Raw genomic sequence first — 57,671 nt, forward strand, 5'->3', positions numbered from 1 at the left:
AAATCTGGGGGCACTATAGTGAGCAGCTAGAGATTTATTCTAGGTTAGTTAATAGGGATAATATTCTAGCTAGCTTGAACTTATTGGCATTGATTGGTTTAAGCAATGTTTATGGTCATCTTTCAAATTATTCTAGTGCGATTTCCTTTGCCAAACAAGCCTTGGAAAAATCAAGCGAAATCAATAACATGCAAGGAAAGTCTAATGCTTTAACAAGTCTTGGCAATGCATGTGGGGGAATAGGAAAATTCAAACAAGCATTTATTTATTTTCAAGACAGCCTCAAAATTGCTGAAAAAGAAAATCTTATTCCAGAAAAAGCTAGAGCTCTAAAAGGATTAGGAAATGTTTGCGGTAATCGAAGGCAATATTCTCAAGCCATCAGTTACTTGGAACAGTGCCGTGATTTGGCCTTTCAGATTGGTGATCGTGTCCTCGAAGCTCAAGCAGTATCGAACTTGGGCAATGCTAATGGTTATCTCAAAAACTATGCCAAAGCAACAGACTATTTTCAGCAATATCTAGCAACTTCTCGTGAATTACAAAATCCTTCTGGAGAGGCAATCGCCCTGAACTGCTTAGGAGAACTTCATCGAAGAACTAAACAGTATGACCAAGCAATATCGTGCTTAGAGCAAAGCCTATCCACCGCTCGAGATACAAAAGAGCGAGTGAGCGAAGGCATTGCACTAGGCAACCTCGGTTCTGTGTATGGTTATATGGGAGACTATACACAAGCCATTGATTATCATCGTAAAGCCCTCAAAATTACGCAAAGTATTAGCGATCGCCCAGGAATCTTTCTTGCCCGAGTCAATCTAACGCTGACATATCTTGCTTTATGGCTGTCCAGGATTTGGCAGATGTTGGCTCAGAGAAGGAGCTAAGGAAAATGATACCCCCAGAGGATTTACTGCCTCCTAGCCAACTCCTGTTGAACCAGATAGGTATCAATCAGGGCAACCTGAGGCATAGCCAGCTTTCACGCTGGCAGAGAGTTCAGTACCGAGCCGTCATCAACTGGCTTACTAAACATAATCCATCTCCGAGCGCTTCGAACCTAGAGAAGGTGAGCGGTTATTTGCAAGCTTGTCATCACTTATTCGAAGTCGAAAACTGGGAAGCTGCAGGCAAAATTCTTTCGATTCGGCTCAATACACCTGCTCATGAGCAACTTCATAATCAGCTAAATATCTGGGGCTATTACCGCGAATATCGTGATCTATTCACCACACTGCTCGGCAAGTTAGATTCTGAATGGGAATTAACTCTGCTCAACGGCTTAGGTAACCTGCACAATTCCCTCAGCGATTACCACACTGCTATTGATTATCAACGCCAACATCTGGAAGTTGCAAAGACTACGGGCGATCGCCAGAGTAAAGGACTGGCCCTTGGCAATCTGGGACTCAATTTCTACTTTCTAGGCGACTATCACCAATCGATTCAATATTCTGAGCAAAGTTTGGCAATCGTTCGAGAAATTGGTGACCGACGCGCTGAAGGTGCTGCGTTGGGGAATTTGGGACTGGCTTACGATGCTCTTGGAGACTTCAAAAAGGCCATTGATTACCATCGGCAGTATTTAGCGATCGCCCAAGACATCAACAACTACCGAGGTCAACGAGAGGCATTGGGCAATCTAGGCTTAGCCCACCAAAACTTAGGCAATCTTGGGCAAGCGATTGAATGTCATCAGCAAAGTCTGGACATCTCCCGCCAGATCGATGATCAATTAGGTGAAGGCCAAGCTCTCGGCAATCTAGGCTTAGCCCATAGCAGCATGGGAAACTATGCCGAAGCCATCGAGTGCCAGCAAAAGAGCTTGCAAATCGCCAAAGCCATTGGCGATCGTCGAGGTGAAAGTAGCAGTTTGGGAAACCTTGGCAACATTGCCTTTTATTTAGGGCAATACGACGAAGCGATCAAACTGCATCAGCGTAGTTTAGCGATTGCCCGAAGTATTCAGGACCGAAAAGGTGAGGCCGCCTCGTTGAGTAGCCTGGGTAGCCTCTATGATGCCATCGGTAACTACGACAGCGCGATCGCTTATCACCAGCAACATCTAGGAATTGCGATAGATATTGGAGACCGAGACGGAGAGGCCACAGCTTTAGGCGCACTAGGTAACGCTTTTTACTCGCTCAATGACTATGACCAGGCGGCTGACTACTATCAGCAATTTCTGGATATCAGTGAAGCCATTGGCGATAAGTCAGGTCAAGGAGTTGCTCTAGGCAGTTTAGGTAACCTCTACTTCGCAGTAGGTGATTATCATCACGCGGTTGAGTACTACCAGAAACGACTAAAAATTGCTCAAGAAATTGGCGACCGCCGAAGCGAAGCCAACGTTCTCTGTAATCTCGGGGCCATCTTTATCCGTACAGAGCAGTCTTCAGAGGCCATTGCCTCACTACAGGCGGCTTTAGAAATTGCCATTCCGCTGAAGACTCGCTATATCGAAGCTGTGGCTCTGCAAAACCTGGCGGCTGTTTACCGCAAACTTTCAGAATATGAGATGGCTTTGGAGTACTGCGATCGTGTCCTCTCTATTGCGACAGATTTAGGCATTCCACTAGCTCAAGACTGTCAGGATCTCAGGGAAAAGCTGATGAATGAACGGTCAGGAACTGCCTCTCAATAACACCCATCTTAAATTCAGGAGCATTCGGCGACGGCATACTAGATCCAGTAGATTTATATCTCTATGTCCTCCATCGCTCCCGACGGTGAACCAGTCCTAACCCGACTCGGCATTGAAGCCATCCGCCTTACCGCCATTCGGCCCAGAACTAGGCGGACCCACTGTCGCGCCATCATCAACTGGCTCACTAAATACCAAGCATCCCCGTCAGCCCCCAACCTTGAACAAATCCGGGGCTACCTGGAATCTTTTCACCACCTCTGTGAGATAGAGGAATGGGAACGAGCTGCTGCTCTCATCTCCACCCGACTCAACAGTCCCACCCAAGAGTTGGCCCACTACCAGTTAAAGCTATGGGGCCACTATCAAGAACAGATCAGCTTGTACAGTCGCCTGGTAGGACATCTCAATCCTAGGTGGAACGGGATGTTCAATAACTTCCTAGGTACCGCTTATCTCTCTCAAGGAGATGTTGCAGTCGCTATTGAGTACTTCCGGCTGAGCCTGCAAATTGCTAGAGAAATTGGTGATCGCTTCGATGAGGGCAGTGCCCTAAGTAGTCTGGGTGGAGCTCATTTTGCCTTGGGCAACTATACAGAGGCCATTTCCTATCAAAAGCAATGGCTGGATATTGCTAGAGAGGCAGGGACAAAAGCAGGCGAAGGCATTGCGTTGGGCACGCTGGGCAATATCTATGAATCCCAAGGAGACTACGCAAAGGCGGCTGACTATCACATCCAGCATCTTGAGATTGCCACTGAAATTGGTGACCTTGAGCAAAAGGGGACTGCCCTAGGCAATCTGGGTAGCGTCTATCATTCCCTCGGACAATATCAGGTCGCGATTGAACACCACCAACAGCACTTCACCCTAGCCCAGCAAATTGGCGATCGCCAAGGAGAAGCCTCGGCTCTGGCCGGATTGGGGAGTGCCTACTACGCCTTGAATCGCTACGCTCAGGCAAAGGCAGCCTTTGAAAAGGGACTAAAAATTGCTCGGGAGACGGGCGATCGTGCAGCTGAAGGCAATGCCTTGGGAGGATTAGGCAACATCCAATTTTCCCAAGGGCGTTATCCATCTGCCATTGACTATCACCAGCAGCATCTCATCCTGGCCCAGCAAATAGGGTCTCGCCAAGGTGAACTTCATGCCCTCGGTAATCTGGGCAACGCCTATGGCTCTTTGGGGCAGTATCAACAGGCAGCAAACTATTATTGTCAGCAGCTGGAGATAGCCCAGGCCATTAGGGATGCCGTTGGCATTGGACTAGCCCTCGGGAATATGGGTGTCATGGCCTATCTGCAGGGAAACTACAGCGAAGCGCTTGATTATCTAAATCAGCAGCTTGCGATCGTCCGACGCATCGAAGATCCTTCAAAAGAAAACCAAGCCCTTAGTAACCTGGGCAACGTATTTCAAGCTACAGGAAACTACTCTGAAGCCATTGAGCACTATCAAGCAGCTTTATCGATCGCCCGTCGGATTAGCGACCGCCAAGGGGAGAGTAACGCCCTGGGCTACCTAGCTAACACTTATCTACGGCTGAGTGACTATTCTCAAGCCCTCGACTACTCGCAGCAGCACCTGACGCTAGCTCATCAGCTCGAAGACCTGCCAGGCGAAGGCCGAGCGCTAGAAGGTCTAGGCAATGCCTATGCTGCCCTGGGAGAATACGCCCGCGCCATCGAATTTCATACGCAGAACCTACAAATTACAAGACAACTAGGCGATCTCGCTGGAGAAGGCGCTGCCCTGGGATGTTTGGGTAATGTGTACCACGAGTTGGGAGAGTATGCTCAAGCAATCATCTATCACCAGCAGGATCTGAACATTTCTCGTCAACTCGGTGAAAAGCCTGCTGAAGAAGGGGCGCTGGTGAACCTTGCCAATGCCCACAGTGAGTTGGGTCACTACGGTGAAGCCGTACATTTTTACCACCAAGCACTGGCGATCGCACAACAGATTGGCGACAAATGGGGTGAAGGAACTACACTTTCCAACCTTGGAGAAACCTTGATTAAGCTGGAGCAATACTCCGACGCCCTCGAAGTTCTCAGCTCAGCCCTCATAATTGTCCAGGTGATTGGCGCTAAAGCCACTGAAGCCCGTACATTTCAACACCTGGCTGTCCTACATCATTCAGCTGGAGAGGAAAAATCTGCTTTGGAGTACTGCGATCACGCTTTGAGCATCGCGGCAGAACTAGAAATTCCGTTGGCTCAAGACTGCCAAGAGTTTAAGGAGAGCCTGCTAAAGGAGAAGTCGAAAGGAGAGGAGTTTGAAATATGAAAGGTGTTCTCCCCGTCGGCACTTCAGTTCTTGAGAAGATAGACATCGACCTGGGATCACTTAAAACCATCAAACCATCTTCAAAACGGTCGCACTACCGGGCTGTTGTGAATTGGCTGACCCAGTATTCTCCCAAAGAGAATGCGACTAACTTAGAACAAGTTCGTGGAGGGATAGAGGCCTTCAATCATCTCTGCGAGATTGAGGAGTGGCTTAAAGCAAAAGAGATCATCGATCTACGCTGTAACACTCCTACCCATGAGAAACTGCACCATCAGCTTGGAACTTGGGGATATCAAAAAGAACGTCTTTTGCTCTATGAAAGTCTGCTGGGCAATTTGGAGTCAGGATGGGACGTAATTGGGCTAGATAATTTAGGAATTGTTTACTGCTCGTTGGGGCAATACAAAAAAGCAATTAATTATCACCAACAAAGTTTGGAAATAGCCCGACAAACAAATGATCGAAAAGCGCAGGTTCGAGCCATGGGTAATCTAGGCAATGCTCTATCTTACTTAGGCCAGTATCAAATAGCCCTAGACCATCACCTTCAAGTTCTGGCAATTGCAGAAGAAACCCACAACCGCCCAATGGCAGCAACAACGTTAGGCAATTTAGGGAATACCTATGAAGCGTTAGGAGAATACCAGCAAGCCATCGCCTCTTATCAAAAAAGTCTAACCCTTGCTAAAGAGCTTGGTGATCGTTACGAAGAAGGCAGGGCGTTGGGTAACTTAGGTAATACTTATGAAGCGATAGGGCAATATCCAAAAGCCATTGATTTCTTACAACGCAGTTTAGCGATTGCTCATGAGCTTGAAGATCGTTTTGGGGAGTGCTCAACACTAGAAAGCCTCAGCACTGTCTATGAATCATTGGAACAGTATGAAGAGGCTGTAGCGTGCTCTGAGCAGAGCTTAGAAGTCGCCAAAGAAATTGGTAATCGCGCTGTGGAAGGACTGAATTTAGGAAATCTAGGCAGTCTCTACGAGATTCTAGGGGAATATGAACAAGCCTTGGACTATGTTCGACGCAGTTTGGCGATTGCTGAAAATATCGGTGATCTTGAGGGAGAAGCCAGAGCACTCGGGAATCTGGGCAGCATCTATGCAGCCCAAGAGCAATATCAACAAGCAATTCAATGTTACGGAAGAAGCCTAATCATTGCCAAGAAAATTGGTGACTTACAAGGAGAGAAGAGAGCATTAGGAGATCTGGGAGGAATTTTCTATGCTCTAGGTGACGGTGATCAGGCAATTGATCATTACCAACAAAGTTTAAGTATTGCCCAATCCCTTGGAGATCAGGCCAGCACGGACAGCATCTTGAGCAATTTAGCCATCATTTACTACGCTCTTGGTCAGCATGAAGAAGCAGCCAAAAGTCTCCCCCAAAACCACAATGCCCCCTAACAATTTGACCTTACCCGGTAGAAAACTCCTTAATGAGATTGAAACTTCTTTAGTTTCTCAAGGCATTCAGCAAAGACACTCTCCAAAACATGCTCACTTCACAGCGATCAGAAATTGGCTAGGAAAGTATCAACCTCCCATAGGTGTTGCCAAACTAGAGCAGGTCAAAGGATATCTAGAGGCTTTCCACCATTTGTGTGAGATTGAAGCTTGGCCTCAGGCGTCAGTGTGTTTCAAGTACCGCTTAACACCACAACTGCTGAAGAATTGCACAATCAATTGGCAACCTGGGGCTATTATTCGACCCAAATTGAGCTATACACTAAGCTGCTACATCATGTCACCCTTGAATCGAGGCCCACTCTGCTGATGGGACTGGGGAATGCCTATGCTGATCTAGGCAGCTATCCCGAAGCATTGGCTTGTCATCAACAAAGCCTGGCAATTGCACAGAAGATTGGCAATCGCCTTGAGGAAGGTCGATCTCTCGGGAATCTAGGGGTCCTGCACTACAACATTGGTAATTTTGAAGAATCAATTGCTTGTCGAGAGCAGCGTCTATCTATCGCTCAATCAATCAGCGACCCCCAGGGCGAAATGAACGCCTTAACCAATCTAGGATTGAGTTACCACAGTAAAGGAGACTATGGCAGAGCCATTGATTTTCACGAACGGAGTCTCTCTATTGCGGAACAACTACAAGATCCTCTTGGTGAAGGACACGCTTTAGGAAATTTGGGGATCGCGTACTATTCTTCAGGTAATTATGAAAAGGCGGTTGAGTACCAGCAGTTGCGCCTAGAAGTCGCTCAGCAGATTGACGATCTCCCCAGTGAAATGAAAGCTTTGGGCAATCTTGGCAATGCTTATCAATCGCTCGGTGCATATGAAGAGGCGATTTCTGTACTTGAAGACTGCCTCAGAATTGCTCGGGAGATTGGCTATCTACAAGTCGAAGGCTACGCCCTGGGCAGTTTAGGGGCAACCTACTGGGCCTTAAATCAACCGGAAAAAGCTATTGACTACCATAGGCAGCATTTAGCAAAAGCCCAAAAAATTCAGGACCATGTAGCACAGGAGCAGGCGTTAAAGAATTTGTGCGATTGCAGTGCATCCATGCAAAGCCATCCCCGCGTCATCGCATATGGTGAGCAACATCTGAAATTTGCTCAAGATCCTGCAAGAGCCGCTCAGACACTTATTCACCTGAGCCGTGCTTATCGTGAGATAGAGCAATATGATCTTGCCGTTAAATGTGCGGAGAAACTTCTCGAAATCGTTCGGGATACCCCAAACCAGGAAATAGAACTTCAAGTGTTAGATTCATTGGGGCGAATCTATTTTCGAGTGAAGAAATACGACAGAGCACTTGACTTCCAGCAGCGCCGATTATCACTTATACAGACGCTTGATCAACACTCTCAAGAATTGGGAGGAGCATTCTGGGACTTAGGTGTTACCTACGACGCTTTAGGAAACTATGACCAAGCTGTTGAATGCTATCGACAGCAGCTATCAATTACTCAACAGCTCAGCGACCTCCGGGGAGAAAGCGCAGCTTTGAATAACCTGGGCCATGCCTTGACTTCTCTCGGAGACTACAAACAGGCACTCGTCACCCATCAACAGTATTTGTCCCTGGTTCAGCAGCTAGGCGATCACAACGCTGAAATCAGAGCCTTTGCTGAGCTTGGTAGCTTAGCCTATGAGCTTGAAGACTATTCCCAGGCCATTACATTCCATAGACAGGGGCTAGCAGTCGCTAAAGCCATTGGCAATCGTCACGAGGAGGGAAAGGCGCTCTACAATGTTGCAGCTGATTTGGAAATTAGGGAACAGCACGATAATGCCCTGGCACATTTGCAAGCAGCGCTAGCGTGTTTCAAGGAAACAGGAACTCACTATCTGGAGGCTTTGACCCTCTTCAACATGGCAGGCATCAGCCGCAGTCTCAAACATTCCGAACAAGCTATCGAATACTGCGATCGCGCCCAGACTATTGCTATGTCATTGGAAATTCCGCTCGCTCAGGACTGTCAAGTATTAAAAGAGAGGCTATTGAATGAACAGCCAGAGAGAGGTGATCCTGACAACAGATGACCTTGCTCAAGCCGGGCAAGCCATCTTGTCGCAGTTAAATCTTTCAATTTCTAACCTACCTAGCGAACGTCCTGCCTCTTTAGAGCGTGCGAATCATCGAGCTATCAAAAACTGGTTGACTAGATATCAGCCGAAGGCCAAAGCCCACAACCTCGAACAGGTACAAGGGTTGTTAGAGTCATTTCACCACTTGTGTACGATTGCTGCTTGGGAGAAAGCCACTCAAATTCTGTTGCTTCGTATCAATGTTGTAGATCGGGAGTCCAACAATTCGCAGGTTGATCCCTTACATCTCCAGATAGGGAGATGGGGTCATTATTCTACACAAACTCAGATATACACCCAACTTTCAGGTCATTGCTCTCCAGAAGCAGAGATGGTTTGCTTGAATGGATTGGGGTTGGCTTATCAGAGCATCGGAAACTATTCAAGAGCCATCGAATATCACTCTCAGCATCTGGATTTAGCGACTCAACTAGAAGATCCCATTGCCGAACAAAACGCCTTGTGCAATCTGGGCAACGTTTATGGAGCCGTAGAACAATACTCTGCTGCAACAACCTGCTATGAGGCGGCCCTTTCGCTGGCATGTCAAGTAGGAGATAGCAGAGGAGAGGGCAAACTGCTAGGCAACCTAGGCGTACTGCAAAGATTGCAGGGCAATTTTGAAAATGCGATCGCCTATCATCAACAACATCTCCAGATTGCTTTAGCATCAGAAGACCTGGATGGACAAGCTAATGCGCTTGAAAACCTAGGAGTTGCTCACTACTTTCGGGGGGATTATGAAAATGCTAAAGACCTCCTTCAGAGCAGTTTGCGCATCGCTACTCAGATTGGTGATAAGAAGGCGATCACAGTATCTTTAGGAAGCCTTGGGAACGTAAGCACGGCCTTGGGCCACCTTCAGGAAGCTCTTCATTACTATCGACAGCAGCTTGAGATCTCTCGGGAAATCAGCTTTTTAGAAGGACAGGAAAAAGCGTTAGGAAATATCGGTACCATCTACAAAGATTTAGGCGATTTTGATGCCTCCTTGACGTACCTGCAGCAAAAGCTTTCCCTGGCTCGTCAGCTGTATAGTCGCCAAAGCGAAGCCTACGCTCTAAGCAACATGGGCAACACCTACACGTGTCTGGAACAATACGAGGAGGCAATTCGATGCCAGCAAACCAGCCTAGAAATCACTCAGGAACTAGGTGATACTTGGGGATGTGCAGCTGCTATGTGCAATCTTGGAGACGCTTACCGCTTATCAGGGCAATTTGATACTGCTGTTTCCCATTTACTAAATAGCCTGCTCCTTTTCGATAAACTGCGAGCCCCTCAGGTACAGGCAGTAATGGGATTACTTATTCAGATTGCTTATGAAGTGGGCATTGAAGCATATAGCGCACTGCTAGAGAACAATCTGGTAGCGATTCAGGACAGCGAAGGTGGAGAGGCGATCGCAAAGCTCAGACCCTATTTATTTGAAGAGTGATGATGGATAAGGGTGGGCAGCCTTCAATAGTCTTGCCATAATGGGTGGATGGATTTGATACAAGGGTATTAGCGGATGCCACGTGCAATTATCTTGACGTCTCATCCCGATGAATACGATGCTGTTCGTGCTCATTTGACGGAACTTGAAGAAGAGACACATCCTCAAGGAACTGTCTACGAATTAGGACATTTCTCGTCCAATGAACAAATTTGGGAAGTCGCGATCGTTGAGATTGACAATAACAATGCTAGTGCGGCTTCAGAGACTGAAAGAGCCATCAATCATTTCAAACCTAACGTCATTTTTTTAGTTAGTGCTGCTACCGGAATTAAAGATGTGTCCTTGGGCGATATTGTGATTGCCGATAAGGTCTATGCATATGAATCGGGAAGAGCAGAAAATGAATTTCACCCACGTCCAGATGTACACAAGCCATTTTACGCACTAAAAGCAAGGGCTAAAGTAGAACGAAGAAAGACTGACTGGTTCAGTAGAGCACTTCATGGAATGACCAGTCCACCCCCTTCTGTTCTTCTGGCACCGATCGCATCCGGAGATAAAGAACTTGCTGGTGAAAAGACAGAGCTTCTAAATTTCTTACGTTCTCAATATGGCGATACTGTTGCTGTTGAGAATGTAGGATTTGGCTTTTTCGCAGCTGTTGAAGCAAATGGAGGAGTTCCTGCACTAGCAGTACACTGGATATTTTGTTCGCTTACTAATAGTGCAGAAGCTATTCAAGAAGACGCTAAGCCTGTTGCATCTCAGAATGCAAGTGCATTTATTTTTGGGATTCTCGCAAAGCATACGATAGCTGATTCGGAAACCACACAGCGCATTGAAGGTGTGAGGTCATATGGGATAACTTCCGATGCCTTACTTGCTGATATTGGGCAACGAGTTGAAGCAGCAGTATATAGCAACTCGGGAAGTCTTAACAGTGAACGGCATAAACGCATCGACAATGCACAGACCTTGATTAATCAAGGCCAATTCAATCAAGCAGTTCAATATCTAAATGAGCTAAAGGCAGAGCTGTGGTATCAATTGGACGATATTCTCAAGTATCGTCTTCTCGCAAGTCTTGGAATGGCAAAGTTAGGGCTTGATGAAATTAGTGACGCAGCAACAATCTTCATCGAAGCATTGCAATATAACCAAGAAGACGACAAAGCCATAGCGAATGCGGCCATGGGGTATGTGTTTCAAAAGAATTACACCACAGCCGAGGCTTTGATCAAGGAAGCATTAGAGCGCAATCCAGCGAGTGGTTTTGCATATTCACTACGCATTCGAGTTGCTCCAGTCACAGCAAACCTTGAGTCAGTATTAAAACAAGTTCCATCTGAATATCACCAAAATACAGATGTTTTAGTAGCATTCGGAGAAGCAGCTCTAAATCGCAAATTGTATGATAAGGCAGCAGAATGCTGGCAAGCGGCTCTAGAAGGTAATAACGATCGGAGTATGGATAGCGTCAAGACTTTTCTGGCTGTCGCTCTGCTCAAACCGGTTGCTAATAACTATCCACTCATCGCTGCTGGCCAGCTTTTAGAACACCAAAAGCATAATTTGGAGCGGATTATTTCTCTACTGACTGAAGTTTTAGGGGGAGAATATGTAAATCCATATGATTTGTCGCATCTGCAATTCACCGCATTAGTTAATCGAGCATCTGCTTTTCGCTTGTTAGGTCGGCAGGATGAAGCCATTCGTGACATTGAAGTTGCTCGACAAAAAGAACCAGAAGACCATTATCTGGTTATACAACGTGCCCTTTTAGCTCATGAAAAAGGGGATGAAGAGGGAGCTTACAACTATGTGAGCCCGATTTTGCTGTCTTCTCAAACTCCAGAGGTATCTTTATTGGCGGCTAGCTCTTTGATGGCTCTTAACCGTGACGAAGAAGCAGAAGAGGTATTAGATCAATTCTTGAAAACAAATAGTCCTGAAGCACTCAAACGAGATGCCAAGCGTCTAAAATTTGACTTGTTTTTGGAACGTGGCGATCGCCATAATGCCGAAGCCGTGCTTCAACAAGTAAATAGTGAAGCTCCAGAAAGCATTTTTACGATTATTCAAAATATGCGCTGGCAAAAGTACACTTGTACAGAGGCGAGTATTCCAGCGCTAGTTGAACAAGCTAAAGCCGTTCTCGCTTCTAAATCTTCTGTCCCAGCTCAAATGTGTCTCGCCGATATTCTCTATTCATTAGAGTATTATCGTGATGCAGCCGAAATCTACGAGCAATTTGTTGATAAAAGTCTGAATACTCCTCTTTCCCGGCGGCTATTACAGACCTATTTCTCAGCAGGTAACTACAGAGAGGTGCTAAATCTTTGTGAGCAGCTTCTTGATAAATACGGTCCGCTGGAAACAGTTTCTGAAATAGCCGCCTACATTTATGACGAAATTGGAGACATGGATAGCGCCCGACGCATCTGCGAAACCTATCTAGACTCCTTTCTAGAAAACATAGCGATGCAACTGCGACTGGCGGCAGTCAACTATGCTACAGGGGAATATGAAAAACTAGATGCGTTTCTTGATTCGCAACCAGATACGAAAGGCTTAAATTTAGTCTCTTTAAGGAAACTTGCTCAGCTCTATAAAGTTAGAAATCGAATAGACAGATTTCTTGAAACCATCTACGAGATAAGACACCACTTTTATGATGATGGACAAGTTCACGCCTTCTATCAGATTTCATATCTTGAGGCGACCAAGATTCAACCAGGTATTCAAAGTTTCGAGACGGTGCAAGATGGATGTGGGGTGCTTTTAAGAAACGAATTTGGTAAAGAACAGTGGTATGTTGTTGAAGATCAGCCAGATGCGGTTTTCGCTCAGTACGAGCTAAATTCTAGTCAACCACTTTATCAAGCTCTGATTGGCAAGAATATAGGGGATGAAATTGTTCAGGCAGAAGATGGCTTTGGTCGAAACTCTCTTCACATTGCAGCTATTACAGACAAATATTGTGCAGCAGGTAAACAAAGCTTTTCTGTCTTAGAGAACCATACAGACATTAAAAGCTTCAGAATGGTTGCTGTCCCGATGGATGGGGAGAATCTTTCAAATGATTGGGTGCAACAGTTCATCGAAGGATTACAACAGCATCAAGACCATTTTGAGCTTATTAAGTCTAAATATATTTCAGGTACGTTTCCTTTTGGTGCTGTTGCCAGCTTAATGAATCGCAATCCGATAGAGCTTTGGCAAGTTCTAGCTTTTGGAGCTTCCCCCTTTATTCATGCATGGTCTAACTTTCAGCATGAGAAGTTTGAAGATGCTTTGATGAGTCTTCAGAAAGGAGGGCTCGTAGTTATTGACCCTATCTCATTAGTGACTATTCATCATTTAGGGGTTGCAGATGATGTCATTAGGCTTTTAGGAAGATTTGGGATTACTCAATCAACAATTGATCTATTCGGCGAGATGATTGAAAGAGCACAAGGTGTTCAACGCGAAGGTTTTGCCACCTTTGGAGTGGAAGGAGGTCAGGGCATTTTTCAGGAAGTTTCCTCTGAGCAAATTGATCAGCAGAAAGTTTTCTTTGAAAGAGTTATTAACTGGATTAGAGACAATTGCCAGATTCTACCTTGTAATAGAGCCTTAGATATCAACAAATCCGAACGGGACAAGCTGGCAGAATGCATAACTTCAGCCTTTATTGACACGGTTTTGATTGCTGGAGAACCTGGAAGAATTTTGTACTCTGATGATCAATGGCTACGCTGGTATGCCCATGCTGATTCAGGAGTTCTAGGAGTTTGGACGCAAGTCACTTTGAAATACTGTTTAGAGCAACAGTCTGTAAATGAGTCGCTCTACCAGAAGTCAGTCATACAACTCGCAGCTAATGCTTACACTTATACAGTAATTGATGCCGATATCTTGATGGCATCTGCTAGATTGGCCGAATGGAAAGTACGGCCAGTTTACACTGCTGTATTGAAGGCATTAGCCAATGAAAAGAATACCAATCTGGGTTATGTAATTTCTATCTCAGCAGATTTTATTAAACAGCTATACCTTGAAGTTATTGTCACCGAAATGCACTGGACTGACCCTAGAGATCCATTAGTCTTTGAACTGCTCAGAATTTTAACAAAAAGATCAAATGTTGATTTTATTCAACAACTCAAGAGAGCCTTGAGACAAAGATTTGAGCTAATCCCTTTGAAGAAAAGAGAAGTCTTTTTGGTTTTGGATTCCTGGCTCACATCTCAACGAGTGATCACTTGAAGCCACTCGATATCCATTTATACCAAATCCCGTTGGAACACCCCCGTTTCCAGAGGGCGCATGGCTATGCGCCCCTACAGATTTCCTGGATTGATTCGGGGGAGCCGAGTTCGGATTCGGTATTAGACTATTTTCAAATGCATTTATCAGTCCAACCTCAACATTTGCCGCTATTTTCCACAAACCTGCCATAGCCACCTCCTAACCTTTGGCATACAGGGCTTCCGAGGGAACCCCATCATCCCCCCCTCACCCTGGGAGCCATGCCCAGCCGCATTCCCAAAAGCCTCACATCTCTACTCCTCGCCAGCATTCTTGCCTTCATCCTGCTGCTGGCTCCAATCCTCGGGCTTTCCCCAGCCCACGCCGAAGCCTGGGACGAACAGATCCCCTCCACCGTCTACAACGGCGCACTGGTTCCCGACCGGGGCCACATCACCTTCTCCACCCTGCCCGTCATCAGCGAAGCGGGCTCCCTGCAAATCCCCGATTCCCTCGCCGCGCAACTGGGCTACAACCCCTCTCGCATCTGGTCAGAAAATACCCCCATCGATCAGGTGCTGATGCTTGGCGACCTACAAGACGCCTTTGGCCTGGGAAACTTCAACCTCGCCACCATCGCTCAACTCACCGGGCTCAACCTCAACGGCATCAGCCTGACCAACTTTCCCCTCATCGCTCAGCAAACCCTCGCCAGCCTGGTCGATGCCATTCCCCAACTGGCCCAGCGCACTCTAGATCAGGTGCCCATTCTCAAAGACCTGGTTAACCTCAACCTCCACAACCTTGGCTCATCTGCGCTCAGCGACCTGGCCCTGCAATCTCTCAACCTGGACGACTTCGGCAGCAGCCCCCTGTCAGAACTGGCCAGCAACGACCTACTGGGTCAGTTCTCCCTCGGCGATCTGGATCTGGGCCAGTACAGCTTCAACGACATCCCTGGTCTTACCCAAACTCCCTTAGAAGACCTGCAGGGCTGGCAGCAAACCTTTGTGGGTCAGGTACCGGGGCTCTCCCAGGTGTCCTTCGCCGCTTTTCCCAATGCCCCTGCTGTAGGCTACTTCGGCTTCATCGCCATTGATGATGTCACCTATGGCCCGATGGAACACCGCAACACCCCCACCCAGCGCTCCATCACCGGCAGCGATAAAGTGGGCTTCAACTATCAGTGTGCTCAACCCCGAGGCTGCGCCTACCTGGAACTCAACTCGCCTGTATCTCTTGGTGTGGCTGGCGATCCACCCGGACTTCACGGAGCGCAGTGGATTCAAGGCGGCACCGGACAGGGTGCTCAGATGGTGCCAGGGGGCCACGGCATTCTTAGCGTCATCAACGGCGGGCAGGAGCCAACGGGGCGGTTGCCCTTTGGCCCGGTCTTCAAAGTGGTGCTCACCAACACGGATGAATCCTCCGGCACCGGCAGCTTCGGCATCTACTTTCGGGTCTGCCACCACGGCTTTATCGATCTGGGCTGTACGCCCTACTTCATTGGCCCCATCCCCTGGTTCAGCGCTAAAGAGAAAGGCATTGTCTTTGTCGGCGAGACTCCGGGCACTCCACCCGGCGATATTCCCGACATTCCGCCCTTGCCTGCTGAGGTGCAGCAGCAGATTGACGCGCTAATTCAAGCCAACGAGCCGGATTTTCTCAGTGCGGTGAATGTAGACGGTCCCTGTTTAGCCAAAATCATGAGCCAGGTGCCGCCTGGGGAATCTGCCGCTGCTGCGACAACTGTGCCCAAGCTGCTGGAAGCCGCTCAACGGGCAGGCATTACCGACCGAGCACAGATTGCCTACATTCTGGCCACGGCTGAAACCGAAACCAACTTTCGTCCCCGCAATGAAGACGGCGGCTACTGCGGGGAATACGGCCCCGGCTGCTACTACGGTCGCGGCGACGTGCAGCTCACCGGCCAGAGCAACTACCAGTACTGGTCTAACCGCCTGGGGGTAGACCTGATCAATCATCCTGAGCTGGCCAACCAGCCCGACTTGGCCGCTCGCATAGCTGTGGAGGGAATGCGGGATGGCACCTTCACTGGCAGACGACTGGGGCAGTACATCAGCGGCGACCAGCGCGATTTCGTGGGGGCTCGCCACATCGTCAACGACAGCGACAAGAGCAGTCAGGTGGCGCAGCAGGCAAATCGGTTTCTAGGGGCGCTCAATCAGTGCTCTACCGTTGTCACCACCACTGACACCAACCTCACCAGCGCCAATCATCCCGGTCAGCTCATTGCTCATTCCAACGGCAGTGCCACTCAGCAGAGAATCGTCAATGCCATCAATGCCCACTACAACGAGTCATCTGCGGGTGGGCCAGGGGGTGGCAACGTCGCCTGTGCTTATGAAGTGAACCGGGTGCTGCAAGATTCCATCGGTCACAAAATTGGCTCTAATCCAAATCTGGTGGCTTCCGTTGAAGCGGATTTGCAGTCTGGGGCGGGACAACACATTGGGGCTCAGTGGGCACATGCCGGAGATGTCATTGGGTTTCGCCGTACTTTTAAGACTAAAACCTTTGAATAATGATAGGCAAAATAGACTCGAAGGATTCAGCTTGCATACCTTCCAATAAAGCCAATATAAAATCAACTGCAATCTTATCCTTCCAAAGTCCACGCATTGCAGTGACTAAGCCAGTAACTGTCAAACCGGTAGCACTTGTTAACACTACAAGCTTATCAGGATTGTTTCTTAAAATAAGACAGAGAGAAATTAGTGCTATAAAAGCGGCGATGATAACCCCCATGCAAATCCGAAACTCGTTCTCTTTAGATGATCTCAAGTTTTCAAGCTTAGCCTTCAAGGGAGATAACTCCAACTGGCTGAAGTCATCCCCTAACCTAATCAGTGAATGAGACTTTAAGATTTTTTTGAGTTCGCTCATATTGAAATATATTCGAATATGTATAAAATTTGGAGGCAAATGAAACTAGATCTAGGCAGCAATTTTACTGTCTCATAATGTAATTCTTGGCAACTGCGGCGGCAGCATCTACATAATGAATCTCTGCTGCGTTTAGCAAAGAAATGATTGTCCTGTAAAAAACAGCCAGACGATATTCCAGAATAGCAGGCTTTTCATTAACTAAGACGATGCATTTTCTGTATTTTTTGATTACATTGCCAATCAAAACCGAGTTACAGACAACAAAGTCAAAAACGCCATTATAATCATTAGGAATTACTTCAATAAATTTTTCAACGCTCAGTAAACCGTCAAATAGTTCTATTCTATTGCCGGGAGAAATATAGCTATCAAATAAAGAATCCAGGATCAAACGGGTTTTATATTTTGTGTACAGCTTGTCAGTAAGAGCTTCCTGTTTTTGAATCAATTTGTGAAACTTTGAGTCATCTAATAGGTTATTAAAAAACTTACTCAAAAATTCGTTTATTTCTGCTGTTGACCGTATAGGAGATAAATATTCGTTTCCGTCTTTATTCTCCTTGCAAAAGCTTCTAAAAGAATTTTGGATGAATTGAATCTGATTTTGTTCAGAACTCATGATCAAATCTAATAAGGTATTCGGAGTGACAAAATCAGTTTTGCGGAAGTTAGAGGCTCTCCAATGAGCAACCAGTGTAACAACTTCGAAGTCTCTAAATATATTTTCAAAATCATTCAGGCTGACATCTCTAAAGACCTTGACTCCGCAGGTTTCGACATAGGAAGCAACCTTATTGACAATTTCGACTACTTCGGGAAAATATTTCATTTCCCATAGAGCCTCTTGCCGAACTAGAGAAGGATTAGGGAAAATGCTTCTCACAAAGTCCTTTTCGGTATCGCTCGCTAAATTAAAATAGAAGTCTTCTTGAGTCAGAGGCAGTGCTATAGCTAAAGCACAGTCACTTGGTTTAGTTATTTTGGATCGAAAGCTTTGCATGAAAATTGAATTGAGATGGTCCACTAATAATCAAATCACCAGCTTGCTCATCGTAATAAAATTCTAAGTCGATATCAGGATGCTCCTTCTTGATTTGTTTCTGAATATTGTTAATCATACTGTTGAGATCCTTTTTTGTCGATGGCGGAGTTTGAGAAAATTGCTTAATTATCGATTGGATCAATCCGACAAGATCATCTGGAAGAATACCTTTTATAAAAATCTTGATTCTTACTATAAGTGACTTTTGAGTTATGACAGAAGAGGGAACTTCAACTTCTATTGTTTGCTTATAGTCATAGAAGCTATCAACAAGAGGCTCAGTCTCAACTTTTCGAACAGTTGCATTTCCCCAGTCATATTGATTGCGCTTAAGCAAGGCTATGCTTTGCTCAAACGGTTGATCGTCTTTCTTCAAAAGCACTTTTTGTGTCTCAAGGTCTTTGATGTCAGCTGTCAAAGTTAAAGCCCTGGCTTCATCAGGAGTAAAATCTACTAAGAATAACTGGATTGGTTTATCATTTGTGGGAATTGAGTCAATCGATTTTCCTAAAGCTTCATGGAGGCCAGAAAGAGTATAAGCTTCTAGAACTTTATCGCTATTGGAGCGCAAAACTACATAGCCGTTAGGTGAGCGTTCTACAATAAATGAAGAAACATCTAAGGTATCTGCAGTTTGTATTCGTTTAGCTTCATCAGGAGTCAATGGAAAATTGCGTGGACGATAGCCAAACGGAGGAGCAGAAGAAGTAGTCTGATGAGCTTCGTTAAAGCCTCGGTTCTCTAAAGACAAATGATTTTCAGTTAAGAGCGCTTTTTCTGGGCTTCTAATTTCTGGTGAAAGAGTCCTGCTTTGAGAAATTTGCGAAAGATCTACTAAATCCTCTTGATATCTAAGTTCTCTAGAAATTGAATGAATTTTATTAACGTCGCGAGGGTTATACAGGATGCTGCCATCATCCGTACGCCTTATTTTACCTGGTGGCACATCTAAGCTTTGTTGTAAGCGGGTCACTTTAGAATCAAGATTATGTCCACCTGTCGCGTAAGAAAACTCAGAATGTTTAGATAGAACAATTGAAGGAGTTCTAACCCAACTTCTAGAAGCATCCTCAGCTAAGACCTCAACATAGCCTTGCATAATAAGGTTGGAATCCAGCAAATCTCCAAAGTATATCTGAATTTCAGGGGAGGAAATCAAATAGGAAGTTGAGTCTAGCCACTCAGCGAATTCAGGTTCTTCAATTCTTGAGTAGTTATAGTCTCTTGGTGAAGCTAAAAGATAGGAGAGCTCAGATAATGCTATTTCTGGCCATTTACTATCACCTTCTTTCAGTTGATCCGTCAGTAGATATAGGTTGTTTAATGCGTATTGAAAATTTGATTCATAATAATCGGATATTTCACTCACTTCTAGATAAGAAATCTCTCCGTTCTGAGCAGCTTCATATAGCTCATTGATTAAAGCTTGATGACCTTTCTCGAATTGATTGATAGTTTTGTCTAAAGGCCAGGAGATGATTGCATCTATAAGTCTCGCGGTTTCCTGAACGAAGAAATCATTTCCTGACTCCATACTTCTAGTTTCAAATTGTGAAGATGATGATATGCCAAATTCTTTGAATATTTGGTACAAGGCTGTATACTGAACAACTCTTGCAAGATCTGGATTGTTTAAGCTCGAAAAATAATCGTATGCAATTTCCTCATAGTCTTCAAGGGAAATCTCCGTCCCATATATGACTGACAATGCTCCAGTTCTATAGAGTGTCAGATAGCTGTAATCCTCGATTCGAGTAGTGTACCCAACCCCTTCAGTATTCCAGTTAAACAAGATAGAACCCTGCTCTTCAAACACCTCGTTTAATGATTTATCGAATGGAGGCAAATCGCTTGGCTTGTAAGGATAGTCGTAAAAGTTAACGTATTCAACTTCTCCATTCAAAGACCAAGACTTCAATATTTGGTCAGTTATATTCAGTAAACTACCTAACTCTGTATCAACTAAATTAGAACTAAGGTATATTGGAGCCCAGTCTGGAGCCCAGTCCCCATATTCGACTTCACTTTCGTCAAGCCTGCCTGCGAACAAATGATTACGTTCATAACTCTGAGCAAGATCTTCTTCTGCTGTTGCCGCTATCGTCAAAGCTGTTTCGAAGCGTAAAGGCGGCATTCTAAGTACGTTTTCAACTCTTTCTCGACCTAAGACAGCAACAAAGTCATCATCGGTAATAGCACCAATGATCAAATCTGAATCAAGGAAAAACTGCCGTGCCTCTACATTATATTCTGACAAATCTTTTTCTTTTGACATAACCCAAACAACGATTCCGGGTGTATTGCTAATAAAAACACCATCATTCCCTTCCGTTAGAATTTGGCCTAGTTCTTGAGGATCACCACCGAGAACAGGCTTGAATAAGTAATTGCCGTTATTTGTCCACTGATGTAATTCCGCCGCAGATACAGACAAGTCTAGAGTCTGTGTGTTTTCTGTTGGAGGCTCAATAGGAAGATTGGAAATGTTCGCCTTGTAAGTCGTTCCATATAAGTCAATATAAAGTTTAGATAGAACCTTCTCTGAGAGTTCTAAGTCATTTAAAGGTGGCAAAGTTATAAGAACGTCTGCTACCCAGCCGTCATAGCCAACTGGATAGGCAAGAGATTTTGCCTCTTCTCCCAAATCACCTGCGAGTGATTGAAAATATTCTTCATTCAGATGTGGCGGCGGCTCTGAAATCAGTAAAATTCTGCATCCATCTTCCAAAGGTTCTGATAAAGCAACTGTTTGGAGATGGTATGGATATGTCTCTCGAAAGTTTTCCCACTCTTGTTCTGTCTGCTGATTTGCTTGGGGACATCGGCTAACTTTTTGAGAACAACCAAATAGACCAAAAACTAGCGTGATTGACAAAAGAGCAAATTTAGTGAGGCCAGCATTTTTGGCTGAAAGGCTTTTGTTTCGCAGAATACAAAGTTTAAAGGTCATGGCCAGAAGCTTGAGTTAGGGCTTTGTTTTTAACAACTTCAAGCTTAAAAGAGAAATTACGCACGCTCCAAACGTGATTCAGAAAAATTCTCTTTATGTATTTATTTAAAGGTGTATTTTTTACTACTGTAGAATCTCGTTCTTTGTATGTCTTTATCTCGACAAACGATTTGGCTTTTCACCATGGGCAGAAGCCCGTGATTGCGGTCGCCAATACCATGGGCAGCTTCATTCAGAGCTATGCCGACGCCCATGATTTGAAAAACGGCGATCGCATCGACCTCTCCTTCGCCGACCTGCTGCAGCGCTACCTGGAACGCTCGCGGGATGTGGTGCTACGCAACTACAAAGGCCAGAGCGTTGGTGTAACCAGCCCGGAGGGCTTTCGCCACCGCTTAACTGATGATGAGCTGGGCGATGAAGGACTTTTTGCCTATGAAGAAGCCCTGGAATGTATCCGGGAAGGCAACTTCAGCCGTATCCCTATCAGCCCCATTGACTACATCGAGCAACGCCTGGAGCAGGCCGGATACCGAATCAGCGAAGTCACCGGACGTAAAGCCGGATTGGACTACGTCCCCGATGGCACCACTACCTACAAAGTCCGCACCGAAAGCGAAACCTCTTCCAAAGCCAAAATTGAAGCCGTGGCCCTGTTCAACGCTGGTGATGCCGATGCCATCCTGCTGAACTGCTCCGGCTCAACGGGCATCTCCCTTCATGCCTCCGAAAAATTTGCCGATCAGCGACCCCGACACATGATCGTCGCCCAGGCCGAGCGGGATATCAACGTCTTCATGCAGATGCTGGGGCGCATCCATCGCACCGGGCAGGTCGAACTGCCCAGCTATACCTTGCTGATGGGGGACTTGCCTGCCGAAAAGCGACCGGGGGCGATCCTCTGCCGCAAAATGGCCAGCCTCAACGCCAATACCACAGCTTCACGGGAAACCGACATCTCCATCAGCAATGTGGTGGATTTCATGAATGCCTATGGGGAACAGGTGGTGAGTGAACTGCTCACCGATGATCTGGAACTCAATGCCCAGCTCGATTTTCCCACCCTGAAAGCACAAAACGATGGTTCCGAAGTCGCCTTGATTAAGCGGGTTACGGGAGCCATTCCGCTACTGCCGATCGAGCAACAGGAAGCGGTTTATGACCTGATTGAATCGGAGTACAAAGAGCTGGTGGATCAGGCTCGGGCCATGGGAGAAAGCATCCTGGAAGCGGATCAGCTGGATCTCGATGCCCGCACGACGGCGCGGATGGAGGTGATTGCCGATGACAGCCCCGTGAAGACGGAGTTTACCGGGCCAGTCTTTTTGGAAATTGTCGATGCCAAGAGTGCCAGCAAACCGCTGACTCAGCTGCAGGCGGTGAATGTGCTGCGGGAGGGGCTGGGGTTGGAGGCGGTGAAGGATCTAGAGAACCATGACCCAGAAGAGTTAGAAGCTCCAGCAAATAAGCGGTCAAATTATGCGATCGCCTCTCTCACCGCAGCTACCGAAAAGTATCGCACCGCTGTTATTGCCACGAAGAAAGAAGAAGCGGCGGCTAGCAAATTCAGCGATCGCATCGACAAACAATTCGACCAGGTTTCCTCTGCCTTGAAGGAATTTCCCACTGGCACCCCCGTTCGCATCGTTTCGGGCACGACCCAGAGCGTCTTCTACGGTGTCGTCGCGGGTATCGATCAGAAGGTTCGTCCCGGCAGTCCTGCTGCTCCGAATAACTGGAAGATGCGACTGCTAGTAGCTGACTCCGCCCGACAAATCACGGTTCCGCTCTCCAAGCTCAATAGCTGGCGGGAAGGATCAGTTGCCATCACACCTCAGGCCCAGGACTGGTTCGGCAACGATGTCTACAGCCTGTTCGATAAGTTCCAGCAAAGCGGACGAGTCGAGCGGCAGATATTCACGGGCAACATCATCAAAGCCTTTGAGAAATACCCCAAAGGCAAGCTGGTGAACTTTACGGATCATCAGGGTCAGGTGCGCCAGGGATTGGTGATGCCCAAAGAGTTCGACATCCGCGAGGAACTCGATAAAGAGCCCGTCGTCTTCAAACAGGGCCATCAGGTCAAAGCCTTCCTCACCGATCTCACCAGCCGCCGAGGTGCGGTGAAAACTCTGGATGAGTTGCTGATTCTCAAAGCCCAAATCAACGGCGAAGGATTCATCCTGCAAGCCCCCAAAGCGAAGGAATCGGGGGCCAAGTACTTTCTAGATGAAGCGCTCATTGCCGCTGTCGGTAACGATTTCCACTCCGTGGCTGATCGCATGGAAGTCGTCGTGCTGCCTGAACGGCTGGAGCAAACCCTCATGGTGCTGATGAACCAGCGTCAGTACATGCTGGCGGCTTTTGACCATAAAGACGTTGCTCGTGACTACCTGGGGATTGAATTACCCAAACTAGAAGTGGTGGATGCGGCAACTCCGGCTCCGAGGCCCATTCGAGAACCGCTCCCACTGCCGCCTCCGCCTCCGCTAGTATCAGCTCCATCGACTTCCGCTTCTGGCAGCATTCTTCCACCCAAACAGCAGCAGGGGCAGATCGAAAAGCGCATCGCTAACTTCTTGGAAAAAGCCGGGATTCGAGAAGCCGTTACCGCAGGCGAAGACTACCACCTCAAAATCGAGAATGAGCCCTACATTCCTCTGGTCGTAGAGCGGCAACTCGATGAACTGTACCTGACTCACTACCGGGAGCAGAACGGCGACACCTTCATCGACACCGAGATGGTGTTCAAGATTCAAGCGGACGGACAGCTCCGGTTCAAGGAAGTCGCTACCCAAGACCCGATTCGAGGGGGAGAGTGCCGCAGCCCCGACCGCCTGTTTGCTCAGACCTTTTCCCGCAACATCCATCATCAGGGGTTTGCTGAAGCTGTGAGAGAACAACTTCAGCCCAAGCCAGAAGCTACCCCCCAAGAAACCCATTCTCTAAAACCAGCCGTAAAAGCTTACCTCGACGTTAAAGCAGAGCATCCCGATGCCCTGCTGCTGAGCAAAACCACCGATGGCCGCTTCTACGAAGCCTACCTGGAAGATGCCAGGGCGCTCTCCGAAAAAACTGAGGTCATTCTCACCAGCACCGACTCCGGGATGGGACGAATTCCGGTGACGGGTTTTCCGATTCACGCGACAGATCGCTACCTGGATATGCTCAGGCAAACCACGGCGGTAGCAGTGGTCGATGGCCCAGATGCCGTAGTGGTTCATCCGCAGGTGAGGCCAGAAGCTGTTGCCGAAAGTGTAACGGCTCTCGAACCACCACCAGTTGTTGAAGAAGAACAGGCCACCCTATTTTCTCTAGAAACCTTTCAAAGCAGCCCTTCCAGGACTCTCATTACTGCTACTGTCGATCCTTCTTGGAATAAAGAGACGCCAAAGCCTCCCACGGCTGAGTCATCGCCCCCTGTGACTGAAGCCCAACCACCGCTGGTCATTGAGGAGCCCGTAACGTCAACTCCAACTAGGAGCCAACCGTCCATCGAAGATTTGCGCCAGTGGTATCGCCATGCTCGCGACATTGGTAGATCGGAGAAGCACTTGAAGCAGATTGAAGTGATTAGTCGAGCAGCGATCGCTGGCCAAACATTTGGTGAGCGAGACTTTCAAGCTCTAGACCGCGACGAAGCCGCCTGGCAGTCCCAAATCGACACGGTCACCAATCAGGCCCGCTACATTCTCGACACCGTTGGCACTCAAGATACCGATGGTCAGCGCTTTAGCAGCAAGACCTACAGCATTCAGGGGAGCGAGGGGAATCTGGCGATCGCAGCAGCCGATCGCGGCGAGATTCTCCAGCTCCAAAACGACCAGGTGATTCTCTCCAAAGTCACCCAAGTTGATGCCCAGCGGTTTCAGAAATTCGCTGAGCTGATTCAAAGCCGTGCCCTCAATGTACAAACTCCGCAACTCCAGCCAGTCGGCCTAGAGCCCTAGAATCCAGGTACCGCTTATGCTTCCCTCCTCAAATTCTGGGGCCTGGTCAACGGTGCAGTGGTTAACGGCCCATCAGCTGCCTGCCCTGCCAGTCGCCCCAGTTCAAGACCCTTATCAGTATCCCCGCATGGTTGCTGCTAAACCCGAGCGGGGCATCTTCTCCCATGTTGATTGTCAGTGGCAAGACGGTAGGCTGTGTCCAAAACCGCTCTTTACTGGTAAGAATCCTTCTTACCTGGATAGCCAGGGCATTCCCCACCTGGTCTATCACCACCGATACCAAAAGACCCTACCCAGTGAGCGAGACCTGCGCCAGTGGTTTGCCAATCCGCTCAACGGAGTCGGCTCACTGGGCGGACATCAGCGGATCGCCTGGATTGATTTTGATGCGAAATGCTTTGAGTCGTCGCAGGTTTGCGATCGCGCTGTCCCTCAATGGTTAGACCAGCACCCTCTACTCCAGCAAACCTTCACCGAACGCACCCACAGCGGCGGCTGGCGATTCGCCGTCAAGCTGCAAACACCGCCGACCTTCACCAATTTCGCCCTAGAACCCGGTGGTGCCCATGTTGGTGAAGTGTTGGGCACAGGTCGCTTTACGGTTCTGGCACCCACTATTGGCCCCAGCAGCAATGCCTATGTGTCGATTCGGCGAGCTGAGCCCGTTGAAGTCGAGAGCCTTGAAGCGATCGGGCTCTTCAGTTCCTCCGCTCGGCAGGCAGAACAGCGACCCGCCAGCTACCAGCCCAAGCCAATTCTGAGGCCCCTGCAAACTTCGTCAGGCCAAGGCGCGATTCATCTGGCTGATCTAGTGACCACCAAAGTAAAGGGAATCCTGAACGGACAAGACCCTTACCAGGACGAGTCAATGTCTCTGGTGGTCGCAGCTAGAGAACTTTATGGCAGCGAGAACTGGGCTTTTGCTAATGGCATTCCGCTGAAGGGCGATCGCGCCGAAGCCCTGATTCATCGTGTCGGTGATGCCTTTGGCTACGACGAAGACAAGCTACGTCGCTGCTTGGCCTCAGTCAATCCTGAAACCTGTCAGCCTGCTAGCTTGTATCGAGGGGACGAAACCGCTTTATGGAAGCGGGTACGGAGGTTGGATCAAAAAGTATTTGAAGCGCGGTGCCCTCAGGGTATTCAGAAAGAAATCTCTGAGCAGATTCAAGCGTACGGGCGATGGCGCAGCGCCGGTCCCTTGGGACCATCGCCCTCTTCAACTCCCAACCCTCTTGTAGAAACCTCAACCTTGGTTCAACTCCGCGACTGGTATCGAATCGCCAAAGCCATGGAGGTTCCCGAAAGTGCTCTTGATGCCATCAAAACCATGGGTCAACGAGTAGCAGCGGGTAAACCCCTGCCTCACAAGCATCGAGCACTCATGCAACAGCAGGTTCAGAGCTACTGGCAGCAGGTCAGCACCGCGATTCAGCAGGCCGGACAAATTTTGGAAACCGTAGGCCGAAAAGACGCGACAGGAGCTTACTTTGAAGGTCACATCTATCGCCTGGAAAGCCCCTTTGATGGGAGTTTAGAAATATCAGCTCAACGACGCGGCACCCTCCTGCTGGTTGAAGCCAGTACCGTCCGAACTTGTCGTTTAGCCAAAGCTGATTTCGAGCAGTTCGACCGCTTTTCTCAGCGGCTCTCTCAACAATCCTTTCCGGCTCACCAGTTGGAGTTGGTTTGATCGTCTGACGTTGCTGACGCTAGAGCCGTGGAATACGTTGATTCGCTTGAATGAACCTCTACCATTGATGGTGGTGGAGATGGTGAGCGCTTTTCGAACAGCACGGGTTATTGGCCAAGCACCAAGTGGGCGGACTAAAGTGGGTCGTATATCTTGAGATGCTTAATATGTGATCTGCTAAAGAAGAGAGATTATATACGTAGCCAGAGGGATGGTATCAGGCAGCAGAATACTCAGGCAAAGAACCGATTAATTCGCCATGCTTTCAAGATTAGCTCTGACCATTGAGAAGACTTTAAAGAGGTATTTAACCTCAGCTTTTTTCAGTGAATTTCGGAAGAATAGTCAACTGTACCTAAGGCAATTAATGAGTTTCGCTGAGCATCAGTTAAGCCTCGAACCCTAGTAGTGTTGGTACCTTCATAAGGTCGAGGCACTTGTAATAAACCAATAGGGTTTCTGGTAGTGACATCCCAAAATCGAATACTACCATCGCTATCACAACTAACGAGGACTTTCCCATCAGGGCTAAAGGCCACCGATTCAACTAAAGTAGTGTGCCCTTCCAACACATATAGGTATTGCCGCTTTCTAACATCCCAAATTATGATGGTAGAGTCACCACTGCTACTAGCAAGTAGATTTCCATCAGGACTGAAAGCAACTGACATAATCCAGTTAGTATGTTTTTCAAACACACATAATATCTGGCGTTCATGTATATCCCAAAGTCGGATAGTAGCATCCTCACTTCCGCTAACTAAGAGCTTACCATTAGGACTGAAAATTACTGGCCAGATTCGCTTAGTATGGCCAGTAAATACATGAAGACATTGTTTTTTTTCAACACACCAAAGCCGAACCGTTAAATCATCGCTGGAGCTAGCTATATATTTTCCATTGGGGCTAAAAGCAACACCTCGAACCTCTTTTTCGTGTCCTTTAAGTAGAAAAAGGCACTGCCAATTTTGAGCATCCCATACGCGAATGGTGGATTTACTGCTCCCATGTGCCACCAATTTACCGTCAGGGCTAAAAGCAACGGAAGAAACCCAATTTGTTTTCTCTACAACAGTATGAACACATTTTCGCTGATCAATATCCCAAAGTCGAATGGTAGCATCATCTCCACCACTTATGAGGAATTTACCATCAGGACTGAAGGCGACTGATCTAACCCAATTTTTATGTCCCTCAAGAACAAACGTACACTTGCGCTCCTGAATATTCCAAAACCGAATAGTGGCGTCACTACTTCCACTAGCAAGATACTTTCCATCAGGACTGAAGACTCCAAATCTAACCCAGTTGGTATGCCCTGTGAATACATGAAAACACTGCCTTTTCTGAATATTCCAAAGTCGAATAGTAGCATCCTCACTTCCGCTAGCAAGAAATTTTCCGTCGGGACTAAATGCAACAGATCTAACTCTTTTTTCGTGAGCAGTGAAAACATGAAGGCAGTGTCGCTCCTGAATGCCCCAAAGTCGAATGGTGGCATCGCCACTGGCACTAGCAAGAAGCTGACTATTTGAGCTAAAAGCTACTGATCTAACCCAATTCGTGTGTCCTTCAAATACGTTAATACATCGTCCCTGCTGGATATTCCAAAGCCTTACAGTCGTATCTAAATGACCCGTGGCAAGATATCTTCCATCAGGACTAAAGGCTATACTCCAAATGCATAAACCACGCCCATTCAACTTGTGAGTACAACGTTGCTCGTGAACATCCCAAAGCCGGATAGTGGCATCACTGCTTCCACTAGCAAGATATTTACCGTCAGGACTGAAAGTCACGCTACAAACCCAATCAGTATGACCTTTGAGCACGCAAACACAACGTCTTTGCTGTATATTCCAGAGCCGAATTGTTGAATCATCACTTCCGCTAGCAAGCAATTTACCATCAGGGCTAAAAGCGACGCTTCTAATTTCATCAATATGACCTTTAAATATATCTAGGCATTTTCTCTGTTGAACATCCCAAAGCCGGATTGTCACATCATCACTACTGCTAGCAAGATACTTCCCATCGGGACTAAATGCTAATGAGTGAATCCAGCTAATATGACCTCCCAAAGCAGTTACGATTTTTTGATCCTCAATTTTCCAGAACTGGACATTGCCGTTGCCATCGCCGGAAGCTATAAGTTTGCCATCAGGACTAAAAGCAATGGCTGCAATTCGGCTAAAAACCTGGGTAAGAGAAGACTGGATAAAAAGAACATTCTCTAAGTTAAGATCACGAATCGTCATTCCCTTTAAATGTGCTTGCCTAAAAGTAAAGCCAGAAAAGTCAATTTTATGAACTTTACACTGCGTTTGACAGAGGATATTGATTAAATTTCCAGGAGCATAGCCGGTAGGTAGATTTTGGCTTTGACGAATAGTTTCCAATGATTGATGAATTTTCTGATCTAAAACTTCAATGCGACTTAGCAAAGCCCTTAAAATTAATCGTATTTGTGTTTCACGTACATAGTTTTTAACCGTAGCCTTGATTAGCGCATGGGTATGAAATAAGTCAAATTTCTGAGTATTTAGCTCTTTGAAAACTTGTCCTACAAACCTGTCTGTAGCAAACTCCATAATGACGTTTTGCAGTGTGAACTGCTTGTCAACCGTTTCTATCAAGTAACGATCGCTCAACCCCCTCAACGCACTCCGCACTTCTCGCTTCGTCACCGGCGGCAGCAAGTCTTCCATCAACTCATCTAGTCCCACCGGTTCGCGGTTAATCGCCAGCCAGAACAAGATGGAACGCTCTAACGGGGCCAGTCGAGTCAGGTGCTGATCGAGCAAACTCCGCACATCCTCAACTGCGGCCCCCTCCTCTTCCAGAAAGTCATCCACATCACCCAAAAACTCTCGCTGAATTGCCGTCGCCACCAGATGCAACGCCTGGGGATTGCCGCTGTAGCGACGAATCAGCTCCTGGCCTTGGGTATCCGTATCCTCTAAATCCAATCCCTTCGCCTTCAGAATTTCCCGTCCTGCATCAGTATCAATGCCAGTTACCGACCAAAGACGTACTGAGAGGCGATCGCCTGCCATCGGAGCCAGTTCGCGGGGACATTCTCGACTGGTCAGCAGCAGGCAACTTTGATGCTCGGCCTCTCCAATCCGACGAATCAGTTCCCCATAGCCTTCATACCCATCGCGGAACTGCCCCGTTGATTCCGCCTGTAAGATCGACTCCAGGTTGTCCAGCACTAAAAGACAACGGTGCGATCGCAAATAGTGGAGCAGGCGAATGATGCGCTCGCCCAGTCGATTCGGCAAATTGATTTCCGTCTCCTGCTGATCCGATAGAAACTGAATCAGCCGCACCAGAATCTCATCTAGCGGCGGCGCTTCCCGCAGGCTGCGCCAGATGACATAGTCGAACTGCTCGTAAATCTGATCCGCCAGCTTTGCCGCCAGTGATGTTTTGCCGATGCCACCCATCCCCAGCAGCGTCACCACCCGACACTGCTCCGCCATTACCCACTGGCCCAGCGTCGCCAACTCCTCCGTGCGACCAAAGAAAATCGCGGTATCGGGCTTTTCACCCCAGTCGATTTTGGCTGGTAAGGGCCTTTCTCCAATGGTTGAATCTTGGTCTGCTACCAGAGCAGGCAATTCTGGCAGGCCATAGTCGGCGGTTTCCAACTCCAGTCCAAACGCTTCAAACAGAGTTCGCACCGAGGTTTCATCTACGGGTGCCGTGCGCTGACGAATCTTCTTGATGGTCTTGATGCTGAGGTCAGTTCTCTCTGCAAGTTCCGCCTGAGTGAAGCGCTTGCCGTATTTTTCCTCGTCCTGAGCGGTGGCGATCGCGACTTCGAGGCGATCAATTCCCTGCTGGGTCAGTACAACCCCTCGATAACGTTTCGGCGATCGGCTCATAGGTTTAGGTGGGGGCAGATGACGACTTCAGAAATTGGGAACTTAAAGGAAACTTTTCGGCAACTTCTCCGATAGTAAGCGATCTTTCCGCAGCCCGATTTTGACCTGTAACGCTTGTTTGCACTGGACTTGGGAGAATTGCGCCAAAATTCCTTCCAACTTTCTCTTAAGCCGCCAAAGATCCCTCGAATCAAACGAAATGCGCCTGCATAGTAAGCCTATCCACCGCATTGGCAGAGACATCTCATGAACCGCTCAACTCCTTTTTCCCACAATGACTTCTCAACCTTTCAAGGTCGAGGCACCGTCAACCGCTTGGTCACAACCCAACATCCTGGACGAGTTTATTTTCAAGCAACCTACTGGCCTGCCCGCCTCTCCCAAACCGCCACGCTCAGTGAACTGCAACCCGGCGACCCGGTCGAAGTCGTCGGTCGAGACGGACTGACGCTCCTCGTTAAACCCCTGCCCCAACTGAGAGAATCATCATGAGACAACAGCAGCGTCGTAACTGGCTGATAGAGTTAGCTGCCAAAGCGTTGAAGTATTTTCTGCTGAGTCTGGCAGGCTGCACGATCGCCTACGTGGCCTCAGTGGTTCTGGAGATCAGCTTTGTTAGCACTGTCGCCATCATCATTCTGGAGCAGATTCTAGCCAGAGCATCCATTTTAGTCGTGTGTCTGATCGCGATCGCAGCGATCTCTGAATCTTTGCGCTACTGAACCTCCCCCCACGAGAAATCAAAGTTCCTGCACAGCCTGTTTCACAGAAGGCGTCTGAGAAATTATCTCCAAAATTCGCCGCATTTCTTGGAAAGCAGCAACGTCGTTCGCTTGAATATTCTGAGCTTCAGCCATTCTCACGGTATTCCCTTCAACCTGTCCCCGAATCTTCAAACCTTCATCCTCTAGAGATTCCAGCGAAAACTCCTGAGACGTGAAATCGTAGCTTGAGATATAGCGCTTACCCGAGAGCCGCCAAACACCGGCATCGGTTTCTTCCGTTCTTCCAGCTTGATGATTGAGGGTGAAAACCTGGAGGGCGATCGCCAACATCTCCTGAGCCAAGTCCATCCGAGCTGTGGATTTTCCTTCCGCCTGAGGTATCACGGCTGAATCGCGATCCTTAGACTGCTTCACCAACTGTCTGCACTGTTGAGCCGTCAGCAGATTCACCCGTCGCAGCAACTCATCCTGTTCCGGCGCATGATCGACTCCCAGGTGGCGCTGCAAGCCTTTGAAGGAATAAGCAGCTCCCAGCTTGTACCCCGGAAACGCAATCCCTTCCAGGCCATAGCTAATCCCGTCGATTTGCTCCTTCCAAGTATGGAGTTGTACTGAAATGTTCTCTGCCTTCAACCGTGTCACCAACATCAGCATCGAGGGTTGATCAGCGGTGTGTTGCTGGAGCGATCGCCATAATTTTTCTTTGGTCAATTCTTTGCCAGTGCGTTCCTTGAGCCGATATTCCCCAGTCGTCAGATTGAGGCGATCGCGCTTGACCCGCTCCGGCTTCGGCTGTAAGGCAAAGGTCTCCGTCAACTCCCGTTCAATGTGCTGAAGTCGCAGCTTGATAAAGGCATCATCGACCCATTTCCCGTTCATATCCACTGAACTGGTGACAATATGCCAGTGCTGCACCTGATGATGGTCTTTGCGATCGTGGTGCTCTACCACCAAATACTGGCAGTCCTGATACCCTGTCTTAGCCAGTACCGCCTTCGAGATGACTGCAATTTCCTCACGGTTCTTGTCCTCTCCCGGCAACAGGCTGACAGAGTAATGAGTCATTGTCTTTCGCACACGCGGGTTGTAGTCATGGGCAAAGCGAAATTCCTCCGCCAGTTCTTCAGCATTCAGACCCACCATGTTGGTCGCTAGTATGGGCGAGGTTTGTTCCGACTCTTGTTTAGCGGGTGAGAGGACGTATTTGACTAGCCCGTAAGGATCTGAGCCTTTAGAGAAATTGATATTCATCGCAGTAGAACCCCCTTCTCAGCGGCCTCACCGATGCGTCTGAGGGCAATCTCTCGGCGTACCTCCCAAATCAGATCGAGTATAGCTTGCAGTTCGCAACTCTGTGGTTGACTTTCGAGAATTTCCGACAGTTCTCCCAAGCGCTTATACAGCAGTAGGTTAATTAACGGTCCTTCCACTTGCCGTCGCCGCTTCAGGCCACAGTCGAGTAGATAGGTACTCATGCTGGTTCCGGAACCAGCGGAATATTCTCGAATCTGAGCTTTCTGCTCAAAGGTGCATTGCACCTCAATGGTTTCAGTGCGGTTTGTGGATTTTGGCATTGCTAAATCTCCAGGAAATGGCCACGGCTTGCTGTCCTCCCAGCCCTCCTCCCATCGATAACGTCCGGGTCTACTCCAGCGACAACTTCAGAAACTACTTTTCGGACTATTCCAGTGACAACATCTAGGACTACGTCTGGGACTACTCCAGTGACGACTCTGAGGCTGAAGCCGTAACCTACTTCAAGGATTATTTCAAGAAGTATTCAGGCTTTATTTCAGAGAAAATAGCGAAGTCAATATCATCAGTGAACCTAGAGAAACCCTTAGAAAGGAACTGTTAAGGAAGCAGACTAATTCGAGGTGATCGCTGAGTAAAGGCGATGGGATAAAAATAGAATTTTTGAAGAAGGATTTGGATTTATTTCAACGAGAAAACAACCAAATAAATCATCTAGAGATCCAAACTCTTTCAAAAAGACTCTACAAATTTCAGTGTAAACATCCTGGAAATTTTGTCACTACCCTTTTCCAAATCATCTTGGCATTGCCACAAAGTTTGCTGATAACAGTCACAAAATCTTCAGGACTATCCGGCAAGATGAAATCACTACATGGATTAGCACAGTGGCTCTCAAGTTCAACAAGCAATCCCTCGAAGACTTCCATGAGCGTCTGAGTTCAGTCGATGCAAGCTGGCAAGAAGACTTCAACTTGAAGGAAATTGTCAGAAAATCGCTGAAGCCGATTAGCAAAGCGAGACGCTACAAGGTGAGTTGGGAAAAGATTGCGCTGATGCTTCAAGAAGCCACTGGCGGAGAACTTGAAATCAGTGCGGCCAGTGTTCGGCAATACTATTTCGAGCTGATGGAGAAAACACTGAAGAAGGAGACGGCTAAGTCTAATAAAAACAAATCTGAGAAAAAGCAAGATAAATCAGGAAATACCCAAGCTAAGAACTCGGAAATTCAAGAAGCTGTTTCTGATAAGGAAACTGAGATTATTTCTGAAGCTTCTTCTCAATCATCTGAAGAAAGTCATGCTGAAAGTCTTTCAGATACACAAGTAAGTTCTGAGGCAGCACCTCCTGAATTTATCCAAGAGTCTTCGGAGAACCTTTCCGCTATTCCTCCGAAAACTTCTGAGAAATCCCGGCGTAAACCCCAATCTGAAATTCAATCCTCATTCAACTTAAGGAGACGGTAAATGGCCTGTATCCATCTCGTCGATGGCGATAAGGGCGGTGTCGGCAAAAGCTTTGTCTGCAGCACCCTTATTCAGTACTTCATCGACCATAACCTCGATTTCATCCCTGTCGAAGCCGATCGCTACAACCCCGATGTCGCCAACCGCTACGGTGATTTAGCTTTCCAGTTTGCTATCTTCAGTGACGACGAACGCCAGACCCAGGCCGATCAACTCCGAGATTTGGCCGTAAAGCAACCCCTGATTATCTCGTTACCCTCTCAAGTGGGGCAGCCGTTAAATTCCTGGCTCGATATGGCCCTCTTCGATGCCGCCGATGAAGGCGTCAGCTTCGTCCGCTGGTTCATCACCAGTGGCACCTTTGAATCGCTGAACTTGTTTCAAATAGCGCTAGAGCGTCACGGCGGCAACTTTCCCCATGTGCTGGTTAAAAACTGGGGCGTCAGCGATGACTGGAGCGAACTGGCGTCACTCGCGGATCTCAACAAGCTCATGAAGCGCCACAAGGTGCAGGTCATCGACTTTCCCCGGTTGCCCTGGCAGGAATCGAACCTGGTGCAGAAGAAGAACTGGACATTTGCTCAAGCCAGAGCCGCCAACGATTTGCCTTCCATGAGCCGTACTAAGGTCAAGCGCTTTTTGAAGGAAGCCTACACCGCCTTTGAATCCACAGGACGAATTACTAATGTCGCAATCTCCAGCCCCGCCCCAGTCAAGACTCGATGAAGCTAGTGACGCCCTGATGCATTTGGCCGCTCAGATGGGCATCGAGCCGACTGATCCGTTGGTGCTCGTGGCCCGAGGCAATGCTCGTTTAGAGGAAAAGGTAGAGCAATGGACCCAGACGAATTTACAGCTTCTAGAACTGCTGAGCCAGCAGGTGGAGGAACAGCAACGCTCAGCCCAGCACTACAGCAAGCTCATCTACTACTTGAACGGATTCGACGGGCAACTGCTGGGCTTGCAGCAGCAAATCGAGACAGCGCTCTCGGCCTTGAGCAGATGGGCACCCGACACCCCGATTGGGACGGAACTGGCGCAGATCAAGCAGGCTACAGCGCAGATTCAGCAGACTACCCAAGCCTTGGGCATAACGCTGAAGAGCTTATCGACTGGGGATTCCAAGCTCCTGCCGTCCAAAGCGAGTCCATCAAAAAGCCCCCTGGGGTGGAGCTTTAGAGCGAGTATCACGGCTCTGCTGACCGTAAGCCTTCTGGGGTTGGGCCTTTGGCAATACCGGGAGATGGAGTTCATCAAACAGCGAGTGACCTGGTCGCAAATCAAACTGCAGCGGATTGAGCACCTCATGGGAATCGATTCATAGGGATAGGTTTCGCTTTGAGAAGCAGTCGAAATAGCTTTTAAGTTCAAGTGTACTATTTTATTGGAGGGTCAAGATGAGGTCGCGATGCCAAACCTGTTGCTAATTGAAAGCCCCGGCAAACTGAAAAAGTTAGGACAGATACTGGGCTCTAGCTGGATCGTCAAAGCCAGCATGGGGCATGTGCGCGAGCTGGCCAATGACGGCTTGGATTCTTTGGGATTTGACCTTGGAGATACTGCGATCGCCTGTCGCTACCAACCCCGTGATGCTCGCTCCAAGAAAGTCCTTGCCGAACTGCGGCAAGCGGTCAAAAAAGCGGATCGCGTCTACATTGCCACCGACCCCGATCGCGAAGGGGAAACTATTGGCTGGCACCTTCAGCAGGCGCTGAATCTTCGCAATCCTCAGCGGGTGGTCTACAGCGAAAATACTCTGCAAGTAACGAACTAAATTTCTCTTTGACCATAACCAGGGAAAACCCCAAAGATTTCCCTGTTAAGCATTCTAATTTTCCAAATCGGCAACATATTTCTGGAACAAAGGATGGATGAATTTGTATCTCCCACCGACACGCTGCAAAAATTCTCTTTCAACGCAATAGTTCAAAAACCTGGAATAATCCCATGGTATAAAGCCTTTTCTGAATAAAATGATTCGAAGAGAAAAGTGCCTTAAGAAGGCTATTCCTCCTAAGGCAAGTCCTATTAGTATTCCGTTGCAGAATCCTGTGATTGGATCCAAGGCAAATTTAGAACCAAACCAAATAGCTAGAAGCATCCCTCCTTGAGTCGAATTCGGTACTAGCAGATAGCTTATCCACTCCCGTATTAAAAAAATTAGTATCCATGCAGTCCCTATCAACAAACCCAAGAAAGGCCAAGCGATTGAATTATAGAGAAGCCTAATTATTCCCTGATTTGCACTAGAAAGGTTCTCTTCTAAAGTAGGCTCTGTCAGTGCCGAATTTACATAAAATCCGACAGAAGATATCATCGCTGTAATCATTCCGCTGCTAACCGCCACAACCAATCCGCGCTTATATCCAAACAAAACTCCAATCAAAAATGCTGACAGCAAGCTATACCATAAACCTTCTCTAAAGCCATCCGACAAGTTCTTAAAAGACAGTTTTGGCACTCTTCTAACAATGATCTCATCTACTCGATATACAGCTATAAGAAGAACAGAAATCGCCAGAAACTGCGTCTCCCAAAACAAAAATCCTCCCCTAAAGAATTGTACAGTTGCGGCTGCAAATGCAACAGGAAAAGAAATAAGAGAAACATATACAAAGAAATATCTCGCTTTATCTTTTCTTTCATCTAGCCATGAGGGCTGAAGCTGCTCAATTAAGAAATAGTTCTTTGTCTCTTGTTCTATTTCCATCTTCCGTGCCAACCAAGACAGCCACACTATAATTTTGCTTTCAGTAGGCGGAAGGCATTTCTTATATGCTTGACTTCTAATCCCTTCTTCCAGATCGCCTGAATTTTTTATAAGCTCTCTTTTCATGGCTGCATTCCAATATGCATTGAATAAATAATCTTTTCTTTCTTGCGCTGATTTCAAAGCTTTCCATTCACTTATTGACAGCTCGTCATGTACGCAAACAAACCCAATCATTGATAGAAAAAGTGGCTGTTTAACTAAAGATAATAAGTCGGCATCCTGACTTATCGTCTGCCAAACATCCAACTGTTTTATTGAGGAGAGATAACCCTTTATTTGTGAATCTGTAAGTTTTTTCAATACAACTGCTTCATTGAGGCGAAGCAATTGCTTTCTCGAAGATACTTCATGTTCCCTTTCTATAGGAATTTCTCGAATGGCTTGCTGGTATGCTTCGTAGCGAGAGCAAACTACCAGATATTCTGGGGAGAATTCTTCAGCCATGAACTGATTAATTGCTTGAATACAATTTCTTTGCCATTCACTTTTCACTTCATCTAATCCATCAAAAATTGGTAATATCTTCCTATCCCTGAAAAGTTGCTGAGCGTACTTACCTAAAAATGGATACATTTTCTTGAGCTGATCAGCTGACCAAAACTCAATAGTTTCATTGTTATCCCAGGTTCCAAGCTCAAAAACAACTGGGATTGGGTATTCAGAATTTTCCTCTGCCTTTGCTATCAATTCTTTTGCTAATACTAATAACTCTGTAGTTTTGCCAGAGCCTGCACTACCAAGCAGTAGCAGCTTTCCATGGGCTTGATTAAATATTTCTGAAATTACAATATCTTGCGAAAAGCTTTTGCTTTTTTGGGTAGAAAATTTAACTTTTTCTAATTGATATTTCCAAACTAAGTTTGGTTGTGTTTTTTTCCTAATCTTAATCAGTTCTGCGCCACTCAAAGAAAAATTTAAGCGATCTCTAATCTCATATTTTATTGCTTCAAGAAGAGAAAATTCTGCTTTTTCTCGCCTTTTGTGCGCCTCACGATCCAAAGCAGAAAAATCGGAGACGCCATCTATTTTTTTGAGTCTGCTATGTGATGATGTGTTCCACCAAAAAAGTTTTTGTTATTTGGTCCTGTTTTTGTTTGATAACCTATGCTGGTATCCTTATTTATTTGAGTCATTTGCCCAAAGTCATTATTGACTTGCAGATTAATTTCTTCTGCTAGCTTTTGGACTTCCTGCTTAAAACTTCTATCAGATTCCAAAACCTTATCTAAGTAGCTCGCTAACTTTCGTTGATCATCTTCGGATCCATTAGCTGCCCTCTTTAGCAAGTCATCTATCTCTGGTTTGCCACGTAAACACTTATCCCAGACTAGCTGCCCCAACTGCTTTACCTTCTCAGGTAGAAGTTCCACAGCCTTTTCACCTAACTTTGACCCGATGCCTTCATAAAACTTATCCAAAACGGCTTTGGCGATAGGTGTTGCAAGTAGCAAAGGGATTTGTTCAATCATCGGCTTAAAGAAAACAGTTACCTCGGTTTTACATTATTATCTCCCGAGTGTCAGCGCTTTTTCCTTCTTTGGTAGACTGATGCTTCACATAACCACACTAGCTTCAGGAAAATGCCCTTGAAGCGTGTCCGAGGCATAAAGGCCGCTATGGGGGAGATTTGCCAGAACGGGTAGGGGAGAAACGGTCGGTCTAATCAGCTTGAAAATTGGCGTCACAGGCTTTCTACTGCGACGGGCTCTTGCTTGAGTACATGAGAGTAAATGTGGTCTCTGGCACTGGCGGCAATTGCTTTCCAATCCTCTTGAGAGAGCACCTTGCCAAAGACAGCTCGAATTTGGCCATGAACGGCTTCCGTCATCTCCCATTCTCCTTGGGGCTTCGAGAGCTTGGACTCTAGCAGTACTAGCAAGGTTTCTTGAATTTCCGGCTCAGGCCGATGCAGCCGTTCCATAATCAGTTCCTGACCTTTCGCTTCTGCCGCTTCTGCCCCAATCCCCAAATCCCATTCAGAGACGAGCTGTTTCCAGGCTTGCATCACCAGCGATCGCAACTGAGCAAAATGGCTGTAGCCTTGGGGATTTGCCATTACGGCTCCCAACTGACTGCCCCAGCCATAGCCAGCGCTAATATCACCGCCAGCCTCTTCCTCAATCCGCACCGCCTCTCGCAGCCATTCTTCGTCGTAGGTGAAGGTTTCCCAATCAAAGTGCATTGTGACAATCTCCTAGTCAAGGGCTAGCATTAGCGGTCTGACTCTCGCAGTTGGCTATATTCAAAATAGACTAAGCCATCTTTTTCGGGATCAGGGCCAAACTCCATCATGTTTTTGGCATCGTAAAAGCTCTGAGCACTATCCAGCGAATGCAGGCCCAGCCTGCCTCCATAGCCCAATTGCAAACTCCGGCGACGGGCGAAGTTCAGCAGCAAAGTGCCCACACCTCTGAAGGTGGGTGGTTGCTGAATGCGGGTTCGATTCCAGGGGGCCGAGGCGATCGCTTCCACATACACGAGCTGTTGCCGGGGTGTCACCCATGACCGATGCCATTGGGTCTCAATCGCCAGCAGCCCTTGAGCCACTCCCTTATATTCAATCGCATAGCTCTCGAAATTATCCGAGGAAAGTGAAATCCGTTTCTTGACTACCCAGTCCCAAAACTTGTCCTCCGCCTCGAAGCGCTGCAGCAACGGACGCCACAGCGTGTCGAAGGCATCCAGATGAGACTGGGCCAAATCGACCAGCAGCGCTTCGACGATGCGATTATCTTGCCCCCGGATGAGCTGAACAGGCTGCTGCACCGCCAGAGATTCCTGCAAAGTGGACAATCAAATCATACAGGCGTACTAGCTTTTGCGGGCTGCTCAGTCGGATCAAACACTACCTCAAAAACACCTTGAGGCATGTGTCGCCGAATCGCTCTGAGATGGTCATCGGCGTCCTGCCGGTTGCGGAAGCGGGTAATGACGGAGCGCTGCACCGCATCTCGAATCATCACGATCGCCCAGGGCCGACAATCTGAACGCGACTCGGGTTGAGCATTCCAAGACTGCTGCCAGGACACTCGCTCAGGAGCCAGCACCGACTGCACAATTTCTGTGATTTGCTGTCTCACGGGACTCTCATCGACGGGATGCAGAACCCAACCCCGAATGGGCGCGGGCTGAAAGCTAAGCCGATAGCTTTCAGAATCCGGGGCAGTAATCGTCCAAATGGGTTGCTTGGGTTGTTTGCGGGTGCGAAATCCGACCTGGTGAAGGGCGGTCTGAATGCGCTGAATTTCGGCGGCGACTCGGTGACCTTCCGAGCCCGTTTGCAGTTGAACCATGGTGTAAAAATCCTCGATTGCATCGGCGTTTAAGTGAGCGATTCAGGAACATTCGCTCACCGTAGGCAAAGGAATTTGGGAAAGAAATATCCGTTGGATATTGAAAAAATCGTGCTTATGTGCTCTCTTCGCCGGAAGATGACGGTTCACCAAAGGGAATTCCGGGGCAGAGCATCTGGAGCAGTTCTGGCGGCATCGTCTCGAAGTGCTCCAGCATGAAATCCATCAGGGCCAGATGTCTGAGGTCGCTGGCACTGGGCGCACGATAGTCCTGCCCCTGCAAAAACCAGCGATGGACGGTGACGGGAGAACGGGCGCAAATGGCGGCGATTGTTTCGTGGCTAACGCCCCATTTGCTGTAGAAAGCCTGCGGGGAAAGACCCAGGCGGCAACGGGCATAGAGTTGAATCAGTTCAAGTTCACGCTCGGTTAAAGGGCGAGTCATGGCATCGCCTCCAGGTCATCTTCCCAGGCGCAATCCGCCAGCACCTGCCCGGTAGTTTCACTCAGCCAGACCAGGTATTTCCAGTTCCAGGTGCCCCGATGGTGGGCATAGGCAAAATAACGACCGATGACGATGCCAGTGGTCAGGGTATCGGCAGTCCAGCAAACACAATCGCCATAGAGAAACATCGGCAATGGGGCTTCTTCTGGGAAGTGAACTGGCAGGCACCGCATGGGATGGCGATCGCGGATTTTAATTGGCGACAAGTCAACGGTTTCTCCGGAGCGCAAAGCATGAAGGTAGGCCGCAAGCAATTTTCCAGAGAGCGAGCGCGCTAGCTGGTGAATTAGCAAAGCGGCCAGGGCTTCTGCCTCTTCTACGCTGAGATGTAGCCAGGTGGCATCAAAGTAGGCATCGGAGAAGTTGCACAGGCGATCAATCAAAGCGGGGACGTTGAAATCTTGAGTTGGAGCAGTTGAAGGGTCATCATCAATGCTCGAAGGAATGGGGGTTTGCATGGCATGGGCTCCCAAAAAGGAACCCCAAGTGCGATCGCACTTGGGGTATGAGGTAAGGATTTGAGTGACAAAATTAGCCGTTCGCTTCAGCGACTTGGCCTTGACGTTCACTCAGGTGCAGAAAGCCAGGGCCATTGTCCTCAGCATCACATTGAGCGATGACACAGAAGAATCGGGACTCGGCGTTCTTGGCGATGATCAGATAGGGGTAGCCCTCTTGGCTGATTCCGGCATGGCAGACCTGACCACCAATCAGCTGTTTGAGGTCGTCTTCGTAGGGAAGAGGCATTGTGAATTCCTTGGAATGAAGGGGCAGCAGCCCGAAGAAAATCTCCGGGCTGTGGGAAGCAGATCTAGAAGTCGTCGTAGCCAAAGGCAGAATCTTCTGCTGGGCTTTGAGTTGGGGAGTGGATCGCGCCCTTGCCAAAGTCAGTCCAGGTCTCGAAGTCCTGCAAGATGCGCTCTTTGAGCGCAGTATCGTAGCCCACGAAGTAAGACTTCCAGTTCTCAGCAGTCGGCTGTCCGTAGCTGGAAACCGAGCAGACCCAGGACTTTTTCTCCTTGCCCTTGAGTTCCGGCTGCACCCGCACCGCCAACACTGACAGTGCCATGAAGCGATCGCCCCGTGGCTTCTTCGCCCCAGTCGCTGCCCCATAGGCTTTGCTCATGTCGCTGTGGAAGTTGCGCACTGTTTCGCCAAAGCTGCCGCAGAAGGAACCCTTGGTCGTCAGCATCAGCGGCGATTCGTGCATCAGCTGCTTGTCTTTGGTGATGAGGTAGACCAGATAGCGCTGCTTCAGTAAATGGATCGCGCGATCGTAGGTGGACTTCTGGTAGTCGCTGATGAACTCGCCACTGTCGCGGTGATACATCATCAGCTTGGACTTGCCCAGAATCAGCAGCCGTGCCAGCAAAGAGCGATAACCTTCTGCGGTTTCTCCCCGTTGGAAGGTAGCGGTGTGCAGCGTCCAGTCTTCGTTGGGCACAAAAAAAGCGGCTTCCATGTTCTCAGCGGTGATGAAGAAGCCCGACTGGTTAGGATCTTGGTGGTTGAGCAGCTGCAAGTAGGGCAAGGATTCCCGCCCTTCCTCAAATTCAGCAGTATCAAACTCGTCGGACTCTGGAGTGACCAGCGTTTCAGCCGCCTGAGGGTGATGGCCATTCTGGGCGGCGGTGGTTGCGATGGTTGAAGTGGTCATGGAAATTCTCCTTGAAAGTGATGAAGTGAAGGGGCAAAGCCCTAGCTCAGCCCTGATGAATAGACATGAATCGGTTTAAAACTCGTCGTCGCAGCTACAGGGGTTGGGGGTGTCCATGTAGCCAAAGGCGAAGTGTTGGCGTGGCGTGTAGTGGATCAGTCGCCCGTCGGGGTCTTTGGGCAGTTCCTTGAGCTTGGCAACATAGCCTGCCAGGTAAGCCTCGTGGGCATATTCCGGCAGACGACCAAAGGCGGCATCGGTACTGCCATCGAGGTAGCGCTCTGCGTAGGCAGCATCGGCCTGCTCGGCCATCTCGGTTTGGATAGAATCAGTGAATGCAGGTAACACGGTCATGTCTCCTGAAAAGTTATGGACGTGAATCCGGCAGTGCCCCGGCTGAAGTTGGAAGCTCTCCGGGGCATCACCGTTTGCAAGTGAAGGTGAATCGTGGACTTGAACAGTTTTCAGTCGTGGGGGACATCGGAATCAGCTCCGGCGGCTGCGGCATCAGCAGGTTCCCCGTACTTTGTGGCTCTGGCGTCCTGCTCTTTTTCCTTACTCTTTTATTATAGCCCGTGTATACGTGGGATAATTATTTCAAGAGGGGGATTTGACAGGATTTTCGATGAGAGTTTCTGATCAATTTCAGGAAAAAATTGGCCACGCCATAAGCCCGACTGATCGATAGCCGGGGATGGCTGATGCCTCGTATACTTGGGATGATTTACCCCCCTAACTGTGGAGTTTTCCGGCGATGAGTGATGAGGTTCCCCGCAGAGATTATTTGACCCGCTTTCAGCAGCAGGGCGAGGTGGCAATGGCTGAGCGGCCTCTGTGTGTCCGGTTGCCGGAGGACATTGACGCGCTGATGCGGGAGAAGGAGAACCGGACAGCGTGGTTGCGCGATGCGATCATGGAAAAGCTCTGGCGCGAGGGGAATTTGCCAGAGCGGTATCAGGATTTGATGGATCAAGAACCGGATTGATGGGGTAGTTGATGTCAGTACAGCGATTGGGTCGGTATTTGACGCTGGAGGAGTTTTGCACCTGCACGCGGACTTACCACAAGTATGCTGATCAGATTGATCCGTACCCGAAGAACCGGGAGGAGACGATTCCGTCGTTGGCGGCGTTGTGTCAGCACGTCATCGATCCGGTGATTGATGCGTTTGGTCGGGAGCGGTTTCAGCTCACCTATGGGTTTTGCTCAGCGGATTTGAAGCGGTGGCTGGCGAAGAAAGACCCGGTGACGGGAGTGAAGCATGGCCGGGTGAGCCCGAATTTGGATCAGCACATGGCCCATGAGGTAAATCGGAATGGGAATTACTACTGCTCACGGTTGGGGGCAGCGTGTGATTTTAGAATTTTGGACTTGCCGAGTGACGAGCTGGTTGAGTGGATTGTGGCGCAGGAGTTACCGTTCGACTCGCTGTATTTTTATGGAGCAGAGCGACCGATTCACATCAGCTATGGACCGCAGCATAAGAGTGATATTTGGACATTTATGGAGCAAGGTACTCCGACTAAAAAAGGAATCGAAACTTTGAAACAATTGAGCTAAATTGCCTAAACTTAAAACTCGACAGCACCTAAAGCAATCAAAGTTTCTTGTTCAAGTTTTGTCAGTCCGCGAACTCTTGAAATATTCATGCCTTCGTATGGTCTAAGGGGCTGTATTGATTCTAGACACTGACCACTATCAACATCCCAAATTCTCATAGTCTGATCAAAGCTTCCGCTGGCTAGTTTTGAGCCATCTGAATTCAGGCATATAGATCCTGCTCTATCTGTATGACCACGTAGAGAATTCAAGCATTCTTGCGTTTCTATATTCCAGACTTTAATATCGCCTTTATCTCCGGAGCTGAATAAACGTTTGCTGTTTGGAGAAATCTCAAGACAAACGATAGCATTTTCATGGGCTGTCCAAGATTTCACGTGTGTTTTACTATGAACGTCCCAAATTCTAATGTCTCCATCTGCACCACCGCTTATCAGTGAATAACCATCGGGAGTAAAAACGAGGGAATTTACTCCGCCTACATGTTTTTTAAGGTTGGCAATGCATTCTCCAGTTTCTAAATCCCAAAGTCTAATTGTTCGATCATCTCCAGCACTAGCAATAAGTGAGCCATCGGGACTAACTTTGACAGCCCACAGCCAATTTTCGTGTCCCTCTAAAACTTTGAGACATTCACCACTGACAACATTCCATACTCGTACCGTCCGATCAGCACTGGTAGTAATGAGCTTTTGGCCATTGGGAGTAAAGGCAACTGCATTAACGCAGGCCCCATGTCCTCTCAAGATCTTGATACAAGTGCCTGTTTCTAAGTCCCACAGCTTTACTAAGTGATCAAAACTAGCAGTTGCAACAATTTTCTGAATAGGACTCACTTGTACATCATTTATACGGGCTTGATGAGCATCGAGAACCAAATAAGGTTTATATTTTGGTGAAGTCTCTAAGTCATCTAGTGTCCAGATGTGCAAAGTTTTATCTTCACAACCAGCAGTCAGAAAGTAATCATCGTGCGAGAGCGATATCGCACGAATTTCTCCTGTAAATCCTTGAAATAGATTTATACATTCGCCTGTTTGAACGTCCCATTTTCGAATAGTTTGATCGTCACTAACGCTGGTGATAATGTCGGAATCTGGCTGAAATGCGACCATTCGAACCCATCCATCATGGCCAGCGAGTGTCTTCAAACATTCTTGCTTCTTTACATCCCAAATTTTGATAGTGGAGTCATAGCAGCCACTAGCTAAGAGACTGTCATCATGGTTGAAAGTAACAGTTGAAATTTTTCTATAAGAGTGTCCTTTTAAGACTCCAATGCATTCTTCTTTTTTCCAATTCCAAAGTCTAATAGTTTGATCACGAGCACCACTTGCTAAAAGTTCTCCATTTTGACTTAATGCAATGGAGCGTACTTTACCAGTGTGTCCTTTTAATTCTCCAATAGCCGTTTCTGTGTCTAAGTTCCATATTTTTATAGTCTTGTCTGAAGAGCCACTTATTAGTAACTTAGATTCGTTGTCAATTAGCACAGATTCTACAGCAGCCGTGTGTCCCGCTAAAATTTTGATGCAGTCTCCAGAAGTGAAATTCCATATTCTGATTGTCATGTCATCGCTGCCACTAGCAATATAGGTTGCATTGGCACTGATAGTGACTGTGTTGATTCGGCTCTCATGTCCCTTAAGAGTTCTTACACATGTTCTGCTTTCTAGATCCCAAACTCTAACTGTATGATCGAATGATCCACTAATGACGTATCTTCCATCAGGACTAAAAGCTAAAGCACGAACCCAGTTAGTATGTCCTTTGAGGCGAGTAACAAAGTGATTATGTTGAACATCCCAAATGTCTACTGAGCGATTAACACCTCCTGTAGCAAGTAGTTTGCTGCCAGGGTCATAGGCTAAGGCGAAAATCGCACCAAATGTATTGGGTAAAGCTGAGTCAGCGAGCATCGCACCTTCAAAATTAGTGTTCTGCAAAAATGCGCCTATAAAATCAGCTCCTCGAATGTTTGTATCCGATAAGTCTTGCTGAGATAGTACGCATTTATTTAGCCTGATCATTAAAGTTGCGATGTTTCCTCCAATGTAGCCAACAGACTCAAATGATCTTTTCTTCGTACTTTTTAGCGTTTCTAGGAGGCTATTTTCAAAATTTAAACTTGGAACCTGGAGCATTGGCAACATCAAATCTATGATTGCTTTTGGTAGTGGCGATCTGCCTAGCGTAAGGATAAGACTATCTATTGTTTCTGCATTAAATCGGAGTAAAGGTGGCACCAGGTGATTATTTTTTAGAATTTTCTTAGTTGACTGAAAGTAATTTGACCAAGTGTAAATTTGTGGTTGCAGATGCTCACTTATATTTTCTTGTGTTTGCGCTAGTTGAAGAAAATCAGCTGATAGAGCGCCTAGTTCAGCCGCAAACTTGTACGCTACAAAAAACTCTAACAACGATCGATGAGCTGGAGCGTAATCTCCTTCAGCATTACGAATCAGCATCGTCTGCCCCATCATGTCGTAATGCCAATGGTCCAGATCCTTCTCCTCCTCAACCGCAGGGCCAAACAGCTTACGAATGCGATCCGGAAACTCGCGGTAGTTAATGCTCATGCGATCCGTACTGAGCATTTCCCACGACAGCTCACACATGAAATAGAGCTTGTCCGCCATTGAGGTAAACGTACGCTCTGCCTTGATATCCCGCTCCATCTTGTGGCGCACGGCGTAGAGATACACCCGCGACATATCCACCGGCTTACCCGCCTCAATATCCGGCAATGCCTCTAAAATCAGCTCTGTCAGCACCGGGCGACGAGCCAGATCCAGCAGTTCTGGGTTGCCCATAATCTGCTCCACCGTGACGGTTTGAGCTTGATGCGAGAGCACCTCACGAATCTGCTCATCGTTGAACTTCTCCAGTTCCAGCACCTCAAACTGGGGTGTTTCTCCGGTCAAGTCCTTAGTTGACGCTTGCAATTCGGCATTCAAGAGGGCTCGCCCTTCCTTTGCTTCCGGGAAGTGCTCCGTGCGGCAGGTGAGGATGACCTTCGCTCCTGGCACCACCACCTTCGCCAGTTCCCAGAAGTTGTTGATCATTTGCTGGCGGTCCACCCGCGCCGCCATTTCATCAAAGCCGTCAAAGATCAGCAGCAGCTTGCCCATGCGGTTGAGCTGTTCAAAAGCCGAATAACCGGGAATGGGGATCTCGTGCTTGCGGAAGAAAAACTCTGAAAACAGCGACTCGACACTGACCGCTTTGGCATAGTCTCGCAGCGGCACCACCAGCGGTAGCCGGGGACGCTCCAGTCCTCTGCGCTGGGCTTCGCGATAGCGCTGCAACGCTTTCCAGGCGTAGTGAAAGGCAAACCAAGTTTTGCCCGTGCCGAACTCCCCCAGCACCGAGATGTGCTCTTTCGCCGGGTCATCGAGCCAGAGGTCAATGTAGCCGTCAATCCAGCCGTCCCGGTCATCGTATCGACTCACGCCAATCCGCTGACGAGTATCCGGGTCGATTTCTTCCTTCAGGCACGCGAGGGGCACATATTTCTGGTCAATCCCTCGCTGCTCAATCTCGGATTCTAACCAGGTGAGATAGCCGCTAAAGTCAGCATCCTGATCCAGCAGTTCATCAAAGGTGAAGCAACCGAGGGCATCGTTTTCCGGTTTCTCAACCTCGTCTCGGGCGGCCCGACTGATGCGCCTCGCGGTGACCAGCCACCCTTCATCGGTGCGGTGAGTTTCTACCGCCTGTCGCAAGTCTTGAACGTCGGGCAATCCGGCTTCACCGTCAATGCCCCGCACCAGGATGCGATCGTACCGCCCTCGTCGTACCGGGATGTTGATAATCCACTCAAAGTAGTCGTCCTGCCAGACTTCATGGGACTCGAAGCGAAAGCCCAAAGTCTCGAACCAGCCGCGCATCTGCTGCGCCAAAGCAAAGGCTTTGCACTGTTCAGCGCTGAAGGTTTCGGGGGCGATCGCACTTCCTGGTAAAGCGGGATAGTCCTGAGCCGCCAACCGAGCCATTTCAGTCCGCATTCCCTCAATGGTGGGCAGACGATTCAGCCGTTCTTGCAGGCCGCCAATTTGCCGATGCAAGGATTCCAGCTTTTGCTCAGCGAGAATTTCAGCGGGTGTGCGGGTGCGTTTGGCCACTTCGATAAAGACGGCAGCAAAGGCGTAAAACTCGCGTCGGATATCGACGTTGTGGGCTTTGAGGTCGGCTTTGAGGGGATGGTCGGCAAGAAAGTCTTCGCCGTTTTTGAGCAACATGGCAGGCGTGTTGCGCTCCAGGGCTTCTCGGAACAGTTCTTGAATCTTGGCCTGACGAAAGATTTCCAGCACCGGACGCGGTTTGCCGACACCATACTCCACCAGGGCGTATTGATAGACTCCGGTAAAGTCGGCGGGCGGATGGTCGGGGTCGAGGTTGAGCCGTTTGAGCAGCTGAATGACGCGCTCATTGCGGTTGATGCTCTCCATAGCGGAGTCGAAGAGCAGATCCATCAGGTTGTCCAGACCAAACATAGGCGTTCTCCCGACACTTTTCTCTAGTGAAAACCAAGTTGCTGTAAAACGCCCGAAAGTTTACGAAGCGCTCAATAAAGTGATGAGGACGGTCTTAATCCCACCAGAAGGAAATCACGACGGCATCTTGCTTGTCGCCAAAGGTTTCGCCCCACAATCCCCTTCGCAGACGGAGGGCAACATAATCCCGGAATTCCCAGTCTTCCTCTTCCTCCAGGTCACTGCCATCACACACATCGACCACATCGGCTCGCCATTTCTTGCCTAAATCCATTAGCTGAGCTACTAAAACGTCCTGATTTTCGGTCAGCACGTACAAGGTGTCGGCAGGGTAGGGAATAAAGTGCAGAATGCTCGTCTCTGGCATGGGGCGGTAGTTGGCCATGGCCAGAAGAGTTTCTAAAATGCCATTGAAACTGAGTCCGTCTTTGTCGGGTGCGTAGACGGGTTTGGTGAAAAGGAAACTTTTCCAAAGTTCGGGGTACTGAGCAAGATCAGTAATGACTTCCTGACCGTCAAACTCGTTGAACCGCCGCTGCCACACCAAAGCGGCAATCAGTTCTTGCGGCGAGTGAGACTGGGCAACGGCGGCTACCTTATCAAAGTCAAGCATCAGGATTGCTCCTCCGCTGATTCGGGCTTTGAGTTGAAGCAGCGCGATCGCACCGCCTAATTCTTATGCTCATCAATATCCTTACGTCGCACGACTCGATGCCCTCGCAACTCTGCACCATGCCCAGCTAAACACTGCTCCCAACCGCGACGGTCAAAGATTGCCTTTGGATCTTCCAGCAAGCCCCATTTGCGCTCTTGCTGACTGAGTTTGGCGAACTTGGTATAGCCGGGATAGTCTTCGGTGATGAGCTGATCCTTTTGGTGTAGCAAAGGTGGATTGTCCGGGTCGTAGTCGCGGTAGCGGACGTGCAAATCGCGCAGGCCGATCACCATACTGGTATGCAAAGCCGGGTGTGGTTCCTTGTCAAAGCTGGGATAGAACAGGTAAGTGATTTGGGGCTTCTGGACGTGGAACTTCACGACCGTGGCTTCTTCGGGGCGTCCGATAGTGCGAGAGGCACAGCCTTCATAGAGGCGTAGCAGCGGATCGAGTTGCTCGATCGCGGAGACATGTACCCACAGGGAGTTAGGACGCTGCTGCCCGATCGCACTCTGACGACACCGTTCTTCAACCAGCTCAGTTTGCCCCAAGCTCATCAGCATCAGGTCAGCGGCGGTGCAGGCTTGCTGATAGCTGCCGAAGAGGGCTTTGATGTCGGTGCGGATCGTGGGGGAAAGGTCTTTGAACTTGGGGCGTTTGCCGAAGTGGCTGAGGGCTAGATACACCAGCAGGTCATTGCGGCGTTTGTCGGAGATCGCATCCCACTCTCCGGCATCGGTGGCTTGCAGGATGACCTTGAACGCTCGCTTGATGCTGCCAAATTCTGACTGAAGCGGCCCCAGGGCAACCTGGTCGAGTTCTTCCACCGCCGGGAGGCGACCGCGATCGGTGTAGAAATCCATCAGCGGTTGCAGCAGCTCGCGGTATTCCTCGAACTTGTTGACTTTGAGGCGAATGCGGGGAGCGGTGGTACGGGAACGGAAGCGGGAGGCACGGAAGACTTCGGCCTGGGCTTCATCGCGGAAGACGAAGTAGATGCCCAAGGCAACCGGAATGGCGTCAACGCCCAAAACCTGGTCGATGTAGGACTTCAGTTCTTCCTGCTCGTAATACTTCTGGAAGGTGTTGCGGCTGGTGATGATGCCGTCTCCATAGGCAATGACACCACGGGTGCGATCGTCGATCAGCACTTGAGCGGCGACAATTAAGACCTTTTGCGCTAGGTTCCAGGCATTGATCAAGGCTTCCCGGCGCTCGGCAGTGTCTTCGATAACATTGATGACGTAGCCGAGATTCACCACATCGGCGGACAAATGGCTTTCATCGGGGCGATAGTAAGGATCCCAGCCTGCACTGATGAGGCCCAGTCGCTTGATGTATTCAATATCGGCACCGTGACCGCAACCGTAGTCGAAGTAGGTGGTGTCGGACGGAAAGAGACCTGCTTCAACGGCAAGGCGGACGGGCTTGGAGGCAGTGACGCGGGCGATCGCGGCTTTATGGCGCTGAATCTTGGGTTTTGCTTGAGTTGGCTTCGCTCCAGTTTGAATGGGGCAGGCCAGGAAGTGATCGTGGATGACGAGGGTGCGATCGCGCAACCGCTGTTCCCAAGCCTTGCGGAGACCAATGCCCCGTGAGGCTTCCAGCAGCCCTAGGACTTCTTCCTGTTTGGTGAGCCAAGCAAACGTATCGTAGTGAGGATAGTCGCTGCCAACAAAGGTTTCCTTGCGGTGCAGCACCGGCGGATTGTCAGTGGTACTGTAATCTCGTTGGCTAGCCTCTAACGTTTTGAGGTTTACCTGGATGCTGCTCTGGAGGGCTGGATGAGCCTCGGCGTCGAAGTCTGGATAAAACAGGTAGACAATCTGAGGCTTGTTGAAACTGAACTTAACAAGTGTCGCGTTTTCAACTTGAGGGGATACCTTTTTAGCAAGCTGCTCTAGCTGTTGCAGGGCTGGGTCAAGCGTTAGAAGCGCTGAAACATGCACATATAGGGCATCAGGGAGGAGCTTACCCACCGGGCTACGCTGGCAAAGTTGGACAATATTCAGCTCTGTGGTAGAGATGCCAGACATTCTGGGGCCGCCACTGGTACAAATTCATGAGAGCCATCTTACCGAGAAGTTCCGAAATCTTAACTGTACGGCCAACTTTGCCGATAAACGCTAGATAGAGTTAAGCCAAACTTGATTTACTCCACATATAGTATTTGAGGCTGTAAGATATCTCCTACGGTGACAGTTGTTTAGGATGAGTCTCTCAACAGTTAGTTACAAAGCGGATTGCATTGAGGGCCTATAGTTAGATATTTTAGTACACGGGTTCTGGTTGGGCGTTATGGCTAGTCAAGCAACACTCGATGACAACAAGGTAAAGACGCCCAAGGTGACAGTATTTGCTCGTCACGAAACCTTTCATCCTCGATTTGGCTGGCTCAAAAAAGGCTTTGACTGTGCAGCTAAGGATCCCAAAATCTTTCTCGACGAGAATGCTCCAGTGCAGCTTGGAGTCGGGAAGAACATGGTGCGCTCTATTCGATATTGGTGCAATGCCTTTAATTTGTTAGAAGACGATGAGCCAACTAGCTTTGGTGAGGCCCTTCTAAATGATTCAGGTTGGGATTCTTATTTAGAAGATCCCGCATCGCTATGGCTTTTGCATTGGCATTTGGTTCAACAACCCTGTTATGCGACAGCTTGGGACTTTGCCTTCAACCATTTTCGGAAAGTCGAGTTTACCTACGAAGACCTATATTACGAACTCTGCGAATATCGCGATCGCGAAGCTACTCGCATTGCTGATTCCTCAATTAAGAAAGACGTGAGCTGCATTCTGAGGATGTATGCCGGACAAAATGCCAAAGCCTCTATGAGTGAAGATGCTTTAGATTGCCCCTTCACCGATTTGCGGTTAATTCAGACCGCTGGAGACAAGCGTCACTACACCTTCCGCATTGGCCCCAAGCAAAATCTGCCTGCCGAGATTATTGTTTATGCCGCACTGATCTTTGCTGAAGAGATTTACCAAACAGCCCGAACAATTCCGATTGCAAATTTGCTCTACGACATCGGTAGTCCTGGATTAATCTTCAAGCTGAATGAGTCTGCAATTTGTGATGCAATCGAGCGAGTAAAGCATCCTTTTCAAGAACTCAGTATTGAGGATGCCGCAGGCAAATTACAGTTTACGTTTCGTACGGATAGCCCCAGTAAACTCGCCAAGCAAGTCCTGGCGAGTTACTACGATGACCAACGAGGAGAAGCAGTATGACGAATCCATCTGTTTCAAACCATCCGACTCAGCCAAACTCTGAGGTCCAGATGGCTCCAGCGGGGCAAGGAAAAACACTTGCGGCCTATTTTTCCCTCAATCGTCGCTATTACCGCTCCGTTAACCTGGTTCGAGATCTAGACAAACCTGAGTCGGTTCAGGGCTATGTGCCAACCGAGCGCTCTGGTGATGCCCTGCGCCGCATTCTCGGGGCGTTAGGAAATCCTGATGCCCATCGGGCTTGGACGATCACAGGAGTTTACGGAACCGGGAAATCGGCTTTTGCCCATTATCTGCTATCGCTCTGTGCAGATGAAAAAACCAATGTCAGAGCTGAAGCTCAGGCGATCGCCCAAGCTTCTTTTCCTCCAGATAGTCCAGAGTTAGAGGCTATTCACAGCAATATTCCTGCGAAAGGCATCTTGCGGGCAGTCACGACAGGGCAACGAGAACCGCTGAGTTGGAGTATTGCAAGAGCTCTCATCACTGCCGCCGACCGTCTCTGGAAAAAGAAAAAGAAGAAGCCTGATTTTTGGCCTCGGTTAACTGATTGGGAGGTTGAGCTCGCTGCGCGGCAGCCAAGGATCAGCAACCAAGAGGTTCTCAGCCTTCTCAAGGAGATGGTAACGGCTGCGCAAATGCCGCTGATATTAGTGGTGGATGAATTAGGCAAGGCTCTAGAATACGCAGCCCACAATCAAGGGGTGCAAGATTTATATCTGCTTCAGCAAATTGCTGAACTAGACATCAAAGGAGAGCACCAGGTCTATTTTCTCGGCTTGCTGCATCAATCCTTTGCTGGCTACAGTGAGCGGCTAGCGGCAGTTGAGCAAAGTGAATGGACAAAGATTCAAGGTCGATTTGAAGATATTCCCTTTGCCGAGTCTCCCAGTCAAATGACTCGGTTAATTGGTCGCGCCATTGACCAGTCCCAAGCTGTTCCCATCGGCGATACCATCCGTCAAAATTCGACTCGTTGGTTCGCGGCTTTAGCGCCTGTCTTGGCAGAAAATGATCTTTCTGAGGATGTTCTAGCGGCAGCCTATCCCTTGCACCCCATTACGGCTTTGGTGCTGCCGTTGCTCTGTACTCGCTACGCCCAAAACGATCGCTCCCTATTCACGTTTTTAACCAGTGAAGAACCATTCGGCCTCCAAGAGTTCATGGCGACTGCTCAGGTTGAAGGTGAACCGCTGCCTACACTCAAGCTATATCAGCTTTATGACTACTTTGTAGAATCAGTCACGGGGCTATCGTCTCGCATCAATCTGCAGCGCTGGGTCGAGGTTCAAGGGCTCATTGAGGACGCTCGTGGTCACAGCCCGGAAACGATTCGGGTCTTAAAAACGATTGGTATTCTCAACCTCATCAGCACGAACGGACCGCTAAAAGCAACCCCAACGCTGGTAGCCTTATCGCTGTGTGATACCCCTCAGGACCAGGCCATAAGTGAATGGAAAGAGGTCATCAATGCCCTGCAAAAGCGCACGCTACTGACCTATCGCAAACAGCGCGATGAGCTACGTATCTGGCAGGGCTCAGAGTTCAATGTAGAAGCTGCTATTTTTGAGCGTCTAGAGCAAGAGCGATCGCCCATTGCAGAACTGCTTGAAAGCACCTATCCGTTAAAGCATGTGGTGCCGCAACGGCATTACACCACAACCGGAACGCTGCGCTATTTCGAACAGCGCTATGGCGATAGTCGCTTAAACCTCAGCGAACTGGCTTGTAGTTCAGGGGAATACGATGGCCTCATTCTTTACTGGCTAGATCGTACAGAGCTTGAATCGGTTCCGAGTCAAACCTTAGAAGGCAAACCCCTCGTAGTTGTAGAGGTCGCTAAGTTAGATGTATTGGCAACCAGAGCTCAAGAATTTCAGGTCCTTAAGAAGATCTGGAAGACTGCGCCTGAACTTCAAAATGATGGGGTGGCCCGACGCGAGGTTAAGCAGCGTTTGACTGATGCCGAACAGTTACTAGACGAGACCGTACGCCAAACCTTTGACTGGGCCAGTAGTCAAAATCGCTGCTGGGTTGAGGGCAGTCTTTGCGAAATGCCCAACGCTAGAACATTTCAGTCGGCGTTGTCGAAGATCTGCGATCGCACCTATCCTCAGACCCCCATTTTGGACAATGAACTGATTAATCGTCGGGTACTGACTTCACAGGGCGCAAAGGCCCGACGAGAACTGATTGAAGCGATGTTAGAGCGAGCCGATCAGCCTAGGCTAGGGCTAGAAGGCTATGGCCCCGAAGTGGCGATGTACTATTCAGTCCTCGAAACCGGTGGAATTCATCGGCAAGAAGATGACCAATGGGGCTTTTATCCACCTTCTGACAGCGCTGGCATCTCATCTCTCTGGGCAGCCATTGAGGCTTTCTGCTTAGAAGCTAAGGAGAAGCAATTTTCACTGGGAGATCTCTATCAGCGCTTAGAGCAGCCGCCCTATGGCATCAAACAGGGGATGGTACCGATCGTGTTAGCAGCGGTTTTGCTTTATCACGTCGATGATGTGGGCTTCTACAAAGACGGCACTTTCGTTCCAGTGATGGGGCCAGAGCATTTCGAGTTGCTGGTGAAGGATCCCTCACGCTTCTCAGTGAAGTATTTCGAGATGGTGGGGCTACGTTCCCAGGTCTTTCGAGAGTTGGAAAGCATTTTGCGATCGCAAAATGCTAAGGCACCTAATGGGGTCCGCAATGCCTCATTGCTCATGGTGGCCAAGCCACTGTTTAGCTTTGTGCGGAAACTGCCCAAATACACGCTCCATACAGAACGGATGAGTGACGCCGCTCAGCAGGTATTAGCTGCTCTACAAAAGGCGCAGGAACCTGATGAACTGCTATTCGTTGCCTTACCGACAGCGTGTGGCTTTGGGCCGATGCTGGCAACGAATGAGGACGGCGGGAAAGCGAAAGCCTTCCGAAAGCAGTTAGTACAGTGCCTCCATGAGATTCAAACCGCCTATGAAACTCTGCTGAGCTTTTGTAAGACACGTTTATACGAAGCGTTTGGCGTGCGGAAAGAGGCCAATCTGAGGGAGGATTTACAGGTGCAGGCTACGCCTCTTATCGGCAAATGTATCGAGCCCGTGCTCAAACGGTTTATTCTCGCAGCCGTGGATGATACTGCGGAAGATAACGAGTGGTTAGAGGCCCTAGTGATGATCGTGGCTGATAAGCCACCAAAATCATGGACAGACAACGATATTACTCGGTTTGAGTTGGCGTTGGTTGACTTAGTACGGCGATTCAAGAACTTAGAGGCGTTACAGAAAGAGGTTGAGGCTAAAGGTACTGGCTTTACGGCTAAGCGATTGACCATCACCGAGCAGAACGGGCATGAAGTGAATCAGGTGATTTGGGTAGATGCTGATAAGGAAGACTTACTAGAGCAAGCGGTGGACAAAGCTCTGGAGCTACCTGAACTTCAAGGGGATCCTAAGCTACATCAAGCATTTATCGCTAAACTGAGCGAACGTATTCTCGATGTCCAATCCACTTCTGACTTAGATAAGCCGCGTAAAGCCAGGAAACACGCTATATGAGCAAGCCTGTAAGACACATTCTGGGACTCTCTGGAGGTAAAGACAGTACGGCCCTCGCTGTTTTCATGCGTCAGCAATATCCAGAGCTAGAGATAGAATATTTTTTCTTGGAAACCAACAAGGAACTTCCAGAGACTTATGACTACCTTGATCGGATAGAAGCAAGACTAGGTATAAAAGTTGTTCGACTCGAGGCAGAAAGAGGTTTTGACCATTGGTTCGAAGTGTATGGTCAGGTACTTCCATCTCCGAAAATGAGATGGTGTACTGATTTCATGAAAATTCGCCCTTTAGAAAAATTCATCGGCAATGATGAAGCAGTCAGTTATATCGGCATCAGAGCTGACGAAAATCGGGAAGGCTATATTTCCACAAAGCCAAACATTAGACCTGTTTTCCCGTTCAAGGAGCATGGCCTGACAAAAGCTGACATTTTCAGAATTCTCGATGAAAGTGGATTGGGGCTTCCAGACTATTATCGCTGGAGAAGTCGTTCAGGCTGTTTTTTCTGTTTTTATCAGCGAAAGTATGAATGGATAATGCTTTCGAAAGAGCATCCGGATCTCTTCAAGAAAGCCGTTGCTTATGAACAGGCGTCTCAGAAGGATAGAGGCTATACATGGGTGCAAGGTACTACATTGCTTAAGCTTCTAGAAAGGCAAGATGAAATTATTGAGCAGCACAATAAGTCTATTAAGAAAGAGGAGGAGAAACTAAGAAAACGAAATGCTTCATTGGCAGATGTCCTGGAATCTGTTTTAGATGAAGAGGATGACGAAATTCCTTGTATGATTTGCAGCTAATTTTCTGATTTCTTGACTACCAAGACTTAGAGAGGATATGCAATCTTGAACTTTGATGATTTCTTGTCAAGAGCAGATGATTTGACCCTTCAACAGCTCTTAGGTAAACCAGCACTAGATTTAATTGTTTTATTAGATTCATCATTAGCAAGTCCTAAGCAAGTTCGCCGATTGTTAGTCAATTTAAGGTCACGAACTGGTCTTTTGAGAGATCGATTTAGCTATCGCTTACTAATAGATCTCCTGAAACTTGACGAGGCTAGGATGTTGTGCTCATTTCTAGACATTCAGGAAAGCAACGATGTTTATGAGGCCCTTAAGAGAACAAGAATCTCTAAAGGCTCTCGAAGAGAGCAGCAATTGTTTGCTTTTTTCGAAATGGGAACACCTTTAGAAGGTGCCAAAGCCATAGTTTCTTCGACAGAGCCCGTTTGCAGTAATTATCCCCTTTTTAGTCACCAAAGAAAGGCCTCAAGAGCAGTCAAAAATCATCTCTATAGAGAACCCTTTAAAGTTTTATTGCACATGCCTACTGGTGCGGGAAAAACTCGCACTGCAATGAATATAATTGCCGACCATTTGAGAATTCACGAACCGACATTAGTCATTTGGTTGGCACATAGCGAGGAATTATGCGGGCAGGCGGTCGAGGAGTTCTTTTGTGCATGGAACCATTTAGGAGATAGAGAAATAACGGTTCATCGTTTTTGGGGAGAATATAATATTGAACCATCTGTTGCCCAGGACGGGTTTCTGGTTGCGGGCCTAGCAAAAGTTTACAACCGATTAAAGACAGACATAAACTTTATTGGGAAAATTGGTAGATATTCCTCTCTGGTTGTTATGGATGAGGCTCATCAAGCAGCAGCTCAATCCTACAAACTTATTTTAGATAATCTTGTTGTTCCTCACCCTAAAACATCTTTGCTAGGGCTTACAGCAACACCGGGCCGTAGTTGGTCAGATATAGAGCAGGATGAAGAGCTATCAGAGATTTTTAGTCGCCGCAAGGTAATTCTTGAGGTAGATGGGTACTCTAATCCAGTAGATTACCTAGTCGAGCAGGGTTATTTAGCTAAAGTTGAGTACAAACCCTTGCTCTATGAGGG

Annotated in this window: 40 protein-coding genes and 1 pseudogene (2 of these 41 cut by a window edge); 22 read left to right on the plus strand and 19 right to left on the minus strand. The window is 48.2% G+C overall.

All coding sequences use genetic code 11. The features are described from left to right. From ACTS3T_RS05305 to ACTS3T_RS05340, 8 genes are all read left to right on the plus strand, one after another. Window positions 1-887, plus strand: partial view of a tetratricopeptide repeat protein gene (locus ACTS3T_RS05305; RefSeq protein ID WP_377963253.1) — the 3' portion only. Its footprint begins 292 nt before the window's first position; 887 of the gene's 1,179 nt are visible here — the last part of the coding sequence; its start codon lies beyond the left edge, outside the window; it ends in the stop codon at window positions 885-887. Window positions 888-1,069: 182 nt separating this feature from the next. Continuing rightward, window positions 1,070-2,644 carry a tetratricopeptide repeat protein gene (locus tag ACTS3T_RS05310; protein WP_462934838.1) on the plus strand — a complete coding sequence of 525 codons (1,575 nt, stop codon included), beginning with the start codon at window positions 1,070-1,072 and terminating at the stop codon, window positions 2,642-2,644. Window positions 2,645-2,707: 63 nt separating this feature from the next. Beyond that, window positions 2,708-4,933, plus strand: coding sequence for a tetratricopeptide repeat protein (locus tag ACTS3T_RS05315; RefSeq protein ID WP_377963257.1), 2,226 nt, complete (start codon window positions 2,708-2,710; stop codon window positions 4,931-4,933). Next, complete coding sequence (locus ACTS3T_RS05320; RefSeq protein ID WP_377963259.1) at window positions 4,930-6,345, plus strand: tetratricopeptide repeat protein; 1,416 nt, start codon at window positions 4,930-4,932, stop codon at window positions 6,343-6,345. The genes ACTS3T_RS05315 and ACTS3T_RS05320 overlap by 4 nt, the downstream gene beginning before the upstream one ends. Before the next feature lie 228 nt (window positions 6,346-6,573). Next, window positions 6,574-8,445 carry a tetratricopeptide repeat protein gene (locus ACTS3T_RS05325; RefSeq protein ID WP_377963261.1) on the plus strand — a complete coding sequence of 624 codons (1,872 nt, stop codon included), beginning with the start codon at window positions 6,574-6,576 and terminating at the stop codon, window positions 8,443-8,445. Beyond that, window positions 8,408-9,928, plus strand: coding sequence for a tetratricopeptide repeat protein (locus ACTS3T_RS05330; protein ID WP_377963263.1), 1,521 nt, complete (start codon window positions 8,408-8,410; stop codon window positions 9,926-9,928). Before ACTS3T_RS05325 ends, ACTS3T_RS05330 begins: the two co-directional genes overlap by 38 nt. A gap of 75 nt (window positions 9,929-10,003) precedes the next feature. Next, window positions 10,004-14,179 carry a PIN domain-containing protein gene (locus ACTS3T_RS05335; protein ID WP_377963265.1) on the plus strand — a complete coding sequence of 1,392 codons (4,176 nt, stop codon included), beginning with the start codon at window positions 10,004-10,006 and terminating at the stop codon, window positions 14,177-14,179. A gap of 263 nt (window positions 14,180-14,442) precedes the next feature. Next, complete coding sequence (locus tag ACTS3T_RS05340; protein ID WP_377963267.1) at window positions 14,443-16,707, plus strand: hypothetical protein; 2,265 nt, start codon at window positions 14,443-14,445, stop codon at window positions 16,705-16,707. Here the strand turns inward: ACTS3T_RS05340 and ACTS3T_RS05345 are convergent. The 3 genes from ACTS3T_RS05345 to ACTS3T_RS05355 all read right to left on the minus strand — a co-directional run bounded on the left by ACTS3T_RS05345 (window position 16,691) and on the right by ACTS3T_RS05355 (window position 21,063). Further along, window positions 16,691-17,068 (minus strand): hypothetical protein, encoded by a 378-nt coding sequence (locus tag ACTS3T_RS05345; protein WP_377963269.1) that lies wholly within the window; start codon window positions 17,066-17,068, stop codon window positions 16,691-16,693. The genes ACTS3T_RS05340 and ACTS3T_RS05345 overlap by 17 nt on opposite strands. Before the next feature lie 64 nt (window positions 17,069-17,132). Next, on the minus strand, window positions 17,133-18,071 hold the full coding sequence (locus ACTS3T_RS05350) for a hypothetical protein (RefSeq protein ID WP_377963271.1): 939 nt from the start codon (window positions 18,069-18,071) through the stop codon (window positions 17,133-17,135). Continuing rightward, entirely contained in the window at window positions 18,043-21,063 is a 3,021-nt protein-coding gene (locus ACTS3T_RS05355) for a hypothetical protein (protein ID WP_377963273.1), read from the minus strand. The genes ACTS3T_RS05350 and ACTS3T_RS05355 overlap by 29 nt, the downstream gene beginning before the upstream one ends. Before the next feature lie 95 nt (window positions 21,064-21,158). On the opposite strand from ACTS3T_RS05355, the gene ACTS3T_RS05360 reads away from it, so the two are divergent. Both ACTS3T_RS05360 and ACTS3T_RS05365 read left to right on the plus strand, forming a co-directional pair. Continuing rightward, window positions 21,159-25,013 carry a strawberry notch C-terminal domain-containing protein gene (locus ACTS3T_RS05360; protein ID WP_377963275.1) on the plus strand — a complete coding sequence of 1,285 codons (3,855 nt, stop codon included), beginning with the start codon at window positions 21,159-21,161 and terminating at the stop codon, window positions 25,011-25,013. A 16-nt stretch (window positions 25,014-25,029) separates the two neighbouring features. Next, complete coding sequence (locus tag ACTS3T_RS05365; RefSeq protein WP_377963277.1) at window positions 25,030-26,706, plus strand: bifunctional DNA primase/polymerase; 1,677 nt, start codon at window positions 25,030-25,032, stop codon at window positions 26,704-26,706. Between the two features lie 323 nt (window positions 26,707-27,029). Here the strand turns inward: ACTS3T_RS05365 and ACTS3T_RS05370 are convergent, their stop codons facing one another. Beyond that, complete coding sequence (locus ACTS3T_RS05370) at window positions 27,030-30,596, minus strand: WD40 domain-containing protein (protein ID WP_377963279.1); 3,567 nt, start codon at window positions 30,594-30,596, stop codon at window positions 27,030-27,032. Window positions 30,597-30,842: 246 nt separating this feature from the next. Here ACTS3T_RS05370 and ACTS3T_RS05375 point away from each other — a divergent pair, with 246 nt between their 5' ends. Together ACTS3T_RS05375 and ACTS3T_RS05380 are read left to right on the plus strand one after the other, a co-directional pair. Beyond that, window positions 30,843-31,088: an NfeD family protein gene (locus tag ACTS3T_RS05375; protein WP_377963281.1), complete on the plus strand. Its 246-nt coding sequence runs from the start codon at window positions 30,843-30,845 to the stop codon at window positions 31,086-31,088. Next, window positions 31,085-31,318, plus strand: coding sequence for a hypothetical protein (locus tag ACTS3T_RS05380; protein WP_377963283.1), 234 nt, complete (start codon window positions 31,085-31,087; stop codon window positions 31,316-31,318). The genes ACTS3T_RS05375 and ACTS3T_RS05380 overlap by 4 nt, the downstream gene beginning before the upstream one ends. Window positions 31,319-31,336: 18 nt before the next feature. On the opposite strand, the gene ACTS3T_RS05385 is transcribed toward ACTS3T_RS05380, so the two are convergent. Both ACTS3T_RS05385 and ACTS3T_RS05390 read right to left on the minus strand, forming a co-directional pair. Then, on the minus strand, window positions 31,337-32,572 hold the full coding sequence (locus ACTS3T_RS05385) for a relaxase/mobilization nuclease domain-containing protein (protein ID WP_377963285.1): 1,236 nt from the start codon (window positions 32,570-32,572) through the stop codon (window positions 31,337-31,339). Next, the gene (locus ACTS3T_RS05390) at window positions 32,569-32,895 is read right to left on the minus strand and encodes a plasmid mobilization protein (protein WP_377963287.1); all 327 of its coding nucleotides are present in this window, start codon (window positions 32,893-32,895) and stop codon (window positions 32,569-32,571) included. The genes ACTS3T_RS05385 and ACTS3T_RS05390 overlap by 4 nt, the downstream gene beginning before the upstream one ends. 567 nt (window positions 32,896-33,462) lie before the next feature. Here ACTS3T_RS05390 and ACTS3T_RS05395 point away from each other — a divergent pair. The 4 genes and pseudogenes from ACTS3T_RS05395 to ACTS3T_RS05410 all read left to right on the plus strand — a co-directional run. Further along, a complete protein-coding gene (locus ACTS3T_RS05395; protein WP_377963289.1) occupies window positions 33,463-34,041 on the plus strand; it encodes a hypothetical protein in 579 nt (192 codons plus the stop codon). Beyond that, a complete protein-coding gene (locus tag ACTS3T_RS05400) occupies window positions 34,042-34,767 on the plus strand; it encodes a P-loop NTPase family protein (RefSeq protein ID WP_377963291.1) in 726 nt (241 codons plus the stop codon). Continuing rightward, window positions 34,727-35,365, plus strand: coding sequence for a hypothetical protein (locus ACTS3T_RS05405; protein WP_377963293.1), 639 nt, complete (start codon window positions 34,727-34,729; stop codon window positions 35,363-35,365). The genes ACTS3T_RS05400 and ACTS3T_RS05405 overlap by 41 nt, the downstream gene beginning before the upstream one ends. A gap of 84 nt (window positions 35,366-35,449) precedes the next feature. After that, window positions 35,450-35,797: pseudogene (locus ACTS3T_RS05410) on the plus strand (toprim domain-containing protein); the annotation flags it as partial. A 72-nt stretch (window positions 35,798-35,869) separates the two neighbouring features. Here ACTS3T_RS05410 and ACTS3T_RS05415 read toward each other — a convergent pair. The 10 genes from ACTS3T_RS05415 to ACTS3T_RS05460 all read right to left on the minus strand — a co-directional run bounded on the left by ACTS3T_RS05415 (window position 35,870) and on the right by ACTS3T_RS05460 (window position 42,617). Next, window positions 35,870-37,813 carry an NACHT domain-containing protein gene (locus tag ACTS3T_RS05415; protein WP_377963295.1) on the minus strand — a complete coding sequence of 648 codons (1,944 nt, stop codon included), beginning with the start codon at window positions 37,811-37,813 and terminating at the stop codon, window positions 35,870-35,872. A gap of 23 nt (window positions 37,814-37,836) precedes the next feature. Then, a complete protein-coding gene (locus ACTS3T_RS05420) occupies window positions 37,837-38,283 on the minus strand; it encodes a hypothetical protein (protein ID WP_377963297.1) in 447 nt (148 codons plus the stop codon). A gap of 212 nt (window positions 38,284-38,495) precedes the next feature. Next, complete coding sequence (locus ACTS3T_RS05425) at window positions 38,496-38,996, minus strand: hypothetical protein (protein ID WP_377963299.1); 501 nt, start codon at window positions 38,994-38,996, stop codon at window positions 38,496-38,498. 29 nt (window positions 38,997-39,025) lie between these two features. After that, window positions 39,026-39,607, minus strand: a complete 582-nt coding sequence (locus tag ACTS3T_RS05430) for a GNAT family N-acetyltransferase (protein WP_377963301.1) — start codon at window positions 39,605-39,607, stop codon at window positions 39,026-39,028. Between the two features lie 5 nt (window positions 39,608-39,612). Continuing rightward, window positions 39,613-40,107 carry a hypothetical protein gene (locus tag ACTS3T_RS05435; protein WP_377963303.1) on the minus strand — a complete coding sequence of 165 codons (495 nt, stop codon included), beginning with the start codon at window positions 40,105-40,107 and terminating at the stop codon, window positions 39,613-39,615. A 115-nt stretch (window positions 40,108-40,222) separates the two neighbouring features. Next, complete coding sequence (locus ACTS3T_RS05440) at window positions 40,223-40,552, minus strand: helix-turn-helix domain-containing protein (RefSeq protein WP_377963304.1); 330 nt, start codon at window positions 40,550-40,552, stop codon at window positions 40,223-40,225. Continuing rightward, window positions 40,549-41,181 carry a hypothetical protein gene (locus ACTS3T_RS05445; protein WP_377963305.1) on the minus strand — a complete coding sequence of 211 codons (633 nt, stop codon included), beginning with the start codon at window positions 41,179-41,181 and terminating at the stop codon, window positions 40,549-40,551. Before ACTS3T_RS05445 ends, ACTS3T_RS05440 begins: the two co-directional genes overlap by 4 nt. Beyond that, complete coding sequence (locus tag ACTS3T_RS05450; protein WP_462934839.1) at window positions 41,144-41,359, minus strand: hypothetical protein; 216 nt, start codon at window positions 41,357-41,359, stop codon at window positions 41,144-41,146. Before ACTS3T_RS05450 ends, ACTS3T_RS05445 begins: the two co-directional genes overlap by 38 nt. A 64-nt stretch (window positions 41,360-41,423) precedes the next feature. Next, the gene (locus ACTS3T_RS05455; RefSeq protein WP_377963309.1) at window positions 41,424-42,269 is read right to left on the minus strand and encodes a DUF5895 domain-containing protein; all 846 of its coding nucleotides are present in this window, start codon (window positions 42,267-42,269) and stop codon (window positions 41,424-41,426) included. Between the two features lie 75 nt (window positions 42,270-42,344). Then, window positions 42,345-42,617, minus strand: a complete 273-nt coding sequence (locus tag ACTS3T_RS05460; RefSeq protein WP_377963311.1) for a hypothetical protein — start codon at window positions 42,615-42,617, stop codon at window positions 42,345-42,347. Between the two features lie 406 nt (window positions 42,618-43,023). On the opposite strand from ACTS3T_RS05460, the gene ACTS3T_RS05465 reads away from it, so the two are divergent. Beyond that, window positions 43,024-43,254, plus strand: coding sequence for a hypothetical protein (locus tag ACTS3T_RS05465; RefSeq protein WP_377963313.1), 231 nt, complete (start codon window positions 43,024-43,026; stop codon window positions 43,252-43,254). An 11-nt stretch (window positions 43,255-43,265) separates the two neighbouring features. Further along, entirely contained in the window at window positions 43,266-43,829 is a 564-nt protein-coding gene (locus ACTS3T_RS05470) for a hypothetical protein (RefSeq protein ID WP_377963315.1), read from the plus strand. Between the two features lie 11 nt (window positions 43,830-43,840). Here ACTS3T_RS05470 and ACTS3T_RS05475 read toward each other — a convergent pair whose 3' ends face one another. From ACTS3T_RS05475 to ACTS3T_RS05485, 3 genes are all read right to left on the minus strand, one after another. Further along, entirely contained in the window at window positions 43,841-48,325 is a 4,485-nt protein-coding gene (locus ACTS3T_RS05475; RefSeq protein WP_462934840.1) for a WD40 domain-containing protein, read from the minus strand. Window positions 48,326-48,419: 94 nt separating this feature from the next. Next, on the minus strand, window positions 48,420-48,938 hold the full coding sequence (locus tag ACTS3T_RS05480; RefSeq protein WP_377963048.1) for a hypothetical protein: 519 nt from the start codon (window positions 48,936-48,938) through the stop codon (window positions 48,420-48,422). Between the two features lie 56 nt (window positions 48,939-48,994). Next, window positions 48,995-51,016, minus strand: a complete 2,022-nt coding sequence (locus ACTS3T_RS05485) for a DNA phosphorothioation-associated putative methyltransferase (protein ID WP_377963046.1) — start codon at window positions 51,014-51,016, stop codon at window positions 48,995-48,997. Between the two features lie 262 nt (window positions 51,017-51,278). Between ACTS3T_RS05485 and ACTS3T_RS05490 the strand changes: the two genes are divergently transcribed. The 4 genes in view from ACTS3T_RS05490 to ACTS3T_RS05505 are tightly spaced (at most 45 nt apart) and all read left to right on the plus strand, a layout consistent with a single transcriptional unit that may run on beyond the window. Continuing rightward, a complete protein-coding gene (locus tag ACTS3T_RS05490; protein WP_377963044.1) occupies window positions 51,279-52,211 on the plus strand; it encodes a DUF4007 family protein in 933 nt (310 codons plus the stop codon). Next, a complete protein-coding gene (locus ACTS3T_RS05495; protein WP_377963042.1) occupies window positions 52,208-55,759 on the plus strand; it encodes a hypothetical protein in 3,552 nt (1,183 codons plus the stop codon). Before ACTS3T_RS05490 ends, ACTS3T_RS05495 begins: the two co-directional genes overlap by 4 nt. After that, window positions 55,756-56,562: a phosphoadenosine phosphosulfate reductase family protein gene (locus ACTS3T_RS05500; protein WP_377963040.1), complete on the plus strand. Its 807-nt coding sequence runs from the start codon at window positions 55,756-55,758 to the stop codon at window positions 56,560-56,562. The genes ACTS3T_RS05495 and ACTS3T_RS05500 overlap by 4 nt, the downstream gene beginning before the upstream one ends. 45 nt (window positions 56,563-56,607) lie before the next feature. Continuing rightward, on the plus strand, window positions 56,608-57,671 hold the 5' portion of the coding sequence (locus ACTS3T_RS05505; RefSeq protein ID WP_377963038.1) for a DEAD/DEAH box helicase. Its footprint extends 562 nt past the window's final position; the window shows 1,064 of its 1,626 coding nt (coding positions 1-1,064); the start codon lies at window positions 56,608-56,610; its stop codon lies beyond the right edge, outside the window.

The organism is Almyronema sp. (genome assembly GCF_052168255.1).
GTDB classification, from domain to species: Bacteria; Cyanobacteriota; Cyanobacteriia; order Phormidesmidales; family Phormidesmidaceae; genus Sphaerothrix; species Sphaerothrix epifaneia.

Excerpts from the sequence above, each read along its gene's own strand:
- ACTS3T_RS05330 (WP_377963263.1), top strand. The coding sequence starts at position 8,408 with ATGAACAGCCAGAGAGAGGTGATCCTGACAACAGATGACCTTGCTCAA.
- ACTS3T_RS05440 (WP_377963304.1), bottom strand. The coding sequence starts at position 40,552 with ATGACTCGCCCTTTAACCGAGCGTGAACTTGAACTGATTCAACTCTAT.
- ACTS3T_RS05470 (WP_377963315.1), top strand. The coding sequence starts at position 43,266 with ATGTCAGTACAGCGATTGGGTCGGTATTTGACGCTGGAGGAGTTTTGC.
- ACTS3T_RS05385 (WP_377963285.1), bottom strand. The coding sequence starts at position 32,572 with ATGAATATCAATTTCTCTAAAGGCTCAGATCCTTACGGGCTAGTCAAA.
- ACTS3T_RS05335 (WP_377963265.1), top strand. The coding sequence starts at position 10,004 with ATGCCACGTGCAATTATCTTGACGTCTCATCCCGATGAATACGATGCT.
- ACTS3T_RS05315 (WP_377963257.1), top strand. The coding sequence starts at position 2,708 with ATGTCCTCCATCGCTCCCGACGGTGAACCAGTCCTAACCCGACTCGGC.
- ACTS3T_RS05355 (WP_377963273.1), bottom strand. The coding sequence starts at position 21,063 with ATGACCTTTAAACTTTGTATTCTGCGAAACAAAAGCCTTTCAGCCAAA.
- ACTS3T_RS05360 (WP_377963275.1), top strand. The coding sequence starts at position 21,159 with ATGTATTTATTTAAAGGTGTATTTTTTACTACTGTAGAATCTCGTTCT.
- ACTS3T_RS05320 (WP_377963259.1), top strand. The coding sequence starts at position 4,930 with ATGAAAGGTGTTCTCCCCGTCGGCACTTCAGTTCTTGAGAAGATAGAC.
- ACTS3T_RS05455 (WP_377963309.1), bottom strand. The coding sequence starts at position 42,269 with ATGACCACTTCAACCATCGCAACCACCGCCGCCCAGAATGGCCATCAC.
- ACTS3T_RS05400 (WP_377963291.1), top strand. The coding sequence starts at position 34,042 with ATGGCCTGTATCCATCTCGTCGATGGCGATAAGGGCGGTGTCGGCAAA.
- ACTS3T_RS05350 (WP_377963271.1), bottom strand. The coding sequence starts at position 18,071 with ATGCAAAGCTTTCGATCCAAAATAACTAAACCAAGTGACTGTGCTTTA.
- ACTS3T_RS05500 (WP_377963040.1), top strand. The coding sequence starts at position 55,756 with ATGAGCAAGCCTGTAAGACACATTCTGGGACTCTCTGGAGGTAAAGAC.
- ACTS3T_RS05420 (WP_377963297.1), bottom strand. The coding sequence starts at position 38,283 with ATGATTGAACAAATCCCTTTGCTACTTGCAACACCTATCGCCAAAGCC.
- ACTS3T_RS05495 (WP_377963042.1), top strand. The coding sequence starts at position 52,208 with ATGACGAATCCATCTGTTTCAAACCATCCGACTCAGCCAAACTCTGAG.
- ACTS3T_RS05465 (WP_377963313.1), top strand. The coding sequence starts at position 43,024 with ATGAGTGATGAGGTTCCCCGCAGAGATTATTTGACCCGCTTTCAGCAG.
- ACTS3T_RS05475 (WP_462934840.1), bottom strand. The coding sequence starts at position 48,325 with ATGTTTGGTCTGGACAACCTGATGGATCTGCTCTTCGACTCCGCTATG.
- ACTS3T_RS05490 (WP_377963044.1), top strand. The coding sequence starts at position 51,279 with ATGGCTAGTCAAGCAACACTCGATGACAACAAGGTAAAGACGCCCAAG.
- ACTS3T_RS05375 (WP_377963281.1), top strand. The coding sequence starts at position 30,843 with ATGAACCGCTCAACTCCTTTTTCCCACAATGACTTCTCAACCTTTCAA.
- ACTS3T_RS05340 (WP_377963267.1), top strand. The coding sequence starts at position 14,443 with ATGCCCAGCCGCATTCCCAAAAGCCTCACATCTCTACTCCTCGCCAGC.
- ACTS3T_RS05365 (WP_377963277.1), top strand. The coding sequence starts at position 25,030 with ATGCTTCCCTCCTCAAATTCTGGGGCCTGGTCAACGGTGCAGTGGTTA.
- ACTS3T_RS05380 (WP_377963283.1), top strand. The coding sequence starts at position 31,085 with ATGAGACAACAGCAGCGTCGTAACTGGCTGATAGAGTTAGCTGCCAAA.
- ACTS3T_RS05390 (WP_377963287.1), bottom strand. The coding sequence starts at position 32,895 with ATGCCAAAATCCACAAACCGCACTGAAACCATTGAGGTGCAATGCACC.
- ACTS3T_RS05405 (WP_377963293.1), top strand. The coding sequence starts at position 34,727 with ATGTCGCAATCTCCAGCCCCGCCCCAGTCAAGACTCGATGAAGCTAGT.
- ACTS3T_RS05450 (WP_462934839.1), bottom strand. The coding sequence starts at position 41,359 with ATGCCTCTTCCCTACGAAGACGACCTCAAACAGCTGATTGGTGGTCAG.
- ACTS3T_RS05370 (WP_377963279.1), bottom strand. The coding sequence starts at position 30,596 with ATGAGCCGATCGCCGAAACGTTATCGAGGGGTTGTACTGACCCAGCAG.
- ACTS3T_RS05435 (WP_377963303.1), bottom strand. The coding sequence starts at position 40,107 with ATGGTTCAACTGCAAACGGGCTCGGAAGGTCACCGAGTCGCCGCCGAA.
- ACTS3T_RS05345 (WP_377963269.1), bottom strand. The coding sequence starts at position 17,068 with ATGAGCGAACTCAAAAAAATCTTAAAGTCTCATTCACTGATTAGGTTA.
- ACTS3T_RS05480 (WP_377963048.1), bottom strand. The coding sequence starts at position 48,938 with ATGCTTGACTTTGATAAGGTAGCCGCCGTTGCCCAGTCTCACTCGCCG.
- ACTS3T_RS05425 (WP_377963299.1), bottom strand. The coding sequence starts at position 38,996 with ATGCACTTTGATTGGGAAACCTTCACCTACGACGAAGAATGGCTGCGA.
- ACTS3T_RS05485 (WP_377963046.1), bottom strand. The coding sequence starts at position 51,016 with ATGTCTGGCATCTCTACCACAGAGCTGAATATTGTCCAACTTTGCCAG.